We start from the raw sequence: 48,364 nt of genomic DNA on the forward strand, positions 1-48,364 counted from the left end.
CAGAGCCAATGATCCCAAACGCATGTTCAATACCATGCATCTGCAAAACCTTAACAAAGGCCTCTTCCGTCGTCATCTTCATAGGGGTGTTTCCTTATCTTCGGAACGCCAAAGCGTTGGTAAATTACAGTATTTCGTCTCGGAGGTAATAGCCGACATAGGCTATACGCTGACCCAGGCGGCGGAAGGGTGTCAGGATGCCATGGCTGGGCAGCGGGGACGTGAAGATCGGCAGGGCAAAGGCCTTGTCTTTCTTGCCCGCAATCAGCTGTGCCATACGACGCCCGGCCTGAGCCGAGTACATCACGCCGTTGCCACCATATCCCATCGCGTAGAACACGCGCTGTTGCGGATCTGGTTGAAAGATACGCGGCATCATATCGTGGCTGACATCGACCCAGCCCCACCACGAGTAATCGAGGTTAATATCCGTCAACGCCGGGAACTTTCGGGCGAGGCCCTTCTTCAGAAGCTCCAGATGTTTTTCGTTCTCGGCATCCCGCCCCGTTACCGCGCTGCGGCTACCGATCTGCATCCGGTTGTCGGGCAATAAACGATAGTAGTGGCGCAAGGTGCGGGTGTCCGTCAGGGGTGATTTGGTCTGAATGCCACACTCATCCAGTTCGGCCTGGGTCAGCGGCCGTGTCACCATCGAGTTTGACAGGATGGGCATCAGGCGGTGCTTTGTGCGCGTGTTCAGGCCCGGTGGGGTATAGCCCGCGGTTGCCAAGGCCACCGTTTTGGCGCGGACGATGCCGCCCGGTGTGCGCAGGTGATGCACGCCGCTCTTCGTCTGCCATCCCATGACCGGGCTGCCAGTGTGAATTTTCACCCCCAGACGGCGCGCCATGTTGACGTAGCCGAACGCCAGTTTACCCGCATGGATGCAGGTCCCGTCGGGTTCCCACATGGCACCTGCGGCCTCCATATCGCGCACGTGCTTTTCGTGAAGTTCTTCCCGGGAGAGGATGCGCGAACCATAGCCGAACACGTCGTTGAGCAGCTTGCTCTCTTTCTTGAGGGACGGCATGACCTTGTCGCGATGCGCGATGTAGTAGTGGCCACCCGGCTGGGGATCGCATTCGATATCGTCGGACGCAATCAGATCGTTGAACAGCTGAAACGCTTCTGTGACCTCGGCATGCATGCGCTTGGCCACGTCCGTTCCCCACCGTTCGATCCATTGCGACCGCTTGAGCCGCCCGGATGAAATCTGGGCCTGCCCGCCGTTGCGGGTGGAGCAGCCCCAGGAGACGGTATTTGCTTCTAAAACAACGGCTTGAATGCCGTGTTCCTTGGCAAGATGGATGGCGGTGGACAGGCCGGTATACCCCGATCCGATCACCACCACATCTGCATCCATATCGCTGGACACAGGTCCATCATCGGCCGGAGGTGTTCCGGCCGTTCCAATCCAATATGTGGGCGCGTGGTCGCGATTGTGACCCGGACCCGCATCAATGATCGGGTCATATTTGGGGTCATAGCTGGCCTTGGGCCAGTGACGCGGGATGCTGTTATCCACCATTCTTGTTTTTCTCCGAGGCTGCGCGCAGGGCGGCGGATCAGGCTTTGAACATTGGGCGCGTTTTGCGAAGCGCCTGTTTTACAACGATTTTACCGTCACGAACCGTGAACAGATCCGCACCTTCAGCTTCGATCCGCATACCGTTTGCATCGGTTCCCGAGAAGGTCCACTCGGACACCGCACGATCACCGTGGACAAAATGGCTGTGATGATCCCAATGGGCGTCTTTCATGCCTGCCCAGACGCCCGAAAACGCAGCGGCGATGGCTTCGGCACCTTCAACCTTGTTGCCGTATTTTTCGTCACCGGCCACGGTGTAGAACACGCAGTCGTCGGCGAAGTGGGTCATCACCCCGTCGATGTCGTGGCGGTTAAACGCGTCAAACGTATCCGCCAGGTCCTGCGCGGTCAGGGTTTTGTTCATTTTGTACTTCCTTGTCAGTGGTGTTGTTACATTTCGTCCGGGTTCGGAACGATCAGTGTCGGGATCCTCGAGCGCCGCAAAACGCGTTTTGCGACCGTGCCCAGAAAGGTGTGCGAAAAGCCGTGATCATGCGCGCCCAGCACGATCAGATCACAGCCCAGTTCGACCGAGCGGCGCAGGATCACTTCGGCCGGATGGCCATCTGTCACCTCGACCGAGGTAACCTGATCGCGAATTTTCCCGTCGTCGCCGTCGAACTGCGCCCAGAACTTGGCTTGCCGTTCGGCCAGAACCTTGCGCACCATCTCGTGACGACGCTCAATCGCGGTCTTGCGGGTCTCTTCGTTCATGATGAATATTTCCATCGTGATCTTGGCATCCTCCGACAGGGGTTCATTCACATGCAGCACGTGAATCTCCGCCCCGGTGGCCTGCGCGATGCTGGCGGCATGGCGCATGGCGTGACCCGAGTTTTCGGACAGGTCGGTGGCAAACAGGATGTTGGTGACCATCTGTTTCATGTCGTCATCCTTTCAGATCAGTAGCCAAACAGCCGTGGGAGCCACAGCGACAGTTCAGGGAAGAAGGCGATAACGAAGATCGCCACCGTGTTTGCAGCCGCAAAAGGCAGCGCGCGCAGCGAGATCTGTTCGATCGAGATGTTCGAGATACCGGATGCGATGAACAGGTTCTCGCCCAGCGGCGGGGTCTGGAACCCGATGCCCAGCGTACAGACCATCACCACGCCAAAATGGATCGGGTCAATACCCACCGAATAGGCCACCGGCAGCATCACCGGAACAAGGATCAGGATGGTGGCCAGTGTTTCCATGAACATGCCGACGAACAGCAGGAAGAAGATGATCAGCGCCCAGATCACATAGAGGTTGTCGGTAAAGCTGAGCATCCCTTCTGCGATGATTGCCGGGATCTGGTTTTCCACCAGCAGACGACCAAACACCGTTGCTGTGAACAGGATCAGCAGAACGCGGCCGGTCAGCCATGTGGTGGCTTCAAGCGACTGGAACAGCGACTGCCAGGTCAGTTCGCGATAGATGACGACACCCACGAACAGGGTATAGAAGATCGCGACGATTGCAGCCTCGGTCGGGGTGAAAAAGCCGGTATAGATACCGCCCAGGATCACCAGCGGAGCCATCAACGACCAGAACCCGCGATACATCTCGCACCCGACATTGCGGATCGACCAGCCCTCGGCGACGCCTTTGTAGCCGCGCTTTTTCGACATGAAATAGTTCAGGATCAGCAGGCTGGTGGCGATCAGGAAGGCGGGTACAAACCCGGCAATGAACAGTTTCGAAATCGAAACCGACTGGAAGGTGCCGAATTTCTCGACCGCTTCGGGTGGCGGGGCCATACCGAGCGCGGCAATGCCGAAGATCACCATCGGGATGGAGGGAGGAATGATAATCCCGAGGCCGCCAGAGGACGCAGTGATCGCCGAGGCATAGCCGCGCTCATAGCCGCGGTCGATCATTGCCGGGATCATCAGCATCCCAACAGCCGCGGTTGTTGCCGGGCCCGAGCCCGAAATTGCACCAAAGAACAGACAGGCCATGACCGTTGCGGCCGAAATACCACCGGTGAAAGGACCGGCCAGACTTTCGGCAACGTTGATCAGGCGTTTTGAGATACCGGCAGCCTCCATCAAGGCCCCGGCGAGGATAAAGGCTGGCAGCGCCATCAGCGGGAACGAGCCCACGGATGTAAAGGCGATCTGCACGAATTTGATCGGGTTATCGCCCAGATAGAGAAACGAGATCAGCGACGCGACACCCAGCGCCACCGTGATCGGCGCGCCAATGAGCAGCAAGAACAGAAATGATCCAAACAGGACCGTGACGATTTCGGATTCCATGATTTAACCCCCTGCCCTTAGGATTTCTTTGCTGCTTCGGTCGCAGCTTTGATTTCGTCGAGGTCGATCTGATCGGGATCGTGAATGTCCTCGCCTTTGACAAGGCGGAGGTAATTCACCTGAATGATGCGGACGGTCATCAGCGCAAACGCGATGGGCAGCACCATGTAGATATACTTCATCTCGACACCCAGGGTCTGGGATTTCCAGAACTTGTTCATCTTGTTGAAGACAAAATCTGTCGCCAGATAGAGGAAGTAGACATTGAAGAAGAGCCAGAAGAGATCGGCGAAGGCTTCGATGTACTTGATCGCCCCCTCAGGCAGGAACTTGAACTGGAATGTCACGCGGTTATGCGCCCCTTTCAAGGCGGCGTAACTTGCGCCGAAATAGACGAACCATACGAACATGTAGACCGAGAGTTCTTCGATCCAGCTGACCGAAAAGCCGAAGACTTCGCGCGCGATGATCTGCACGAATAAAAGGCAGACAAAGCCGGATAAGAGTATCCGGCAGATGACACTTTCTATGTTGTCCAGAAATTTCCAGAACATGTGGTTTCACTCCTCCCTGAGATGAGAAGAGCGCCGTGGCGCTCTTCCCGGTATCGCTCTGCGGCGATTATTGCTGCACCGGCTCGCGGCCGATGGCTTCCAGAACGGTGTTCAGTTTTTCGACGCCACCGATGGAGTCGTAGAACTGGGGCCAAACGGCACCTGTTGCCAGTTCGATGAACTCGGCTTCGTCGTTTTCGGGATCGATGATCTCCATGCCTTTGGCGGTCAGCTCTTCCTTGATGGCGGCCTCGGAATCCCGCAGGAATTGTGCGGATGCCAGGGTGGCTTCTTGTCCTGCTTCAAGGAGGATTGCCTGATCTTCTGCGGACAGGTCCTGGAAGACCGCTTCTGAAACGATCAGCGGTTCAATCGAGAAGATGTAGCGCAGGTTGGTGACGTGGTCCTGAACCTCGTAGAACTTCATCGCGTTGATGGTCAGGTAAGGGTTGTCCTGCCCGTCGACCACCTTGGTTTGCAGACCGGTGAAGGTTTCCGACCATGCCATCGGCGTCGGGTTGATACCCCATGCCTTGTAGGTTTCGATCATGATCTCGTTCTTGGGAACGCGGATGACCAGATCCTGAAGGTCAGCAACCGATTTGACCGGTTTTTTCGAGTTGGTCAGGCGGCGGAAACCGGTATAGGTCCAGCCGATGATGCGTACTCCGGCATCACGGATGGTGTTTTCGACCAGTTCCTGACCGATTGGGCCCTGGGTCAGCTTTTCGGCATCTTCCAGGCTGAGGATCACGTAAGGCAGCGTGAAAACACCGACCGAAGGCGAGAACGGCGTGATGTTGTTGATCGCCAGCAGAGACATATCCAGCGTGCCGATCGCCGCCTCGTTCACGGTGTCCTGTTCGGACCCCAGCTGACCGTTCAGGAACAGCGTTGCGGTATGTGCACCGCCCGATTTCTCTTCCAGCGCCTTGACGAAGGCGATGCCCAGAGCTTCCTGTGCGCTTCCTGCGCTATCGCCCACCGCGATCTTGAAGTTCTTCGCATCAGCCGTGCCTGCAACCATCAGTGCAGCAACGGAAACGGCGGCGCTGATGGTGCCAAGCTTTTTGATAAATGACATGGATGTCCTCCCATTTGTCGTGTTTCGAGGTGCGCGATGGCCTGGGGAGAAGGTGGCCAGTCCGATTCTGCCTCGGCCACAAGAGGCTATCTTGCCAACATGGTTTCGTCGTTGTTAATATTTGCGTGAAAGGTTTCACAAATGTCGAACTTTTAATATGAGACAAAACCCACTGGCCACCCGCATCGGGGACACGGACATCCGCCTTCTTCGGGTTTTCAAAACCGTTGCGGAAAGCGGAGGGTTTTCAGCGGCGGAAAATGAGCTCAACATCGGGAAATCAACAATCTCGAAACACATATCGGATCTGGAGCTTCGGCTGGATCTGAAGCTGTGCAACCGTGGCCCGGCGGGTTTTTCCCTGACTGAAGACGGCGAGAAAGTGCTGGCCGCGACTGAAGACCTGCTGATTTCGGTTTCTCAGTTCAGAACCGAAGTCAACGAGATCAAGCAGCAACTGGCAGGAAGTATCCGCGTGGCGTTGTTCGATCAGTGTACCACGAACCCAGAAGCGCGCCTTGCCCGCGCCATTCACAGGTTCAACGAAGCCGCCCCTGCCATCCAGATCGAGTTGTCGATCGAACCGCCCAACGTCATTGAGACCATGGTTATCAGCGGGCAGCTGGATGTCGGGATCATCGCCCTGCACCGCCCCTCGGCAAGCCTGCATTATGCGCCACTTTATGGGGAAAACATGTTTCTGTATTGCGGGCAGGACAATCCGTTGTTCAGCCAGTCCGCTGACACGCTGAGTTTGCGGGACATTCAGGCGTACAACTATGCGGGTCTGAACGTGAATTCGCCCAACCTGATCTATGGCCAGCAACTGGGGTTTCGGCGCGCTGCCAAAGTGCAAAACGAGCAGGCTCTTGCAATTCTTATTCTGTCAGGCAGCTATCTGGGCTTTCTTCCGGACCATCTGGCGCAGGAATTTGTCGAACAGGGGCTTATGAGGCAGGTGATGCCGCAGGAAATCAAATACAGAACGCGCTTTGCGGCGGTGACACGGAAACATCCGGATCCGACACGTGCGGCCAAGCTGTTTCTGGAAACCCTGCTGAGCGTCCATTCCGACGTGCCCTGAGCCCGGCCTCGCCGCCTGTTTGCGCGTGGGCACTCCGCAAGAGGATTTGTTCACTGAAGGCATACGCCAACCGGGTGTGCGCGGCCGCGCTTGTCTTGTCCACTCGGGCGTAAGGCATGAGGAAAATGGGTCCAAAACGTCTGATTGAAAACAAGTTTGACTTGGCAATTCCAGTTTGATTTCAATCAGCAAAGACCCTCACCTTTTGCCCCCAGACAACCGGAGAGCCGCATGTCATCCGACCCTGTTGCCGCCTTGCGCACTCAAACCGATCACGAGGCGCTATCATGAGCCGCGATGCCTTGCTGCAACCTTATCAGCTAAAGCACCTGACGCTGAAGAACCGGATCATGACGACCAGTCACGAACCCGCCTATCCCGAAGATGGGATGCCGACGGAACGTTATCGTGCCTATCACGAGGTGCGGGCCAAAGCGGGGGTTGCGATGACCATGACGGCGGGGTCGGCCGTTGTCAGCCGCGACAGCCCGCCTGCGTTCAACAATATCCTAGCTTACAAGGACGAGGTAGTCCGCTGGATGGCGGAGCTGACGGATGCCTGCCATGCCCATGGCTGTGCGGTGATGATCCAGCTGACCCATCTGGGGCGGCGCACGGGCTGGAACAAGGGTGACTGGCTGCCATCCCTGTCGCCGTCGCACGACCGGGAACCGGCGCACCGGGCCTTTGCCAAGAAGATGGAAGATTTCGACATCGCGCGGATTGTGACCGATTACGCCGATGCTGCCGAACGGATGCAGGCCGCCGGGCTGGATGGAATTGAATTGCAGGCCTATGGCCATCTTATCGATCAGTTCTGGTCGCCGATGACCAATCGGATGGACGCGCCTTTTGGGGGCAATCTGGACAACCGGTTGCGCTTTGGCTTCATGGTTCTGGATGCAATCCGCGACCGCGTCGGGCGCGATTTCATCATAGGGGTCCGTTACACCGCCGACGAGGTGGAAAAGGGCGGCATCACCGAAGCGGAAGGGCTGGAGATTGCCCGAAGGCTGCGTGACAGTGGTCAGGTCGATTTCCTGAACATTATTCGCGGGCGTATTCATACCGACCCGGCCATGACGGACGTGATCCCGGTTCAGGGCATGAAAAGCGCACCCCATCTGGATTTCGCCGGGCGCGTGAGGGCCGAGGTTGGGATGCCGACCTTTCACGCCGCGCGCATTCCCGATGTGGCAACGGCACGGCATGCGGTGGCCTCGGGCCTGCTGGACATGGTCGGCATGACCCGCGCACATATGGCCGATCCGATGATCGTTGCCAAAATCCGGGCCGGACGGGAAGAGGACATCCGGCCTTGCGTTGGCGCCACCTATTGTCTTGACCGCATTTATCAGGCGGGTGAGGCGCTGTGCATCCACAACCCGGCCACCGGGCGCGAATTGTCGATGCCGCATGTGATCCCTGCTGCTGAAACGCGCCGCCGCGCGGTGATTGTGGGCGCAGGCCCCGGCGGGCTTGAGGCCGCGCGGGTCGCGGCCGAGCGCGGGCATGACGTCACCGTTCTTGAGGCCGCGCCCGAACCCGGCGGTCAGGTGCGGCTGACCGCGCAATCCCGACGCCGGTCCGAGATGATCGGAATCATCGACTGGCGCATGGCCCAATGCGCGGCGCGCGACGTGACATTTCGGTTCAACACCTTTGCGGACGCCGATGCTGTAACCGCGCTTGCGCCGGACATGGTGGTGATCGCAACCGGCGGGTTGCCCGAGGTGACGGTTCTGGAGGCGGGCAACGATCTGGCGGTTACTGCCTGGGATATCCTGACCGGTGATGTGCGCCCCGGCGACAATGTCCTTATCTATGACGATGCGGGGGATCACCCGGCCCTGATGGCGGCTGAGGCTATCGCGCAAGCAGGGGGGCGGGTAGAAATCATGACCCGCGACCGCAGTTTTGCCCCCGAAATCATGGGGATGAACCTGGTGCCCTACATGCGCGCCCTGCAAAAGACTGGGGCTGTGTTTACAGTCGCCCGGACGCTGAAATCATTGGTGCGATCAGGCAATCAGCTGGAGGCAGCTATTGGAACGGATTACTCGGACCTGACAGAAAAGCGCCTGTATGATCAGGTGGTTGTCAATCAGGGTGTATTGCCGCTGGATGATCTGTACTTCGACCTGAAACCGCTGTCGCGCAACCTGGGCGCCGTGGATTATGAAGCGCTGGTTGGCGGGTCCGGCCCCGTGTTTCCGCAATCTGTCCCAGAGGCGGGGTTTGATCTGTACCGGATCGGCGATGCCGTTTCATCGCGCAACACGCATGCCGCCATTTATGATGCGCTGCGCTTGGGGCTTCGGTGGTGAGATCAATGAAGCACACCACAAGCAGCCTTTCACCTGACAGTCAGTCAAAGGAACGGACATGAGCAACACAGAGGTCATCGAAACCGTTTGGATTCCCATGCCGGACGGCGCAAAACTTGCGGCCCGGCTTTGGCTGCCCGGATCGGCGCGAACAACGCCTGTTCCCTGTGTTATGGAATACATCCCCTATCGCCGCCGGGATCGCACCCGGATGCGAGATGAAAGCATGCATCCGCATTTCGCCGCGGCGGGCTATGCGTCGATCCGGGTAGATATCCGCGGTTATGGCGACAGCGACGGGATTCCCGAAGACGAGTATTCGCATCAGGAGATTCAGGATGGGCACGACATCATCCAGTGGATTGCCGATCAGGACTGGTGCGACGGAAATGTCGGAATGTTCGGCAAAAGCTGGGGGGCGTATAACGCCTTTCAGGTGGCCGCGACCCGCCCGCCTGCGCTGAAGGCGATTGCGCCGGTGATGGGAACGGATGACCGCTGGCGCGAGGATATTCACTTTTACGGCGGCTGTCTGGCCAATGACAATTTCTGGTGGGGCTCGATCATGCAGCTGTACAATGCCATGCCGCCCGACCCCGAGATTGTGGGCGCGGATCGCTGGATCGACATGTGGCGCGCACGGTTGGAGGGGGTCGAATTCTGGCCCGCCATGTGGCTGGAACATCAGACCCATGATGACATGTGGCGGCGCGGCTCGATCTGCGAAAACTATGCGGATGTCGATGTGCCGGTGTATTTCTTTGGCGGATGGATGGACCTGTATCGCGACACGCCGTTCCGCATCGCGGAACACCTGAGCGGGCCGGTCAAGATCCTGATGGGCCCCTGGGCGCATCTGTATCCGCAAGAAGGGGTGCCGGGGCCCCGGGTCGATTTCGTCGGCGAGGTGATCCGGTTCTGGGACCATTGGCTGAAGGGGATCGACACCGGCCTGATGGACGAGCCGCCGCTGCGGTTTTTCCTGCAAGACAGTGCCGCCCCGTCCGGAACTCATGTACACCGCGAGGGGCGGTGGATCGAGGAGCCGAGCTGGCCATCGCCAAATGTCCAAGACCAGCCCTTGTGGCTGAATGACGGAACGCTGGACGCCTCCGCCGGGTCGGGCGGGGTGATGGCGGTTTGTTCGCCACAGAATTTCGGGGCCGCAGCGGGCGACATGTGTTCCTTTGCAATACCCGGAGATATGGCAGCGGATTGCCGGATCGAGGCCGCAGGGGCGCTGCAATTCAAAGCAGAGCCCTTGGAAAAGCCCATAGATATTCTGGGCCAGCCCTCGGTTGACCTGACTGTTTCTGCCGATCGGACGCAGGGTTTCGTTGCGGCCCTGCTGGTGGATGAGGCCCCGGATGGCGCGCAGACATTGATTGCTCGCGGGTTCTGCAACCTGACGCACCGGATCAGCGACACTGAACCGGTGCCGATTATACCCGGCGAAGACATGCGCGTGACTGTCCCGCTTTATGGAACCGGTTATCGGGTGTTGGCGGGTCATCGCATCGTTCTGCAAATCGCGTCTGCCTATTGGCCGGTTCTGTGGCCAGCGCCCGAGCCGGTTACACTGACGATCCGACCCGGCACATCGCGGCTGATCCTGCCCGTGCGCAGCCTGCGAGATGACGCGCCAGCCCCACGCCCTCTGCCCGAACCTCAGCGTCCTGACGTCGCCCCGCGGAAGACAAACGTCCGCTCCGGGTCGATGGAGCGTTCGGTCCACACCGATCTGACCAATGGTGAGGTGACACACAGGTATTTCCTTGACGGGGGTGTCTTTGGGCCGGTGGGCGATATTCGCCTTGACGATATCGGCACGGTGCTGAGCGATATGTCGGATCGACGCTATACCATCCAGCCGGGTGATCCATTGTCGGCAGTGGCCACAATGGAGCAAACCGCCGGTTTCGACCGCGAAGGGTGGTCAGCCAAGATCTGGACCTGTTCCGAACAAAGGGCGACAGCGACCGAATTTCACCTGACCGCTCGCCTAAAGGCGTGGTCGGGTGCCGATCTGATCTTTGAGGACGAACAGTCTTATGTCATCCCCCGCAACGGGATGTAGGCGCAGAATGGTTTACAGACCTGCCGTCTTGAGGTGTGTGGGTTCACCGGATCGAAACTGTTCAGGGCGCTTATCCAGGGACAACGTGCATCAATCGGGACCGATCTTTGAGCGGGATTGCAAAACCCTGTAGCAATGGCACAAGGAAGAAGGACGAAGGAGTGTAGCCATGACGAGTTTTTCCGAAAACCTGCGCGCCCTGCGGCATGAGTTTCACCGCAACCCCGAGCTTGGCTTTCAGGAGGACTGGACCAAGGCCCGGATCGCCGATCACCTGAGAAACCTTGGCATCGAGGTGCATGAGGGTGTCGGCGTTGTTGGTGTTCTGCGAGCGGGTCATGGCAACCGGTCCATCGGTTTGCGCGCGGATTTCGACGCGCTGCCCATTACCGAGGCCAACAGCTTTGCCTACAAATCTCAGAACCCGGGCGTGATGCATGCCTGCGGCCATGACGGCCATACGACGATGCTGCTGGGCGCAGCCGAGCTTTTGGCCAGGGATCAGGATTTTGACGGCACCGTTGTCTTCCTGTTCCAGCCCAATGAGGAGCACGGGCTGGGCGCACGAGCGATGATTGAGGAAGGCGTCCTGCGGGATTTTCCGATTGACGAAGTCTATGGCGCGCACAATCTGCCGGGCGAACCCGTTGGACGGGTTTCAACCCGCGCCGGTGTCATTTGTTGCAGCGAAAGCCTATTCGAGATCACCATCACCGGTCAGGGCGGCCATGCCTCGATGCCCCATGTCGGGCGCGAGACAATCACGCCCGCAGCAGAGCTTGTTCTGGCCTTGCAAACCATCGTTTCGCGAAAGCTTGCCCCATTGTCTGGCGCGGTCGTTTCCGTGACCGAGTTCATCACCGATGGGCAGCGCAACGTCCTGCCGGGTCGAACAGTGTTGAAAGGGGACGCACGGGCGATGTCCCCCGATGACCGCGCGCGGATTGAACACCACATGCGGCAGATCGCGGCGGGCGTGGCGGAAAGCCACGGTGTCGCGGTGACGGTGGATTTCCGGGCCGAATTCATCGAGGCAATCAACGATGCCGACGCCGCAACCCATGTGGTTTCAGCAGCAAAAACGCTGGGCTTTGAGGTTGACGGCGACCGGACCGCCATGTCGTTTTCCGAGGATTTCGCGGAAATTGCGGCTGCGGTTCCGGGGTGTTTTCTGCTGATCGGCAATGGAACCGAGGGGTCGAATGGCCGCCCCCTGCACGCGGACGATTATGATTTCAACGACGCGCTGCTGCCATTGGGGGCAAATCTGTGGGCCGAACTGGTGCGGCAACGTCTGCCAGTTCCCACCTGAATGCGCGGGTCGATCCTTGGATTTTCCGGGTCGCCCGCTCAGGTCGCCTCAAACATTCGCCCACGGATGCCGGACTTTTCCAGAATGATCAGCGTGCAGCTTCGGTGGACACGCGTGCCGAACCCGACCATTCAGCACCGGATGCGCCGGTCAGGAACCCATCGCTTAGCCTTATACCGGGATCGGCGGCGCGCAGCGCATGTTCCAGATCGCCCCTGCCAAGCTGACCATCCAGCCGCTGTCGGTAGAGGGCGCAGAGCCTTGGGAACCCCTGAGATTGCGGCGACAGTCGCAGGGCCGAGACGCCCGCGCTTTGCAGCAACTCGACCTGATGGTCCGTGCAGGCATAGCTGTCTGACAAGGTCTGCACGCCGTTCATGGCCATGAATGGTTGTCCATCGCCGGTCAGCACATCCAGCCCGTCGGGGTCGTTTTCGCAGGCAAACTGGCAGTTGTCTTTGCTGCGCCCATGCAGGCGCGCGTGGTAACACCGGCCGGAGATGGCCAATGGCAGGCGACCGTGGCCCCAAACCTCGACCGCGACACCCAGACTGGCGGCGGCTTGTGCCAGAACCCTGACCGAGGCGATTGGCAGTTCCGGTGGCAGGCAAATGCGGCGCGCGCCACGTGACGCCAGCCATACCAATGTGCCTTCGTTATAGACATTGATCAGGGGTCCGACATCGAAAGCCGTGTTCTGGGGCAGATGCGCCAGCGCGGTCAGGTCGTTGATCTCGACCGTGACCCCCAGATCCGCCAGATCGGCGGTCAGCTTGCGTTCACGCTTGAGCGTCACCAGAGCAAGACTGGTCAGCGCAACCTGTTTGCCAGCCTCAACCAGTCGGGTAATCGCGTCGGGGATCCGGTCCTGATAAAACGGCAGGCGCTTGGAACAAACCAGCTCGCCCAGCACGATGCGATCGACGGAGGCATGGGCCAGATCCCCATAAAAAGACATCCAGTTCTCGGCGGGCCAGAAAAACTGGTTGGGGCCAACGGTCAGTTCCATCACGCTATCTCCAGGTCTTTTTGTATGCGCCGGTTGTCATGGCCTGCCCTTCGGACAAACGGGCCAACATCCCCTCGGGCAGAGGGCGCCCGGCCTCAAGCGCGTCGACAGCGGCACGGAAGTTCCGAACCACCTGCGCAACGTAGGATTTCGAGCGCTGGCGCCCTTCGATCTTCAGCGCAGTGACACCGGCCTTCTGCAATTGCGGGATCAGTCGTTCCGCGTTCAGGCTGACCGGGTCTTCGAACAGGTGGCCCGTCTTTTCACCTGCGGAAAAGCACCCTTTGCACAATGTCGGATAGGGTGCAGGCTGGTTTCGTTCGACCCGGTGGATCAGGTAGCCACCCAGACGGGTGTTCAACGCGCCCTTGTCGTTCTGGTATTCGACATGGCTGGCGGGCGAACAGACGCCATTCATGTTCGGAGACAGCCCGGTGGCATAAGAGGACAGCGAACAGCGACCTTCGGCCATCACACAAAGCCCGCCGAACACAAAAACCTCGGTCTCGACTTCTGTTTCGGCGTTGATGGCGGCGATTTCGGGAACCGACAGCACGCGCGGCAGGACCACGCGTTTGACGCCGAAGGTTTCGGCATAGAAGTTGATCACATCGGCATTGGCGGCTGCGGCCTGCACGGACAGGTGCCTGCGCAGCCCCGGATGGTTGCGCGCAGCATAATCCAGCAACCCTATATCGGCGAGGATCACGGCATCCGCGCCGCAGGTTTCCGCATCGGCCACCGCGCGGTGCCAGATTGCTTCGCTGCCGGCGCGGGGAAACGTGTTGATCGCGACCAGTACCCTGGCCCCGTGGTCATGGGCAACGGCAACGCCCGCGCGCATTTCGGCCCGGTCGAAGTTCAGACCGGGAAAGTTGCGCGCATTGGTTTCATCATTGAAGCCGCAATAGACCGTATGCGCCCCGGCCTTGACGGCTGCGCGCAAGGCGGCGGGCGTTCCTGCCGGGCAGACGATTTCCATTACCATAGTACAGCGTCTTCCGGTCGGGCCAGGTACAGGCCGGTTCGACGTTCCACCAACGCGATGAGCTGCTTGAGCGGGCGCGCAAGCGGGCCGGAGAGGGTTGCGGCCTCGTGCGCGAGGTCCAGTTCCGCGTCGTCGATTGCATTGCGTAGCGCCAGCGCCGCAGCCGTATCGCCCTCGACCACCAGATCACGTGAGAAGAACAGCGCATCGCCGTCAAACGCGCCGTGAACCAGCCCAAGAAGGGCCGCCAGAGGGCCGGAAATACGCGCAACCCCTGTCCCGCCGCGCCGGGTCAGTGTCACCTTTGGGGCACCGCCATTCGGATTCAGCAGCAGGACAACAGGCAGATCGGTCGGATCAAGAACGAAAACTGATCTTCCGTATGCGCCAAGCCGTTGAAACATTTCCGGGTTTTTCTTTGCGATCCGGCGCGTGAAGACCGTCAGCGACAGCGACAAGGGGGCAAGCGGCGCTATCCGAAGCATCGCCGCCAAAGCCGCCGGGCAGCGCGGTATCGTGTTCTCAGGAACGGGCAACGAGACCTCCTGCTGTCTCAACATTGTGACCTTGGATGCCTTCCTAGGACGATCGCGATAGGGGTGACTTGACGGTTGTCAATTCGACCCCTCGCTTTCGTTGCTAGAGGGTGGACACCACCGTCGGAGCAACCCCATTCGCACCCTGCCGCAATATCCCAGCCTTCGGCATTTTCTGAAATGGTGCGAGGACACCGGACAGTTCAGGCGCATCCCTGATCCGGTTTCCGTACGCCACCAGATGACCGCTGTTCACCGCGCCGTGCTTGAGGCGGGCGGACCGGTTCTGCAATTTGACCACCCGACAGACGTGTCCACTGATCGGCTCGATACGCCGGTCGTCGTCAACCTGTTCGGAACGGCAGAGCGGGTTGCTGCCGGGCTGGGTGTCACACCCGACGGGCTGGACGATCTGGGCGCCTTTCTGGCCGCGCTGCGAGCCCCGACGCCGCCGGACGGGGTGCGGGATGCGCTGGCCAGATGGCCGATGCTGAAGGCGGCCCTGGCGACCCGGCCGAAACTGGTCAGAACTGCCCCGGTTCAAAGCCACTGCCACAGCGGGGCGGATGTGGACCTGACAGCGCTGCCGGTCCAGACGCACTGGCCCGGTGATGTCGGGCCGCTGATCACATGGCCCGTGGTCCTTACCCGGCCCTACGGCAGCGATTCCAGCGCAGCGCAAGGCTATAACGCGGGGGTTTACCGCATTCAGGTGCTGGACCGGAACCGTGTCATCATGCGCTGGCTGCCTCATCGCGGCGGCGCGGCGCATCACCGAAGCTGGGCGAGGTGCGCCGAAAAGATGCCCGTCGCCATTGTGCTGGGCGCAAACCCCGCGACGCTGTTGTCGGCGGCCTTGCCCTTGCCAGAGGCGGTATCCGAGCTGACATTTGCCGGTGCCCTGAACCAGAAGCGCCCACATCTGATCCCGGCCAGAACCATCCCCCTGCTGGTCCCTGCAGATGCCGAGATTGTTCTGGAAGGTTGGGTTTCACCAAGCGAAACCGCCCCCGAGGGGCCTTTTGGGGATCATACCGGCTATTACAACCCGGCTGAACCCTTTCCGGTGATGCAGGTCAGCGCTGTCACCCATCGGGACACGCCGCTGTATCTTTCGACCTATACCGGGCGGCCACCGGACGAGCCGTCGATCATTGGCGAGGTGTTCAACCGCCTGGCCCTGCCGACCATCCGTGCGCAGATCCCCGAAATCCACGATCTTTGGCTGCCGCCCGCCGCCTGTTCCTATCGTATGGCAATCGTTGCCATCGACAAACGATATCCGGGGCAGGCCCGGCGCGTGATGATGGCTCTGTGGGGAATGCTGCCGCAATTCAGCTATACGAAAATGATCATCGCGGTCGATGCCGATATCGACCCGCGAAACTGGGAGGATATTGCCTGGGCGCTTGCCACACGCATGGACCCGGGCCGGGATGTGATGGTACTGGACAGGACACCTATGGATTATCTGGATTTTGCATCGCCCGAACCCGGTCTGGCCGGAAAAATCGGCATCGACGCCACGACGAAACTGGGCAGTGAAACGCAGCGGGAATGGGGGACGGTGATGCACACTGCGGATGGAGATCACGCCTTTGCGGAAGACCTTGTAAACCGATTGATGCCGGAGCTGAGAGCATGACAAACGCCCGTGTTGTTTTGGGGGTATCCGGTGCGTCGGGCGCGGCGTTGGGCATTGCCGTGGCCCGGTGTCTGGCATCATCGGATATCGAGACCGATCTTGTGGTCAGCGCAGCCGGGATGCGAACCCTTGCGCAGGAATGCGGCCCGGATTCTTTGCAAAACCTGCGGCAACTGGTGACGCGGCATCACCCGAGCGCCGATATCGGTGCCAGCATTGCGTCCGGGTCGGTTCCGGTATCCGGCATGATCGTTGCGCCCTGTTCCATGCGAACGCTTGCCGCGATTGCGCATGGGCTGGACGATAACCTGCTGACGCGCGCCGCCAGTGTTCAGCTCAAGGAACGCAGGCCGTTGGTTTTACTGACACGCGAAGCACCGTTGACGCTGGCCCACTTGCGCAACATGACGGCGGCGGCAGAAATGGGGGCCGTCATCCTGCCCCCGGTTCCTGCGTTTTATCTGAAGCCCGACACCCTGATGGATATCGTGTCCCAGATCGCTGCACGCGCGGTGGACTGCCTGCGCATTTGTGACCCGGTGGCGCAAGAGTGGCGCCCGCAATGCGCTGGTGGGTGAGTTCGGGCGCCTCCGGCGGGAGTATTTGGAAAAAGATGAAGTCGCCTGAAGGGCCGAGACGAGACATCTTTAGGAGCGTCTTATTGGCCTTGCCTGCCTGTAGACGGGTTTTGAGCGTTAACACCGCAGTCTGGCGCCTGTCGGGTCAAACGGTGCCTCGGCCAGTACGCGCGCCTTGTGCGGTTTACCGATGACCTGAATGACCACCTCATCGCCCGGCTGTGCCCTGTTTGGATTGCGGAACCCCAGCGCCAGCGATTTCCCGACCGAATAGCCGAACGCCCCCGACGTGACACGACCCACGGGCGCGCCGTCGGGGGTAAAGATCGGCTCACCCCCGGTTGCGTCGGCATCTTCGGTCACATCCAGTTCGAAGACGGACAGCACCTCGCGCGCGGGGTTGTCCTTGACGGACAGATAGGCGTCTTTGTGCAGGAAATCCTTGTCCAGCTTGATCAGACCTGCCAGCCTGACCTCTTGCGGCCAGTATTCCTGAGAATACTCGCGCCCCCACGAGCCATAGCCCTTTTCGATCCGCAGCGCCCCCAGCGCGCGCCCGCCCACCGGACCGCCACCACAGTCTTTGGCAGCCTCAAGCAGGGCGGTGTAGAGCGCCACCTGATCCCCCTCGGCGCAGTGCAGTTCCCAGCCCAGATCGCCGGTAAAGCTGACCCGGATGGCCACGCATTCGACACCAGCAACCGTGATTTTCTGCGACCGCATGAAGCGGAACGCCTCGTTCGACAGATCGGTATTGGTCAGGCGTGCCAGCGCTTCGCGTGACCTGGGGCCTGCTATGTTGAACCCTGCGATGCGGTCGGTGGCGACTTCAAGAGTTGTGCCCTGAGGCATTTCCACCATCTGAAAGAAGCGCTGATGATAGCGTTCGGCCATGCCCGACCCGATCATCATGTATTCATCCTCGGCCAGCTTGGTGATGGTGAAATCGCCCGCCACGCCACCGCGAACCGAGATCAGTGGCGTCAGACAGCTGCGCCCCACTTCGGTGGGCACCCGATTGGCCACCAGACGGTCCAGCCAGTCATGGGCACCGGGGCCCTTGATCATGTAATTGGCGAAGTTCGAAATGTCGATCACACCCACGCCGTCGCGCAGCATCTGCACCTCTCGGCCCACGGGCTTCCACCAGTTCTGGCGGGTAAAGCCGGTGGTCTCTTCCACCTCGGGCTCATCGGCGAACCAGAGCGGATGTTCCCAGCCGCAATTGAGGCCAAAGACGCAGCCCATCTGCTTCTGCATCTCATAGGCGGGGCGCACACGGGCCGGACGGCCTGCGCTGCGTTCCTCGTTGGGGAAATGGATCTTGAAGCGGTGGGTGTACGCATCCTGAACACGGGCCTTGGTGAATGCCTTGTCGGCCCAATCGCCAAACCGGGCCAGATCCCAGGCGAACATGTCATATTGCGGCTCGCCCTCGATCATCCATTGCGCCGCCAGCAGACCCAACCCCCCGGATTGCGAGAAACCGGGGATCAGGCCGCCGCAGAGGAAATAGTTCTTCAGCTCGGGCACCGGCCCCCACAGCATGTTGGCGTCGGGCGACCAGATCATCGGCCCGTTGATCACGCGTTTCACCCCGGCGGTCGCCGCAACCGGCACGCGTTCGGTGGCGCGGATCACGTTTTCCATGATCCGGTCCAGATCGTCGGGGAACAGATCATGGGCAAAATCCAGCGGCGTGCCGTCTTCGGCCCAGAATTTCATATCTTTCTCATAAGCTCCGATCAGAAGGCCGTTGCCCTCCTGCCGGAAGTAATATTCGCCGTCGCGGTCAGCGATCGAGGGCAGACGGCGCCCCAGGCTGGCCACTTCGTCGATGCTTTCGGTCACGAAATACTGATGCTCGGTCGGTTGCAGCGGCAGGGTCAGACCCGCCAGCGCCGCCACCTCGCGCCCCCAGAGACCGGCGGCGTTGACAACCCACTGGGTGTGAATGTCGCCTTTGGGCGTGCGCACGATCCAGCTGCCGTCGGGCTGTTGTTCGGTGCCTGTCACCGGGCAGAACCGTTCGATGGTGGCCCCCATGGCGCGGGCCCCGGCGGCATAGGCGTGCGGCACGCCCGACGGGTCGACATTGCCGCCTTCGGGTTCATACATGATGCAGCGGATGTCATCAAACTGCGCCAGCGGGTGCAGTTCCTTGGCTTCTTCACGGCTGACTTCGTAGAAGTTCAGACCATAAAACCGGGCTTTCGCCTCTTGCAGGCGCAGCTGGTGCTCACGCTCTTCGGTCTGGGCCAGATAGAGCGAGCCGGGCTGGAATACGCCGCAGCTTTGGCCGGTTTCCTGTTCCAGCTGTTTATACAGATTCATCGTATAGTGCTGGATGCGGGTGATGTTGTTGTTGTCGTGCAGCCCGTGGATATTCGCCGCTGCGTGCCAGGTCGAGCCGGAGGTCAACTCATTCCGTTCCAGCAGGACAACGTCGGTCCAGCCAAGCTTGGCCAGATGGTACAGGATCGAACAGCCGGCAAGGCCCCCTCCGATCACGACAGCTTGTGCATGGGTTTTCATGAGTGCATGTCCCTTGGTCCGCCGCAGCTCAGGCGGCGATTTCTTTCATGACAGCCAGAAATCTGGCGACTTCGCCGATTGAGTTGTAGTGGCACATCGAGACCCGGACGCAGGCGTCATAACCCAGCGGTGTCAATATGTTGCCAGAGTAATGGTCGGCCTTGCGCAAATGGGTGCGAATACCTTCATCGTTCAGCCGTTTGACGACATCTGCCGAGGCCACACCCTGAACGCGAAGCGACACCAGCCCTTCGCGTGCGGGGTTGTCGGCACCGCCCAGAATGGTGACCTTCTCCATCTCGGCCAGACCGCTCAGGTTGCCGGTGCCGTGGATCATCGCGTCGGTCAGCGCCTTTTCCTGCGCGTGGATGGCTTCGCCCGCTGCCAGAAATCTGGCACGCCGGTCGGTGGCGTCGCTGACCTGACTGCCAAGCCATTCGAAATAAGACACAACGTCGGACATGGTCGCATAAGCCCCGGTGTCGCGCGTGCCCATTTCCCAGTTATCTGCCGGGCCGTCCAAAAGGGCATTGTGTTCAAGTCGGGTCAGCCGGTCGGAAATCCACGCCACACCGTAGCCATGACGCGAAAACACCTTGTAGGGCGAGATCACGTAGCCGTCGACGTCATACGCGCTCAGGTCAATCTGGCCATGGGCGGCGTGCTGGATGCCATCGACAATGATGAAACAGTCTGGCGCCACGGCGCGAATAGCCTGCGAAACAGCGGCCACATCGACGCCCATGCCCGTCACGGGTGAGGTGTGCAGGATTGTCGCCACTTTGGTGTCGGGGGTGACGGCCGCAGCATAGGCGTCGGCTGTCACGGTGCCGGTATCGTCATCATGGGGCACCAGCACATGGGCCTGCCCGGCAATACGGGCCCAACGATCACAGGCTGACCGTGTGGCGGGGTGTTCCAGTGTCGACCCCAGCACAATCCCCGGACCGGTTCCCAGACAGGCGTTCATGATTAGCCGGAACAGAAGTTCGGTGCCGCTTTCACCGACAAAGAACTGACCACCGGGTGCATTCATGAAATCCCGCATATCGGCCTTGGCCGCGTTGATCGTGGCAACCAGCGCATGAGACCCCGGATTGTCGCGCCCCTGATTGTCGGGGATTGCGGCATGACGCGCCGAGCTGTCCAGCACGGATTTCAGTGTCAAAGCCCCGCCGGCGTTTTCGAAAAATATCCGCTCGCCCTGTTCGGGGCAGTGATCGATCTGGGCAAAACGGTCGCGGATCTGGTTCAGCAGATTTTCCGAAATTTGGCTCATGAAAAGAGGCACCTTTGTATTTTGTGAACGTATGATGTTTCAGACAAGCCTAAGATGGTTTCCCCGCGGGGCAGGCCAAATTTCCCGTGACTGTGCGGCTGGTTCAACATGTGCTTCAATCCCGAGCGGTCCTTATTCCGACTATGGCGTAGAAGGCGCGGTATCTTGTTCTTTTGCGACGTAAATACAGTCACGTCTGCGACACGGCGCGTTGGGTGGGCTGGAATACCCGCCCCATATGCCGGTGCGCTCCCGCCTTTGATGCGGGCAGCCGACCGGGGCGGGTTCCATGCTTTTGCCTAACCCAAGGCTATAGCAGATCAAACAACCGCCCCGGAACAGTCCCGTGCCTTGGCAGGTCAAGCGCCCGCATCAGGGCAAACATCATGGCCTGATTGGACGTCACAACAGGTTTATCAAGGGCCGCTTCGATCCGGTCTATGGCCTCGACTGCGCGCATGTCGGTGCAGCTGAGTATGATGGCCTCGGCCTTTGGGTGGTCGGCCTGCATGGCAAGGTCGAAAACCTCGTCCGGGGTCAGCTCGCCCTGCCCGTAATTGCCCAGCTCGCGGCCGATATCGGCGCAATTCACCGTTGTGATCCGGTTCTGCGTCAGAAAATCCATGGCCTGCGTGTTGATCTCGCCCAGATAGGGCGAAGAAAAACCGACCCGAGACACGCCGAGCGCATGGATCGCAGCAACAAGCGCCCCTGCGGCGGTAATACACACGGCCCCCGACGCGGCCCTGATGTCCTGCGCCAGCTGGTGGTCAAAGGACGGGCCATGGGTCAGCGTGGCCGAGGTACAGCCATAGAGCACCACATCGGGCCGAACGCCCGAGATCATCTTGAGGTCGTGGCTGATATCCGAGGCCCCCAGACCCGCCATCTGATCCGATCCGGGGATCTCATCCACGTCATAGCCACCCATTCGCTGAAAATGCACCGTCGTGTCCGGGCAGCGCATCAGCATCATGTCAGCTTCGAGATTGGTGTTGGTAAAGGGCACAAGCACCCCGATTTTGGCCCGTGTCCGGGTTTCAAAGGTCATGACGTAACCTCTTTCAGAACAGTCAGGCAGCGCTCCATCACTGCCGTGTCGCAGATCGTGGCGCGCAGGCAATCCGCGAGGCCATAGCCGCCCATTCCGCGAATGAGCAAACCCGCTTTGCGCAACGCGGCATCCGCTTCTTGCGCCGTCGCGGCATCGGCAAAGCGGATCAGGACAAAATTGGTGTGGCTGCGCGGAACAGATAATCCCAGCGCCCGGCACCCATCGGCAAAGCCATCCCGGATGGCGGCGGTTCTGGCAACCGTGTCGCGCATGTGGGGCTGATCCTGCATCGCTGCCGTTGCCATGGCCTGAGAGAGGGTCGATACGTTGTTGGGGTTGAGCAGCTTTCGCAGCTCAATCGCGACCTCTGACGGGAAAAGACCCCATCCCACGCGTGCGCCCGCCAGACCGTAAGCCTTTGAGAAGGTGCGTATGACCACGGTATCCCCACGTGCAACGAGGGCAAAGATTTCAGCCGGGTCGTGATCGCGATCGGTGAATTCGGCATAGGCCTGATCGACCACCAGCAGCACGTTCCCGGGCAGGGTGTCGCGCAGGCGGATGACCTCGGCATTCGGGATCAGGGTGCCGGTCGGGTTGCCGGGGTTGCAGACAAAGACGATCCGGGTATCAGGCGTGACAGCGGCCAGAATGTCATCGACCGAGACGGTCAGATCGACCTCGCGCGCTTTCACATAGTCTGCCCGCACCTGCGCCGTGGCTGAGGCCACATAGGCATAGCCGTAATCCGTGCCCAATACATGGTCGCCCGGCCCTGAATAGGCGCGGATCAGGCAGCCGATCAACTCCATCGACCCGGCACCGCACAGGATGTTGTCGGCTGGTACCCCGTGCCCCTGAGCGATGGCGGCGCGCAGGTCCGACCAGTCGGGATCGGGATAAAGCGGCATCCGGTGCAATGCCGCCTGCCCCGCCGCAATTGCGGCAGGGCTGACCGGGAAGGCGCTTTCATTCTGGGCCAGAGATACAGTGTCCGACGCGCCCAGATCGGCCAGCGCATAGGCCGCCATGGCACGAATGTGATCAACTGCGCGGATCATGAGGCACCCCCATAGGCTTTAGCCCCTTCTTCCGTGACCAGCCCGCGCCTGAGGTCCAGCGCCAGCGCCTCTGGGTCGCGCGCGGCCGGATCGCCAAAGCCGCCGCCGCCGGGTGTGTCGAAGATCAGGTAGTCGCCACTTTCCACACGTAGCTCACCCTTACCCGGAATGTCTGCGCCGCCATCGCGGAACCGGATACGCCCCGGCGCGCCGGGCAGGCCACCCATGCGGCCCAGAGCCGGAAATTTCAGACGTTCGACCGACAGGAAGACGATGAAGGGGGCATCGTTGGCAGACGTCATCTCGATCCGCTGACCCAATCCTCCCCTGTACTGGCCCGCGCCGCCCGAGTCGGGCAACAATTCTCGTCGCCACATGATCACCGGGGCGACACTTTCGGTTATTTCGACCTGCGAGCCGAACACCCCCGAAGGGTAGGCCGTCGCAGACAGGCCATCCGCGTGGGGCCGCGCCCCGGTGCCGCCATTGTGAACGGGTTCGATGGCAAATTCGCGCCCGCCATTCGCCGCCACTTCGGGAGCGTGGCGCATTGGCAGGTCGAACATGCACGAGGCCCCTTCGGCAGGCACCTGTTCGGGCAACGCCTGATGCAGGCAGCCCAGAACCAGATCCGGTGTGACCTGCCCCAGCGTATGCCGCATGGCCACCGGCACCGGATGCTGGGCGTTCAGGATGCAACCCTTGGGGCCGTCCACCGTGAAAGGTTCCAGCGAGCCTGCGTTGTTCGGGATATCCGGCCCGACGATGCAACGCAGGGCAAAGACCGTATAGGCGGTCGCATAGTTCAAAGGCACGTTGATGCCCTTCTTAGAACACCCGGACGTGCCCGTGAAATCGACATGCATCCCGTCTTTGGTCACGGTGAGCGTCGCGTGCAGCTCCAGCTCGGCCTCATAGCCGTCCATGTGCAGCACGTTTTTGTAAACGCCTTTGGGCACCTCGGCGATGGCCTGTAACGCGCCTTTGCGCGAGGTGTCGATGATATAGGTGCCAAGCCTGTCCAGATCTTCGATCCCGAACTCCTCCATCATCGCAACAAGGCGGTTCACCCCGGCCTCGCAACAGGCGATCAGGGCGTAGATGTCGCCCTCATTGGCCACAGGCTCGCGCGAGTTGGCGCGGATGATATCCATCAGCAGCGCATTGGGCGTTCCGGCCTCGACCAGTTTGCAAGGCGGGATCAGCAGGCCTTCGTCATAGATGTCCGAGCCTTCAGGTCCCATACCCAGACCGCCCAGATCCACCAGATGCGAGGTGCAGGAGGTAAAGCCCACCACCTTGCCGTCCTTGAACGCGGGCATCATCAGCAGGAAGTCGTTCAGATGCCCCGAGGCCAGCCACGGGTCGTTTGTCATGTAGATGTCGCCGGGGCGCATGTCCTGCACCGCGAAACGGGCGCGCAGGTGCAGCACGGCCTCGGCCATGGTGTTGATATGGCCCGGTGTTCCGGTCACGGCCTGCGCCAGCATCCGGCCATTCACGTCGAATATCCCGGCGGAAATGTCACCGCATTCACGCACGATGGGCGAAAAAGCTGCGCGGATCAGGGTCTGGCCCTGTTCTTCGACCACAGCCAGCAGACGGTTCCACATCACTTGCAGGCGGGCGGGGGACAGATCAGCGGTCATCATGCGCCTCCTTTCTGGTCCTGTATCAGGACAAGGTTGCCGATTGCGTCCATCTCGGCCGAGAAATCGGCGGAAACGAGTGTGGTTGTTTGTGGTTCATGGATCAGCGCGGGGCCTGCCACATGGTCACCGGGGCGCATATCGGCGCGGGCGAGAAAGGCGGCCTGTTTTACCGTGCCATCCAGATCACAGGTGATGGGGCGCGTCTGCGTGACCTGAAATGCGGTTTTGCCCGGCGTTTCCAACACCGTAGGCACCGCTTTGTCCGGGGTGGCAACGCGAACGGCCCAGTTGAGAACCTCGATCTTCATCCCCGGCACAGGACGTGAGAATTGTTTGCGGTATTCTTCTTCGAATGCGGCTGTCAGCGGGGCGATATCCGGGCGTGTCAGGGCGCGGTCCGGCAACGTAATCTCGATCTCATGCCCTTGCCCGCTATAGCGCATGAAGGCGGTGCGCAGGGTTTCGGTGGGTGCATCCCCTGCCCCTTGGGCGACGACCTCTTTTGCTTCGGCAATCATCGTATCGAACAGGGCGTTCACCCCGTCCATGTCCATGCTGTCGAGCAGAGAATAGCGCGAGCGGACGATTTCGAAAGATACCGGGGCAAACAGGAACCCAACCGCCGAACCGACACCGGGATTGGGCGGGATCACGATACGCGACACCCCGGCGGACCGGGCGACGCGGGTGGCATGCAGCGGCCCGTTGCCACCAAAGGCAATCATGGTGCGCGGGCCAAGGTCCTTGCCGCTTTCGACCGCATGCATCCGCCCGGCGCTGGCCATGCTTTCGACAACGATGCGGCTGACCCCATCTGCCGCACCTGTTGCATCCAGCCCCAGTTTGTCCCCGATCACACGTCTCAGGGCGGCCTTTGCCTCATCGGGGTCAAGCTGGATATGCCCCTCGGCAAAGGTGTCGGGCACGATATAGCCCAGAGTGATGTCGCTGTCGGTCACGGTCGGATCGACGCCACCGCGCATGAAAGCGACCGGACCGGGCTCCGAGCCTGCCGATTTTGGCCCGACCGTCAGACGCCCGAGACGGTCAACACCCGCGATCGAACCGCCGCCAGCACCGATTTCAATCATCTCGATCACCGGAATGCGCACCGGCATTCCCGACCCCTTGATGAACCGCGCTGCGCGGGCGATTTCGAATGAGCGCGATGTCTGGGGGCGCGCCTTGTCGATCAGGCAGAGCTTGGCAGTTGTGCCACCGACGTCAAAGGACAGGACTTGGTCCAACCCGGCACGCGCGGCGATACGGGCGGCCAGAATGGCCCCACCGGCGGGGCCGGATTCCACCAGACGAATGGGGAAGCGCGTGGCGGTGCCGATCGTGCACATACCGCCGCCTGCCGTCATCATCAGGATCGGACAGGTTACGCCCTCGGCCGTGAACTGATCCACGAACCGGGTCAGATAGTTTTCCATCAGCGGCTGAATATAGGCGTTGGCCACAGTGGTGCAGAGCCGGTCAAACTCACGCGCTTCGGGGCTGACATCGGACGAGATCGAGACGGTCAAACCTGGGCGGTGTCGCGCCAGAAGATCGCGCAAGCGCCGTTCGTGGGTCGGGTTGGCGTAAGAGTGCATCAGGCAGATGGCCACCGCCTCGGCCCCGCTGGCGTCAATCTCGGCCAGCAACCGGTCTACTTTCCCTTCATCCAGTTCAATCAGCACCTTGCCTTCTGCCGACATGCGTTCGCCTATGGTCAACGAGCATTCGCGCGGCACCAGCATGTCCGGCTTTTCAAGGTTGATGTCGTATTGGGAATACCGACGCTCGTACCCGATATCGAGAATATCGCGGAACCCTTCGGTGCAGACCGTGGTCACGACCGCTCCGCGCCGTTCAATCAGCGCGTTGGTTGCCAGAGTTGTTCCGTGAATGAATCCGGTGACATCCTTCAGCGACCGGCCAGTCTGCGCCATGACGCGCCGCGCGCCTTCCAGTGCGCCTTCTGCCGGGTTCTGGTGGGTGGTCAGGGTTTTGGTGGAGGCCAGTATCTTCTCATCACCCGAGACGAGGACCGTGTCGGTAAAAGTGCCGCCAATATCGATGGCGAGGCGCAGAGCGGTTGTCATGAGGTATTCCGTTGTCGTCTGAAAGCAGGCAGGCAGAACGGCCCCGCAGGGCGGTTACCGGCGCGTTGTGACCAGATCACAGCCGGTCGCACGGCGATCAAGGCGGGTGGGAATACACTGACAGGTCATACAGTTTTGTCCCCTACTGCGCCCCGCTTCACTAGCTGGTTTACGACAGATTGGCCCGCAAGCGACACATTTGTCACCGCAGAGGGTTCTGCCCTGAACCTGCCTGGGGTCAGTCTAAGGGTGCTTTAGGTGAACCGTTTCGCCGGTTTGCAGGGCCTGCTGCGCCGCCAATCCCATTCGCACCGCCCACAGACCGTCTTGCACTGTTACATCCGGTTCGGCCTTGTGCCCGCGCACCAGATCCAGAAACCCCCTGTGCTGATAATAGGTCGAGCCGTTGTGGTCACCGGCAGCCAGCAAGCGGGGATCGACAGGGATGTCGTGCGATATTGGCCCCTTGGGGTCCCGCGGGCTGACGATGACCTGCGGCACGGGCGGCGATCCCAGATGGTCGGGCCAGAACCGTCCCGGCCCCGGCACCAGAGCCTCGATCTTGGCGTTGGGCCCGATGGCCGAAATCTCTTCCTGATAGCGGGCGCCTTCGGCGAACATGCACAGCTCGAGCATCGCGCGCGCGCCATTGGCGAAATCGACCAGAACATAGCCATGATCCAGTATATCGGGTGTTTCGCCCCCGTAGGTTTCGTCCAGATGGTTCACCGCCTGCCCGCCGCTTGCGGTGATCCGCACCGGGTCGGATTGCAGGATCAGCCGCATCAGATCGAAGAAGTGGCAGCATTTTTCAACAAAGGTGCCGCCGGTGTTGCGGTTGAACCGGTTCCAGTCGCCGACTTTGCGCAGAAATGGAAAGCGATGTTCCCGGATCGACAGCATCCTGACCCCGCCTGTGTCCCCGATCTTGTCGATCAGGGTCGTGATAGGCGGCATATAACGGTATTCCATCGCGACCCAGATCGGGTGTGGATAGTCGCGCTGAACCTTCTCTAGCCTCGCGGCGTCCTGGGGGTTGGTGAACAGGGGCTTTTCCACCAATAGCGGCAAGGGGCGCGTTTGCGCGATTTCGCAGATTTGATCGACATGCATGTGATTTGGGCTGGCGATGACAAGGCAGTCCAGGTCTTTAAAATCCAACACCTCTTGCACCGAGCGTGCCATAACCGCACCCGGCGCAATCGCCTGCGCGGCTTTTGCCATCCCGGGATCGGGCTCGAATATCGCCGCGACACGCGTGCCGTCCAGCAAGGCGATATTGTGCAGGTGTTCCTGCCCCATCATGCCACATCCGATCAGCCCGTAATTGATGGTCCGGGTCATGCACGTTTCCTTTTACTTCAGACGTTGGACATAGGTGGCCCGGTCCGGGTCGAACCAGGTCTTTGAAAATTCGACAGGTTCGGCCTTGTCCGACCAGCTGAACCGTTCGATATAGCCCACCGTTTCACCGGCGGCTTTGGTGAACACCGCGGGCGTCCAATCGGGCAACTGGCCAATCGATACGCGATCTTCGGCCCGTGATATCCAGAAGCCCAGCTGGTGCTGATAATAGCGATAGAGCGAGTCTGACAGCAGGCTTCGCTTGATCAGGCCGGCTGATTCGTCCAGCCAGATTTCCTCGACCGCGATGATTGTGTCATTCAGATAGCGCATCCGACGTACGCGCGATCCGGTGTCCGAGGTGCCAAAACCCGGCAGATCGGAAGGTTTCTTCAGATGATCGACCGACAGGATATCCGCACACGGCAACCCGCCCCCTTGGGGCAGTTCCAGCCGGAACATCGCGTAGACACTGTTCTGGGTTCCGGTCTCGCGGATGTAATTTCCTGACCCCTGAATACGCTCCAACATGCCTTTTTTCTCAAGCTCGGCGAGCGATTTTCGCAGCGTGCCGACCGACACGTTCAGCTTGGCCGCCATGTCGCGTTCCGGGGGCAGACGCTCACCATCGATCAAACGGCCTGCAGCGATATCGCGGATCAGCAGCTCGGCAATCTGAACATAGATAGGCAGGGCATTGGGGTTTCGGGTGTTGGGGGGCATTTCAGGCGCTTCATTCGGTCGCAGGAAAAATTGTTACACTATTGATCTACATCAATGTGGTTGCTACGCAAGAGGAAAGTAAAAGATGCACGGAGCGTGAATCAAATGACCATCGTCCCCATCACATCCCCTGATCTGGATGCGGCCGAGGTTTCGTGGTTCGCAGCACTTTGTTCCGACGATTATCAGTTTCTGGGTGTGCCCGATGGTGATCTGCGCTCCAGCTGGGAGCATTGCTCGGCCATCGTGAAAGAGGCCGAGGCACAGGGGTTCCGCAACATCCTGTGCCCGTCATCGTATCAGGTTGGGCAGGACACGCTGAGCTTTGTCGCCGGTTGTGCGCCGATCACGCAAAAGATCAACCTGTTGGCTGCCGTGCGCTGCGGCGAGATGCAGCCGATCATGCTGGCCCGCACGATCGCAACGCTGGATCACATGCTGAAGGGGCGGCTGACCGTCAACATCATTTCATCCGATTTTCCCGGCGAAAAGGTCGACAGTGCCTATCGCTATCAACGCTCGCGCGAAGTGGTCGAGATCCTGAAACAGGCCTGGACGCAGGAGGAGATCAATCACGCGGGCGAGGTCTACAACTTTACAGGTCTGACAACCGACCCGGCGCGGCCCTATCAGACTGGCGGGCCGCTGCTGTATTTCGGCGGTTATTCGCCCGCGGCGCTGGAGCTGTGCGGCGAGCATTGCGATGTGTACCTGATGTGGCCGGAAACCAAGGATCAACTGGCCGAGCGGATGAAAGCTGTTCATGCAGTGGCCGAAAACTATGACCGTACGCTCGACTATGGCCTGCGGGTTCACATGATCGTTCGCGATACCGAAGCCGAGGCGCAGGAATACGCGGATTACATCGTCTCGAAACTGGATGACGACTATGGCCGCGCGATCCGCGAGCGGGCGTTAGATGCGACCTCGCTGGGGGTGGCGCATCAGACCAGGAACCGTGATCTGGCGGATGAATATGGCTATGTGGAACCCGGTTTGTGGACCGGCGTCGGCCGCGCCCGCTCGGGCTGTGGTGCGGCACTGGTTGGATCAACCGATCAGGTCATGTCAAAGATCGAAGATTACCGGAAGATGGGCATTCGCGCGTTCATCTTCTCAGGCTATCCGCACATGGATGAGGCCAAGCATTTCGGTGCTCGTGTGATGCCGCATCTGAAAACCTGCTCGCTTCCCGAAGCCTACGGGCGTGTGCCCAAGACACCCCCGGCCACACCGCTGGGCAACGGAGTGCGCCGCTGATGCAACGCGTGAAACTATCCCCGACGCTGGAAATGAGCCGCCTTGTCTATGGCATGTGGCGGCTGGGTGACGATAGCGACACCTCGGCAGGGCATGTCGAGGCCAAAATTCAGGCCTGTCTTGATCAGGGCATCACCACCTTCGATCAGGCCGATATTTATGGTGGTTACGCGGCCGAAGCCGTTCTGGGCAACGCCTTGCGCGCCAACCCCGGCCTGCGCCAGAAGATGGAGATCGTCACCAAATGTGATATCGTCGCGCCCGTGGGGCGGCATTCAGATGCGAAGGTCAAATACTATGACACCTCGCGCGCGCATATCCTGAAGTCCATCGACATGTCGCTGTCGGAAATGGCCATCGACCACATCGATCTGCTGCTGATCCATCGCCCTGATCCGTTCATGGATCACCACGAAACCGGGGCTGTGCTGGATGAGGCAGTCGCCAGCGGCAAGGTGGGCGCGGTTGGTGTTTCGAACTTCCGTCCGTGGGACTGGACCCTGCTGCAATCGGCGATGAAAACCCGGCTGGTCACCAACCAGATCGAGATCTCACTGGGCGAGATCGCCCCTTTTACCAATGGTGATCTGGCGTTTCACCAGCAGCATGGGCACCACCTTATGGCGTGGTCGCCGCTGGGGGGTGGGCTGCTGATGGCCGGAAACCCGCCCGTCGGGGTTGTTGCTGATGAAATCGCGGAGGAGTTCGGTGTAGACCGGGCCGCTGTGGCCGTCGCCTTCCTGCTGGCTCATCCGGCGGGCATTCTGCCGGTTCTGGGCACCAACAACCTGAACCGTATCAAACGCATCTCGGACGCGCTGAAAGTCACAATTGATCGCGAAACCTGGTTCCGCCTGTACGAGGCGGCGCTGGGGCATGAGGTAGCATGATGAACGCAATCTCAAGAAACATGACCCACACCTTTGTGCCACATAAGGACGACACCCGGACCCTGCGGGATGCTTTTGGTCGGTTTGCAACCGGCGTTACCATCGTGACATGCGACAGCGGTGATGGCCCGATCTGCATCACAGCCAACAGCTTTTCGTCGCTGTCGCTGGACCCGCCACTGATCATGTGGGCCGGCGACCGCAACTCGCGCCGGTTCCCCTATTTTCGCGCGGCACCGCATTTCACGGTGCATGTGTTATCGTCTGCGCAGGCTGAGCTGTGTTTTGGCTGCTCGAAAGATGCCCATGCCCTGCGCGACATCCGGCACGAGCGCTGTGCAAACGGCACCCCGCTGCTGTCGGATTGTCTGGCACGGTTTGAATGCGAACAACATGCCTATCACGACGCGGGCGATCACGTGATCGTGGTGGGCAAAGTCCTGAAGGCCAGCATGAGCGACGGCGACGCGCTGACGTTCTATGCCGGGAAAATGGGCCAATTCGCGCAGCACTAAGCGCGATCTGACGACCGCGGGACACACCCGCGGCTGAACAAGGGAGGATCCGCATGGGCGGACTGGCATCGGTGCTTGCGCCGATTGCATTTGTAAACGAAACCGTGCTGCGTCTGGGCCGCGCGGTTGGCGTTGTTGCGATTGCATTCATGGTCATCGCAATCCTGATTCAGGTGTTCTTCCGATACGTTCTGGGCAACGCCCTGCCTTGGCCGGATGAGGCCGCGCGGTTCTGCATGTTGTGGATGACCGGGTTGATGGCACCGACGGCCTTTCGGCGCGGCGGTTTTGTAGCTATCGACATGCTGCAACGGTTTCTGCCGCGTATGCTCGGCCTGTCGCTCAATCTGTTCCTCCTGCTGATCTCGCTGGCCGTGCTTTTGGTTGCGGTCAATATCGGCTGGTCCGAGGTCACGGGCTTTGGCGGCAGGTTCGCCACCGCCGCCCTGTACCTGCCGACATCGCTTGGGTTTGACGAGTGGTATCGCATTCCGCGCAGCTGGATGATGGCTTCGCTGCTGGTGGGCATCATTCTGCTGATCTCGGTCAATATCGAGCTTATCCTGCGTTCCGTGGTCACCTTGCTTGGCGGCGCGCATCTTTTGCCGGACATTCCCGACGCAGCGATGGGGGCCGAATAGATGCTGATCTGGTTCCTGCCTACGTTCCTGATTTTCCTGCTGATTGGCCTGCCGGTCTTTTTCGCGCTTCTGGCGGCGCCCGGCATCCTGCTGTGGCTGAACGGACAGACGAATGACATCACCCTGCTTTATCGCAATGTCTACAACGGCATGGACAGCTTTCCGCTGATGGCCATCCCGTTCTTCATGCTGGCCGGGGAAATGATGAACCGTGGCGGCATAACCATCCGCCTTGTCGAATTCAGCCAGGCCCTGATGGGCCATCTGCGCGGCGGGCTGGCGCATGTAAATGTGCTGAGCTCGATCCTGTTCGCGGGCCTTTCGGGATCTGCGGTGGCTGACACGTCCGCCCTGGGGTCGATGCTGATCCCGGCGATGGAAAAACAGGGCTACACCCGAAAATTCGCCGCCGCCATCACAGCCGCAAGTTCGGTGATCGGGCCGATCATCCCGCCCTCGGGCATTATGATCATCTATGCCTATGTCATGGGTGAAAGCGTGGCCGCCTTGTTCCTTGCGGGGATCGTGCCCGGAATCATGGTGGGTGTCGGCCTGATGGTGATGATCAAGTTCATGGCCGACAAGTACGATTTTCCCGTCGCCAGCCGGAAATACACATGGGATGAGCGGCGCAAAGCCAGCCTCAAGGCGTTCTTCCCGCTGATGACGCCTGTGATCATTCTGGGCGGCATTCTGGGGGGCATCTTTACTCCGACCGAGGCCGCCGCTGTTGCTGTGGGCTACGCCTTTATCATCGGATTTTTCGTTCTGCGTACACTGACCCTGAGGGAAATTCCGGATGTTCTGAGCAATGCAGGTATGACGTCGGCTGTGGTGCTGCTGCTGGTTGGCGCAGCAATGGCGTTCAAGACCGTCGTCAGCCTGAGCCACGCCCCGGAACAATTGGCCTCGTTGATCCTCAGCCTGTCGGAAAATCCACTGATCCTGTTGTTCCTGATTAACCTGTTGTTGTTCATCGTTGGCATGTTTCTGGATGCAGGCCCTGCGATCATCATCCTTGGGCCCATCCTTGGCCCGATTTTCACCAGTCTCGGTGTAGACCCGATCCATTTCGCCATCATCATGAGCGTCAATCTGACCGTCGGCCTTGCCACGCCCCCCATGGGGCTGGTGCTGTTCGTGGCCGCCGCCGTGTCGCGGGAGCGGGTCGAAACAATCGCCAAGGCGATCCTGCCATTCCTGGCTGTCGAAATCATCGTGATCTTTCTGATCACCTACATCCCCGCACTATCCATGACGATCCCGAGGATAACGGGATTTGCAAACTGACTGAGTATCACAGGGAGGAAACGCATGCTCGGAAACTTCATAAAAACAGCGGCGATTGCCACATCGCTTGTGGCCGCGTCTGTGGTCGCGGCGACGGCCGCTGACTATACGCTGCGCGCCACAGCCAATTCGAACGAAAATGACGAGGATTACGACGGTCTGATCGTTTTCAAGAACTATGTCGAGGCGGCGTCGAACGGCGCCATCGAGGTTGAGCTGTTCATCGGCACCCAGCTGTGTTCGAACGGTGCAGAATGCCTGCAAGGCGTGGCGGATGGCACCATCGATATCTATATCTCTACCTCGGGCGGGGCCTCGGGCATCTTCCCCTATGTGCAGGTTCTGGACCTGCCCTATCTGATGGCCGATGACCGGATCGCCGAGCATGTTCTGTCGGGCGATTTCACCCGCACCATGCGCGACATGGCGCTTGAGGATTCCGGTGGCGCGATCCGCCTGATGACCATCGGCAACACCGGCGGCTGGCGCAACTTCGCCAATACAAAACGCCGGGTGGCCGAGCCTGCCGACATGGAAGGTCTGAAAATCCGTACCGTCGTCGCCGACCTGCCACAGGAACTGGTCAAGGCACTAGGCGCGTCACCTACACCGATCCCGTGGCCGGAACTTTTCACCAGCTTCCAGACCGGCGTCGTCGAGGGGTCCAAGAACGGCATCACCGACATCATGGGCATGAAGTTCCCGGATGCCGGCCTGCAATATGTCACGCTGGACGGGCACGCCTATATGGGTGCGCTGTGGTGGATGAACAACGCCAAGTTCCAGGCGATGCCGGAAGATATGCGCCGGGTCGTTGTCGATGGGTTCTACGCCCTGCAACAGGCCACCTTTGCCTCGCCCAAGCGCAAGTCGATCCAGGCATATGAGGACTTCGTCGCAGGTGGCGGCGACCTTTATGTCCCGACGCCCGAGCAGAAGGCAGCGTTCAAAGCTGCGGCTTCACCTGTCTATGACTGGTTCCAGACCAATGTTGCCCGTGGTGATGAAATCTTTGCCGCGCTGACCGAAGCGGTCGCGGCGGCTGAGGCGGACGTGAACGCCTCGCGCAATGCGGACCTGAACTAAACGGATGGGTCGGGCCTTGTGGCCCGGCCCTTATCGAAACGGGTACATCCACCCTTTGTAGTCGTTGACCAGAACATGCGCCTTCTCGATCTGCTCCGGCGACATTTTCTTGATCACTTCCTCAAGGCTGATCGCCGCATCGGGATCGCCGCCAATGGCGCTGAGCGTGTACCACATGTATGCCCGCACCAAATCGGGCGCGGGCATTCCCAGACCCAGTTCATAGTACCAGCCGACCCCCGACTGCGCCCCCGGATGCCCCTTCATCGAGGCACGCAGATACCATTCAAACGCCCTTTCATGGTCCTGCTCGACCCCAAGACCCAGCCCGTACATCACACCAATCAGTTCCTCGGCCTCGGCATTGCCCGACCGGGCGGCGGGCAGCAGTTCCGCGCGCGCGGCTTCAAACTCTCCGGCCTCCATCATGTCACGGGCCTGTTCCAGCTCAGCCAGAGCCGGGGTCGCAAGAAAACAAAGGGTAAAGAGAAACTGGCGCATTGGGCGATTGTCCTCGTTTGGGCGGGGGCCGCGGTGGCGCAGGACCTGCCGCGCCCGCTGACAGATGATGACTTTATCCCATTTGATATGGAACAGGCCGCTATCGGTCATCAACTGTTTTACGATCCGATCCTGTCAGGCAATCTGAACATTTCATGCGCCCATTGCCATCACCCCGATTTCGGCACCTCTGACGGGTTGTCCCTGGGGATCGGCGAAGGCGGACAGGGTCTTGGCCCGGAGCGCACGCCGGGCACCGGGGCGGACAGGATCCGCAAACGCATTCCCCGAAATGCGCCGGGGTTGTGGAACCTCGGGGCCAAGGACATCCATACCGTTTTCCACGATGGCCGCCTGAGCATCTCGGACCTCTATGGCAACGGGTTCAATTCGCCAGCACAGGAATGGCTGCCCGGCGGATTGAACTCGCTTCTGGCGGCGCAGGCTTTATTCCCGCTGACCGCGCAATTCGAGATGGCCGGTAATGTCGCTGAAAATCAGGTGACCGGCGCGGTTCACGACAGGATTGACAAGGGCTGGCCGATCCTTGCCAAACGCGTGCGGACCGATCCGCGCTATGGCCCTGCCATAGTCGCGGCTTTTGACGATATCGAGACCACCGAAGAAATCACAATCACCCAGATCGCCAACGCGCTGGCGGCCTTCATGGCCATTGAATGGCGCAGCACCGACAGCCCGTTCGACCAGTACTTGGCCGGGGACATGGATGCGCTGTCAGACGTCCAGAAAGACGGGGTGAACCTGTTTTATGGCAAAGCGCGATGTGCGACATGCCATGCGGGTCCGTTGATGTCGGACCAAAAGTTTCACGCGCTGGGTTTGCCGCCATTCGGGCCGGGTCGGACCCGGCAATGGGATCCATATGCGCGGGACGTTGGGCGGATGGCGGAAAGCAACCGTGTGGAAGACGCCTATCGCTTTCGCACGCCGATGCTGCGCAATGTCGCCCTGACTGCGCCTTATGGACATAACGGCGCTTTTGCGGATCTCGAAAGCATGATCCGTCACCATCTTGACCCACAGACCAGCCTTGCCAAATGGAAACCCGACATGGCTGCGTTGCCCAAGGTCCCCTGGTTGCAAGAGGTGGATTTCGTGGTGTGGGACGACCGGTTCGAGATGGAACGCCAGCGCAGCAGGATCGACATTGTGCCAGTGACGCTGTCGGATGTGGAAATCGCCGCCCTGGTCGCATTTCTGCATTCCTTGACGGGCACCGGCGTTGGCTCTCCTCCTTTCGGGGTGCCGGCCGATTTCAACCCCTGATGGCGGTCACGCCATAATGACAATTATTCCGGCATAATGTCGGATAAGTCGATCACTTCGTCAAATTGCGGCCTATGAAATGTCTGGCCAGCCTTGCACCATAATATCAGGAACAGAAATTTACGGAGACGTTGATGTCCTGGAATATTTGCGTAATCGGGGCTGGCAAGATCGGTCAGATGATCGCGACGCTGCTGAGGGCCTCGCCAAACTATACAGTGACTGTGGCCGACCATGACCTGAAAGCATTGGGTGAAATCACAAGGCTTGGTATTGGCACGAAGCAGATTGATGCCCGGGATGCGGACAGTCTGGCAAAGGAACTGACCGGGTTTAACGCCGTGGTTTCAGCGGCACCGTTCTTTCTTACCCCAAACATTGCCAAGGCCGCCAAAGAGGCGGGCGCGCATTATTTTGACCTAACCGAAGACGTCGCGGCCACCGAGGCCGTACGCCAGCTGGCCGAAGGCAGTGAGACGGCTTTCATGCCGCAATGTGGTCTGGCACCTGGTTTTGTGGGTATCTCCGGAGCCGCGCTTGCCGCAGAGTTTGATGAACTGGACAGCCTGCATATGCGGGTGGGCGCGCTGCCGCTTTATCCGACCAATGCACTGAAGTACAATCTGACCTGGTCGACCGATGGGTTAATCAACGAGTACTGCAATCCCTGCGACGCCATTGTGAACGGCAAACTGGTCAAGACCGCGCCGCTGGAAGATTACGAGATTCTGGGTCACGATGGCGTGGAATACGAATGCTTCAACACCTCGGGCGGGTTGGGCACGCTGCCGGAAACACTGGAAGGCAAGGCGCGGGCCGTGTCTTATCGCACGATCCGGTATCCCGGCCATTGTGAAATCCTGAAACTGTTGCTGCACGATCTGGGACTGGAACGCCGCCGCGATCTGCTGAAAGAGATCTTCGAGACCGCCCTGCCCCGCACCGATCAGGACGTTGTGCTGGTCTATTGCACGGCCAAGGGCATGATCAACGGCGTTCTGCGCGAGAAATCTCTGATCAACAAGAGCTTTTCCCGCACCATCAACGGACAGGTCTGGAGTGCCATTCAGGTCACCACAGCTGCGGGTATTCTGGGCGTCGTTGACCTGATGCGCACCGGCACGCTGCCTTCGAAAGGGTTCGTCCGGCAGGAACAGGTCAAACTGAACGACTTCCTGAATACAGAATTTGGCCAGCTGTATCGTGCTGGTGACGTGACCCGGCAAAACAAGGCGGCCTGAGATATGAAAGACATCGTAATGACAGCCCAAACCACGCTTGCAAATCTGGATCTGACAGACGCCGCATTGAAGGGCGGCACTCTGAAGGTGACGTCGCCGATTGACGGCTGCCTGCTGGCCGATGTGCATGAAACGCCGGCCACCGAAATGGACGCGATCATTGCCCGCGCCAAAAACGCGTTCAAGGCGTGGCGCGTTGTGCCGGCCCCGCGTCGGGGCGAGCTGATCCGCCTGCTGGGCGAAGAGCTGCGTGCGGCCAAGGACGATCTGGGCGCGCTTGTCAGCTGGGAGGCCGGCAAGATCACATCCGAAGGTCTGGGCGAAGTGCAGGAGATGATCGACATCTGCGACTTTGCCGTTGGTCTGTCGCGTCAGCTTTATGGTCTGACCATCGCGTCGGAACGCCCAGGTCATCGGATGATGGAAACCTGGCATCCGGCGGGCCCGGTCGGAGTGATCTCGGCCTTCAATTTCCCAGTTGCGGTCTGGTCGTGGAATGCCGCTTTGGCACTGGTCTGTGGCGATCCGGTGATCTGGAAACCGTCCGAGAAGACCCCGCTGACAGCGATGGCCTGCCAGAAGATCTTTGAACGCGCGCTGGTGCGGTTTGGCGATGCCCCCGAAGGGTTGCTTCAGGTCCTGATCGGTGGCGCGGAGTTGGGCGAGGCGCTGGTGGCCAGCGAAGATGTTCCGATCATCTCGGCCACAGGGTCCACACGAATGGGCCGTGCGGTTGCGCCCATTGTTGCGGCACGCTTTGGCAAGTGCATTCTGGAGCTGGGTGGCAACAACGCGATGATCGTCGGCCCTTCGGCGGATCTGGAAATGGCCGTGCGCGCCATTGTCTTCTCGGCCGTTGGGACCGCCGGTCAGCGTTGCACCACGCTGCGCCGTCTGATCGTGCACAACTCGATCCGTGAGGAACTGGTGGGCCGCCTGAAAAAGGCTTATGCCGGTCTGGCCATCGGCAATCCGCTGTCTGAGGGCACGTTGATCGGGCCACTGGTGGATGAGGCATCGGGTGCCGCCATGACATCCGCACTGGAGGCGGCAAGGGCCGAAGGCGGCACCGTGTTTGGCGGCGAACGTGTAACCGAAGGGCTTCCTGCGGGTGTCTATATGCAGCCCGCAATTGTCGAAATGCCCGGCCAAAGCGCGGTCGTGAAAACCGAAACTTTCGCGCCAATCCTTTATGTTATGGGCTACGACGACTTTGACGATGCGATCCAGCTTCAAAACGATGTGCCGCAAGGGCTGTCATCCTGTGTGTTCACGCTGAACATGCGCGAGGCCGAGCAGTTTCTGACTGCGGCGGGGTCGGATTGCGGTATTGCCAACGTCAACATAGGCCCCTCGGGCGCCGAGATCGGTGGCGCATTCGGTGGCGAAAAGGAAACCGGTGGCGGACGCGAAAGCGGCTCGGACGCGTGGAAAGCCTATATGCGCCGCCAGACCAACACCGTGAACTACTCGGCAGAGCTCCCGCTGGCGCAGGGTGTCAAATTCGACATCTGAACCAGCGCGCAAACTGACGGGCAATCTGATCCCCCCGGAGCTTTGATGTTTCGGGGAGATCGCTTTTGTCGTGCAGGGTTTGGCACTGGCAGGCTGAAGCAGGCACAAAACCGGTGGTTCTTGACGAAATCCCTGCCGTGCGGCATGTGATGTCGCTGGGGGGGGGAACGGCATGTCCGATAGGGTCAGATGGCCCGACACGGCATGTATGAACAGGTTAAGCGTCCGAGTGGCCCCGATGGCTGGCTGCTTTTATACCGGAAGGTAAGTAAGATATGTGCCCTGCACCCGTTGATGCAGAGACCCCGCGCGGGTTCATCATCCCGATCGGCGGCGGCGAAGACCGCGTCAAGGAAATGCAGATTCACCGCAAGTTCGTTGAGCTGTCTGGTGGTCCTGATGCCGATATTGTCGTGATCCCGACGGCCTCGATGTTGGAAGAGACCGGACCGGATTACAATCGCATCTTTTCCGAGCTGGGCGCGGGCAAGGTCGAATTTCTGCCCATCTCGCGGCGTGCTGATTGCGACAATCCCGATTATGCCGAGATGCTGGACCGCGCTACAGGGATATTCATGACCGGTGGCAACCAGCTGCGGCTGTCGGCGATTCTGGGTGGCACGCTTGTGGCGCAGAAAATACGCCGCCGGAATGCGGCCGGTGTGCCGGTTGCCGGCACTTCAGCCGGGGCGTCGATCATGTCCGAACATATGGTGGCCGGGGGCAGCAGCAACTCGGCCCCGGCTGAGGGCAATATCACGCTGGCTCCGGGCATGGGTTTGACCAACGCCGTCATCATCGACCAGCACTTCACACAGCGCAATCGGCTGGGACGTTTGCTAACCGCTTCATCTTTCAACCCTTTTTTGATCGGACTGGGTATCGACGAAGACACGGCAGCCTTCATCGGACCCGATAATGTCCTTGAAGTCGTGGGCAGCGGATCGGTTACCGTCGTGGACGCCAGTCATCTGACCCATTCATCGATGTGGGACGCGCGCCGCGGTGAAGCACTGAGCCTGCTTGGACTTCGGCTTGACGTTCTGGGCGAAGGGTGCCGTTATGATCTGACGGCTCGCCAGGCTTTTCCGCCGGATGAGCATTTGGCGTTCTGCACATTGCCGGACATGTCCGGTCAAGAGGCCGCCAGCGGGGGGATAACAAAAAGCTAACCAACGGGGAGCCTCATGAAAATAATCTCGACCAATGTCTTTGTCGGCCCGAATGTCTGGGCAAGTTTTCCGGTCATTCGCCACGTCATCGATCTGGGTGTTCTGGAAGAGTGGCCCTCGGCAAAAATTGGTTCCGAGTTTATTGACGCCTTGATCAAGGCGCTTCCCGGTCTGGCGGAACACGGCTGTTCCTATCGCGAACCCGGCGGCTTTATCCGCCGCCTGCGCGAGGATGAAGGCACCTGGCTGGGACATGTGCTGGAACATTGCGCCATCGAAGTTCAGAACGTGGCCGGGTCCGACGTGACCTTTGGACGTACGCGCGGCACAGGTGAGCCGGGCCAGTACAATATGGTCTATGAATACCGCCAGCGCGACGTCGGTCTGGATGCGGGCAATCTGGCGATGCGGTTGCTGATGCATCTGCTGCCGCAATCCCTGAAGGATCAGGTGGATTACGAATTCGACCCGGACTTCAACTGGGATGAAGAACTGCGCAGCTTTGTTCTGCGAGCGCAACGCAAGGAATTTGGCCCATCGACCGGATCGCTGGTCAAGGCGGCGCAGGAACGCGACATTCCTTGGATCAGGCTGAATTCCGGCTCGCTTGTGCAATTTGGACACGGCAAGTTTCAGAAACGCATTCAGGCGACAATTACGTCCGAGACCAAGCATATCTCGGTCGAGATCTCCTGTGACAAGGAAGACACCCATAATCTGCTGAACGATCTTGGCCTGCCGGTTCCGCAGCAGCGCATGGTCTATTCGGCCCGCGAGGCCGTACGCGCAGCCACGCGGATCGGGTTTCCCGTGGTGGTCAAACCGTTGGACGCCAACCATGGGCGCGGCGTTTCGATCAATCTGAATTCCGATGCCGAGGTCGAGGCGGGCTTTGCCGAGGCCAAGGAGCATTCGCGCAGCCGCGCCATTCTGGTCGAGAGCTTCATCACCGGCTTTGATCACCGGATGCTGGTCGTGAACGACAAGCTGGTTGCGGTGGCCAAACGCGTCCCCGGCCATGTAATAGGCGACGGAACCCATACGATTGCCGAACTGGTCGACATCGTGAACCAGGACCCACGCCGGGGCATCGGGCACGAAAAAGTGCTGACCAGGCTCGAGTTGGACAATCAGGCTAACCGCCTGATGGAGAATGCGGGCGTGACGGAAGACACTGTCCTGCCCGAGGGTGAGGTTTTCTATCTGCGCTCGACCGCGAACCTGTCAACCGGTGGCACCGCCATCGATCTGACCGACGTGGTGCATCCCGACAACCGCGACATGGCCGAACGCGCCATCATGGCGGTCGGGCTGGATGTGGGCGGTGTCGATTTCCTGATCGACGATATCACCAAATCCTACAAGGATATCGGTGGCGCGATTGTCGAAGTAAATGCGGCCCCCGGTTTCCGGATGCATGTGGCCCCGTCCGAAGGTCAGCCGCGCGATGTGGCGGGCAAGGTCATCGACATGCTGTTCCCTGCCAATGAACAGACCCGCATCCCGATTGCGGCCATCACCGGCACCAACGGCAAGACGACAACGTCGCGGATGCTGGGTCATATCATGAAAACCAGTGGCAAGATCGTTGGCATGACCTCGACCGACGGCGTCTATGTGGATGGCAAGCTGAGCGTCAAGGGGGACATGACCGGCCCGAAATCGGCACAGATCGTCCTGCGTGATCCGATGGTCGATTTTGCAGTGATGGAAACCGCGCGGGGCGGGCTGGTTCGCTCGGGTCTGGGCTATCAACGCTCGAACGTGGCGGCCTGTCTGAATGTCTCGGCAGATCATCTGGGTCTGGGCGGGATCAATACGGTCGAGGAGCTGGCCGTCGTCAAACGGGTGGTGGTGGAAAGCGCAACCGACACGGCCGTGCTGAATGCTGACGACATCAATTGTCTGAAGATGGCCGATTACGCCGGGGCGGATCAGATCTTCTATGTCACGACCAACCCCGGTCACAGTCTGGTCAAGGAACATATCAAGACAGGGGGCAAGGCCATCGTGCTGGAAAAAGGCATGAATGGCGACATGCTGACCATCTATGACAAAGGGCTTCACATCCCGGTTCTGTGGTCGCATCTGATCCCCGCCACGCTTGAAGGCAAGGCGATCTTCAACGTGCAAAACGCCATGGTCGCAGCTGCAATGGCCTATAGCTTTGGGGTCGATTTGGACAATATCCGGCATGGTCTGCGCACTTTCGACACCAGTTATTTCCAGGCACCGGGGCGGATGAATGTCTATGATGAACATCCCTTCAAGGTGATCCTTGATTACGGCCACAACCCGGCCGCGCTGAAGGCGATGGCCGCTTTGGCCGATCAGTTGGAGGTCAAGGGCCGCAGGCTGTGCGTTGTTGCGATGCCCGGTGATCGGCGCGATGAAGACATTGTTGATGGGGCCGCAGCGCTGGCCGGGCATTTTGACCACTTCATCTGCAAGGCCGATGACCGCCGCCGGGGTCGCGGGCATGACGAGGTGCCGCAAATGATGCGGCAGGCCCTGATCGATTGCGGGACACCGGATGAGGCAATCTCGATCATCCCGGATGAGGTTGAGGCCGTGACCACAGCGCTGGAGATGGCGGCACCGGGCGATCTGCTGGTGATCTTCGGAGATGACACCACACGCTGCTGGAAACAGATCATCTACTTCAATTCCGATGGCGAAACCTCTGAAACCGAGGCAGCACCCAGGACCAGCCCCGCCGACACCACGTTCGAGGACATGTTCGACAGCGACCAGAACCTGATCCGGGACGAACGCGGTGTAAGACTGGCGCGTGAAATCAGCGAAGACGCGGATTGAGCGGAGGTACCGGAATGGACCGGATCGAAGAGCTTGAAACCGCGCTGACCATCGAAAGCGCGACCGCTGATCATATTCAGGTGGATGACGCGCGGCGACTGACCGGCCCCGGCCTGTTATGGGATCACCCCGGCGCGGTGATGGATGTGTTTTTCACTGTTATCGACCCCGCGCAGGTCATTGCAGTGTGGGAAAAACACGCCCGGCGCGTTCTGGATGCGCTTGGCTGGCAGGATCAGGCGCTGACCCACCGAACCTTCACCGGTGGTGTCAATCTGGCGATCTCGGCACCGATGGATCAGCTTTATTCCGCGATCTTTGCGGCTCAGACCGCCTGGCATTTCTGCGCGGCAGAGTTGCTGGAGACCACGCCGGGCGATTTTGATCAGATGATCCGGGACGTCAAAGGCGTCATGGCGAAGGAGGCCAATCCTGCGCTGATCGCCCTGATCGCGGCAGCCGACGCGCATGGTGTGGATATCCTTTGCGACGATGATGAGATTTCCATCGGGCATGGAACCGGCAGCCAAACCTGGCCTGTCGACGCACTGCCCGCCCCGGATGACGTGGACTGGCCCGCCTTTCACAACATCCCCGTCGCCTTCATCACCGGAACCAATGGCAAGACCACCACGACCCGGTTGCTGGAGGCCATCGCCCGCGCATCGGGCAAGGTCGCGGGGCTGACCTCGACCGAGTTTGTGCGGGTGGGTGATGATATTCTGGATCGCGGCGACTATTCCGGCCCCGGCGGAGGGCGGATGTTGCTGCGCGACAAGCGGCTTGAAATCGGCTGCCTTGAAGTGGCCCGTGGGGGTATCCTGCGTCGCGGCCTGCCGACGCGTGCGGCCATGGCCGCCACTGTCACCAACGTGGCGAACGATCATCTGGGGCAATACGGCGTCAACACGGTGCCCGAGCTGGCTCAGGCGAAATTCGCCGTGCACCGGACACTGACCAAGGGCGGCGTTCTGGCCCTGAATGCCGATGATCCTTTTGTCCGTGCCGAGGCCGAAAACACGGCGGCAAATATCTGGTGGTTTTCACTGGATGCCGGGAATGATCTGATCCGTCGGGCGCGCGACGCGGGAACATGCTGCGCCTATGTCTCGCAGGGCAATATCGTCTTTTTCGACGGCCGGTCCGAGCATACGGTCATTGCCGTGTCCGTCGTGCCCCTGACCATGGGCGGGGTCGCGAAATACAACATCCTGAACGCTCTGGCGGCTATGTGCCTTGCGCTGGCATTGAAACTGCCGCTTGAGGCGGTGCGGCAAGGGTTGGCCGGGTTCAAGCCGGATGCCAAGGACAATCCGGGTCGCTGTAACGAATTCCGGTACAACGGCGCTCAGGTTTTCGTGGATTTCGCACATAATCCGCATTCGATTTCTGCCGTGTGCGATGCGCTGTCGGCCCTGCCGGCAAAACGGCGGTTCATCATGCTCAGCCATGCCGGAGACCGGTCGGATCAGGACATTCGGGATGTCACCGCAACCGCATTGAACTTCCAACCCGACGTGGTCGTTGCTGCTGAACTGGAAGGGTATCTACGGGGCCGCTCAATGGGAGAGATACCGGACCTGATCGAAAAGTCTGCCTTGGAACAGGGATATAACAAGACCCAGATCCAAAGGGCCGCATCCCCGTCCGAGGCCGCCGCGATGATCCTGAAACAGGTGGAACCGGGCGATCTTGCCCTGCTGCTGGTTCTGTCGGAACGCGACGCCGTGCTTGAGATGCTAGACCAGCAGGCGATCTAACGGGTTGAAGGACCAGTAAGGCAACGCGCCGCCACCTCCGGCTGCGGTCAACTGAGCAGCAAATTGCGTATCACCCTTGCATTGACATCCAGCCTGGCAATACTCGCCAAAATACAGGCAACAGGTGGTTAAGGTTAGGTGTTATGGAGATTGAGCAGACGGGGTTGTCGGGTGTGTTGGTTATTCGCCCGCAGCGGCATGGGGATTTGCGCGGGTTTTTTTCCGAAAGCTGGAACAAGGCGCGGCTGGAGGAGGCTGGGGTTGTGTTGCCGGAGTTTGTGCAGGACAACCATTCGTTGTCGTCCGCGGTGGGGACATTGCGCGGCCTGCATTTTCAGGCGCCTCCGCATGCGCAGGGCAAATTGGTTCGGGCGGGCCGGGGGGCGCTTTATGATGTCGCTGTCGATATCCGCAAGGGATCGCCGACCTATGGGCAATCTTTCGGCATCGAGCTCAGCTTTGAGAACGGGCGACAGCTTTGGGTGCCGGCGGGTTTTGCCCATGGTTTTGTGACGTTAGAGCCCGACACCGAAATCTGCTACAAATGTACCAGCTTTTACAATGCGGATGCCGATGGGGGTGTGCGCTGGGACAGCTGTGGTATTGATTGGCCCTTGCAGGGGAACCCGGTGCTGAGCGACAAGGACAGGATTGCGCCTGCGCTGGCTGATTTTGACAGCCCGTTTGTTTACGAAGGATAGAATATGAAACTGTTGGTGACAGGTGGTGCGGGTTTCATCGGGTCCGCGGTCGTGCGGCGTGCCATTGCGGACGGACATCAGGTCGTGAACCTTGATGCGCTGACCTATGCGGCCTGCCTCGACAATGTTGCCGAGGTTGCAGAGAACCCGAACTATGCCTTTGTTCACGCAGATATCCGCGACCCTGCAGCCCTGAAGGCGGTGTTTGCCGAACATGCGCCTGATGCGGTGATGCACCTGGCGGCGGAATCCCATGTTGACCGGTCCATCGACGGGCCGGGGGCTTTCATCGAAACCAATGTCCTGGGCACATACAACATGCTGGAGGCGGCGCGCAGCTATTGGGCCGGACAGGGAAAACCGGACACTTTCAGGTTCCACCATATCTCGACCGATGAAGTCTTTGGCAGCCTGGGCCCCACCGGCCAGTTCACCGAGGATACCCCCTATGATCCGCGGTCTCCCTATTCCGCGTCGAAAGCCTCCAGCGATCATCTGGTCCGGGCCTGGCACGAGACCTATGGCCTGCCGGTGGTGCTGACCAACTGTTCGAACAATTACGGGCCCTATCATTTCCCTGAAAAGCTGATCCCTGTTGTGATCCTGAACGCAATCGCGGGCAAGGCGCTGCCGATCTATGGCGACGGCTCGAATGTCCGCGACTGGCTGTATGTCGAGGATCACGCCGACGCGCTTTTGCTGGTGGTGCAAAAGGGGGCTGTCGGCCGGTCCTATAACATCGGTGGCGAGAACGAGCGCAGCAATCTGGAACTGGTGCAGACGCTGTGTGCGATCCTGGACGACCTGCGCCCGAAACCGCAGGGGGTCTATGCGGACCAGATCACCTTTGTAACAGACCGCCCCGGGCATGATGCGCGTTACGCCATCGATCCCTCGCGGATGCGCAACGAAATGAACTGGCGCCCGTCCTTGACGGTAGAGGAAGGTCTGCGCAGAACGGTTGAATGGTACCTGAACAATGAAGACTGGTGGCGGTCTTTACAGAACCGGTCCGGCGTTGGCGAACGGCTGGGGGTCAGCGCGTGAAACTTCTGGTCTTCGGGGCGACCGGTCAGCTGGGCCGGGAACTGACCCGGTGTGGCGGGGATATCTCGGTTGAAGCGCTTGGGCGCGACAAGGCGGATTTTGCCGATCCTGAAGGGTGCGCGGCCCTGGTTCGCAACACCGACGCGGATGCGGTGATCAACGCCGCCGCATATACCGCCGTCGACAAGGCCGAAGCGGAGGAAGACCTTGCCCTGCTGATCAACGGAACCACGCCCACGGCGCTGGCCAAAGCTGCGGCCGGGCGCGGATTGCCGTTTGTTCAGGTCTCGACAGATTATGTGTTTGACGGGGCGGGCACGGCCCCGTTCTTACCCAACCACGCGACCGGCCCGCTGGGCGCCTATGGACGCACCAAGCTGGCGGGTGAGGCCGGTGTGATTGCGGCGGGCGGACCCCATGCCATCATACGAACCTCTTGGGTGGTGTCGTCACATGGACATAACTTCGTCAAAACCATGCTGCGCCTCGGCAAAGAGCGTGACCACCTGACGATCGTCGCAGACCAGATTGGCGGTCCAACCCCGGCATCGGCACTGGCCGGGGCCTGTATCGGCGCGGCCCGTGCCCTTTTGACAAACCCGGATGAAAAGACCGGAATTTACCATTGCAGCGGTGGCCCTGATGTCAGCTGGGCCGATTTTGCGCGCGAGATCTTCGATCAGGCCGGTATTGACTGCAATGTCGAAGACATCCCGTCCAGCGCATACCCGACCCCCGCGAAACGCCCCCTGAACAGCCGCCTGGACTGCACGACACTGACAACGGACCTGGGCGTGCCCCGTCCGGATTGGAAGGCGGGCCTGCATAGCATACTTGAAGACCTTGGAGAGCTCGGCACATGACGACCCGGAACGGCAAGAAACGCAAAGGTATCATTCTGGCAGGCGGGTCAGGCACCCGTCTTTATCCGATCACGATGGGCGTCTCGAAACAGCTTTTGCCCATCTATGACAAGCCGATGATCTATTACCCCCTTTCGGTGCTGATGCTGGCCGGGATCCGCGACATCGCGATGATCACGACGCCGCAGGATCAGGAGCAGTTTCAGCGCCTGTTGGGTGATGGAAGCCAATGGGGCCTGTCCCTGACCTGGATTGTTCAACCTTCTCCTGACGGGTTGGCGCAAGCCTATATTCTGGCGGAAGATTTTCTGGATGGTGCCCCCTCGGCCATGGTGCTGGGCGACAACATCTTCTTTGGGCACGGCCTGCCCGAGATCCTGCAATCGGCAGACGCCAAAGAGACGGGTGGCACCGTTTTCGGCTATCGGGTCGCTGATCCCGAACGCTACGGGGTCGTGGCCTATGACGAGGCTGGCGCCGTCACCCAGATTGTCGAGAAACCCCAAGTGCCGCCATCGAACTACGCCGTGACCGGGCTGTATTTTCTGGACGGCTCTGCCCCTGAACGGGCCCGCGCCGTAAAACCGTCTGCACGCGGCGAGCTTGAGATTGTCACCTTGCTTGAAATGTACCTTGAGGCCGGGTTGCTCAGCGTCAACCGCATGGGGCGCGGTTATGCCTGGCTGGATACCGGAACCCACGCAAGCCTGCTGGACGCCGGAAACTTTGTGCGTACGCTTCAGGACAGGCAAGGCCTGCAAACCGGATCACCTGACGAAATCGCCCATACGCTGGGCTGGATCAGCGACCAGGACCTCGAAGCCCGCGCCCAAAGATTCGGCAAAAACGACTACGGCGAATACCTCAAGAACCTGCTGAACCATTAGCCGTTCAATAGCGGTATTGGCTTGGTTGAGTTTTTTGGTTTTGGTTGCGGGTTTGGTGGTGAGGTCTTATTTAGCGTGTTTGGATGTTGGGATGGGTTGGTGTGCCGCAGGGTTGCATCTGTCCTTTA

General features: G+C 60.1%; 40 protein-coding genes. 22 read left to right on the forward strand and 18 right to left on the reverse strand.

From position 1 onward, the window contains the following. Nucleotides 1-124 precede the first annotated feature (124 nt). The 6 genes from ACR0M3_RS18140 to ACR0M3_RS18165 all read right to left on the reverse strand — a co-directional run bounded on the left by ACR0M3_RS18140 (nucleotide 125) and on the right by ACR0M3_RS18165 (nucleotide 5,469). Complete coding sequence (locus ACR0M3_RS18140; protein ID WP_480911988.1) at nucleotides 125-1,528, reverse strand: NAD(P)/FAD-dependent oxidoreductase; 1,404 nt, start codon at nucleotides 1,526-1,528, stop codon at nucleotides 125-127. A 37-nt stretch (nucleotides 1,529-1,565) separates the two neighbouring features. Beyond that, a complete protein-coding gene (locus ACR0M3_RS18145) occupies nucleotides 1,566-1,952 on the reverse strand; it encodes a nuclear transport factor 2 family protein (protein ID WP_209507924.1) in 387 nt (128 codons plus the stop codon). 26 nt (nucleotides 1,953-1,978) lie between these two features. Then, nucleotides 1,979-2,473 (reverse strand): universal stress protein, encoded by a 495-nt coding sequence (locus tag ACR0M3_RS18150; protein ID WP_209507926.1) that lies wholly within the window; start codon nucleotides 2,471-2,473, stop codon nucleotides 1,979-1,981. A 17-nt stretch (nucleotides 2,474-2,490) separates the two neighbouring features. Further along, complete coding sequence (locus tag ACR0M3_RS18155) at nucleotides 2,491-3,831, reverse strand: TRAP transporter large permease (protein ID WP_267366013.1); 1,341 nt, start codon at nucleotides 3,829-3,831, stop codon at nucleotides 2,491-2,493. A gap of 17 nt (nucleotides 3,832-3,848) precedes the next feature. Beyond that, nucleotides 3,849-4,385: a TRAP transporter small permease gene (locus ACR0M3_RS18160; protein WP_480496055.1), complete on the reverse strand. Its 537-nt coding sequence runs from the start codon at nucleotides 4,383-4,385 to the stop codon at nucleotides 3,849-3,851. A 67-nt stretch (nucleotides 4,386-4,452) separates the two neighbouring features. Continuing rightward, nucleotides 4,453-5,469, reverse strand: a complete 1,017-nt coding sequence (locus tag ACR0M3_RS18165; protein WP_267366014.1) for a TRAP transporter substrate-binding protein — start codon at nucleotides 5,467-5,469, stop codon at nucleotides 4,453-4,455. A gap of 157 nt (nucleotides 5,470-5,626) precedes the next feature. Between ACR0M3_RS18165 and ACR0M3_RS18170 the strand changes: the two genes are divergently transcribed. From ACR0M3_RS18170 to ACR0M3_RS18185, 4 genes are all read left to right on the forward strand, one after another. Then, a complete protein-coding gene (locus tag ACR0M3_RS18170; protein WP_480508719.1) occupies nucleotides 5,627-6,553 on the forward strand; it encodes a LysR family transcriptional regulator in 927 nt (308 codons plus the stop codon). A 287-nt stretch (nucleotides 6,554-6,840) separates the two neighbouring features. Beyond that, nucleotides 6,841-8,880 (forward strand): oxidoreductase, encoded by a 2,040-nt coding sequence (locus ACR0M3_RS18175; RefSeq protein ID WP_480911991.1) that lies wholly within the window; start codon nucleotides 6,841-6,843, stop codon nucleotides 8,878-8,880. Nucleotides 8,881-8,938: 58 nt separating this feature from the next. Continuing rightward, nucleotides 8,939-10,957, forward strand: a complete 2,019-nt coding sequence (locus ACR0M3_RS18180) for a CocE/NonD family hydrolase (RefSeq protein WP_480911994.1) — start codon at nucleotides 8,939-8,941, stop codon at nucleotides 10,955-10,957. 169 nt (nucleotides 10,958-11,126) lie between these two features. After that, nucleotides 11,127-12,269 carry an amidohydrolase gene (locus ACR0M3_RS18185; protein WP_480911996.1) on the forward strand — a complete coding sequence of 381 codons (1,143 nt, stop codon included), beginning with the start codon at nucleotides 11,127-11,129 and terminating at the stop codon, nucleotides 12,267-12,269. 88 nt (nucleotides 12,270-12,357) lie between these two features. Here ACR0M3_RS18185 and ubiV read toward each other — a convergent pair whose 3' ends face one another. Genes ubiV through ubiT form a run of 3 tightly spaced genes read right to left on the reverse strand, consistent with a single transcriptional unit; the run spans nucleotide 12,358 to nucleotide 14,802 of the window. Beyond that, a complete protein-coding gene (ubiV, locus tag ACR0M3_RS18190) occupies nucleotides 12,358-13,278 on the reverse strand; it encodes a ubiquinone anaerobic biosynthesis protein UbiV (protein WP_480508713.1) in 921 nt (306 codons plus the stop codon). Between the two features lie 4 nt (nucleotides 13,279-13,282). Next, a complete protein-coding gene (ubiU, locus tag ACR0M3_RS18195) occupies nucleotides 13,283-14,260 on the reverse strand; it encodes a ubiquinone anaerobic biosynthesis protein UbiU (protein WP_480508729.1) in 978 nt (325 codons plus the stop codon). Next, nucleotides 14,260-14,802 (reverse strand): ubiquinone anaerobic biosynthesis accessory factor UbiT, encoded by a 543-nt coding sequence (gene ubiT / locus ACR0M3_RS18200; protein ID WP_480912000.1) that lies wholly within the window; start codon nucleotides 14,800-14,802, stop codon nucleotides 14,260-14,262. The genes ubiU and ubiT overlap by 1 nt, the downstream gene beginning before the upstream one ends. Before the next feature lie 136 nt (nucleotides 14,803-14,938). Between ubiT and ACR0M3_RS18205 the strand changes: the two genes are divergently transcribed. Both ACR0M3_RS18205 and ACR0M3_RS18210 read left to right on the forward strand, forming a co-directional pair. After that, nucleotides 14,939-16,447: a UbiD family decarboxylase gene (locus ACR0M3_RS18205; RefSeq protein WP_480912045.1), complete on the forward strand. Its 1,509-nt coding sequence runs from the start codon at nucleotides 14,939-14,941 to the stop codon at nucleotides 16,445-16,447. Beyond that, nucleotides 16,444-17,025, forward strand: a complete 582-nt coding sequence (locus tag ACR0M3_RS18210; protein WP_480912002.1) for a UbiX family flavin prenyltransferase — start codon at nucleotides 16,444-16,446, stop codon at nucleotides 17,023-17,025. Before ACR0M3_RS18205 ends, ACR0M3_RS18210 begins: the two co-directional genes overlap by 4 nt. Before the next feature lie 117 nt (nucleotides 17,026-17,142). On the opposite strand, the gene ACR0M3_RS18215 is transcribed toward ACR0M3_RS18210, so the two are convergent. The 8 genes from ACR0M3_RS18215 to ACR0M3_RS18250 all read right to left on the reverse strand — a co-directional run bounded on the left by ACR0M3_RS18215 (nucleotide 17,143) and on the right by ACR0M3_RS18250 (nucleotide 28,763). Then, complete coding sequence (locus tag ACR0M3_RS18215) at nucleotides 17,143-19,560, reverse strand: GcvT family protein (protein WP_480912005.1); 2,418 nt, start codon at nucleotides 19,558-19,560, stop codon at nucleotides 17,143-17,145. Nucleotides 19,561-19,588: 28 nt separating this feature from the next. Next, nucleotides 19,589-20,839, reverse strand: a complete 1,251-nt coding sequence (locus ACR0M3_RS18220; protein WP_480912008.1) for an aminotransferase class V-fold PLP-dependent enzyme — start codon at nucleotides 20,837-20,839, stop codon at nucleotides 19,589-19,591. A gap of 310 nt (nucleotides 20,840-21,149) precedes the next feature. Beyond that, nucleotides 21,150-21,890, reverse strand: a complete 741-nt coding sequence (locus ACR0M3_RS18225; protein ID WP_480912011.1) for a maleate cis-trans isomerase family protein — start codon at nucleotides 21,888-21,890, stop codon at nucleotides 21,150-21,152. After that, complete coding sequence (locus tag ACR0M3_RS18230; protein ID WP_480539934.1) at nucleotides 21,887-22,954, reverse strand: pyridoxal phosphate-dependent aminotransferase; 1,068 nt, start codon at nucleotides 22,952-22,954, stop codon at nucleotides 21,887-21,889. The genes ACR0M3_RS18225 and ACR0M3_RS18230 overlap by 4 nt, the downstream gene beginning before the upstream one ends. After that, complete coding sequence (locus ACR0M3_RS18235; protein WP_480484801.1) at nucleotides 22,951-24,603, reverse strand: hydantoinase B/oxoprolinase family protein; 1,653 nt, start codon at nucleotides 24,601-24,603, stop codon at nucleotides 22,951-22,953. The genes ACR0M3_RS18230 and ACR0M3_RS18235 overlap by 4 nt, the downstream gene beginning before the upstream one ends. Then, nucleotides 24,603-26,696, reverse strand: a complete 2,094-nt coding sequence (locus tag ACR0M3_RS18240) for a hydantoinase/oxoprolinase family protein (RefSeq protein WP_480912014.1) — start codon at nucleotides 26,694-26,696, stop codon at nucleotides 24,603-24,605. The genes ACR0M3_RS18235 and ACR0M3_RS18240 overlap by 1 nt, the downstream gene beginning before the upstream one ends. A 243-nt stretch (nucleotides 26,697-26,939) precedes the next feature. Continuing rightward, nucleotides 26,940-28,040, reverse strand: a complete 1,101-nt coding sequence (locus ACR0M3_RS18245) for a Gfo/Idh/MocA family protein (RefSeq protein ID WP_480912016.1) — start codon at nucleotides 28,038-28,040, stop codon at nucleotides 26,940-26,942. 12 nt (nucleotides 28,041-28,052) lie between these two features. Continuing rightward, entirely contained in the window at nucleotides 28,053-28,763 is a 711-nt protein-coding gene (locus tag ACR0M3_RS18250) for a GntR family transcriptional regulator (protein WP_480912019.1), read from the reverse strand. A 105-nt stretch (nucleotides 28,764-28,868) separates the two neighbouring features. Here ACR0M3_RS18250 and ACR0M3_RS18255 point away from each other — a divergent pair, with 105 nt between their 5' ends. From ACR0M3_RS18255 to ACR0M3_RS18280, 6 genes are read left to right on the forward strand one after another with little or no spacing between them, the layout of a single operon-like run. Beyond that, complete coding sequence (locus ACR0M3_RS18255; protein WP_480912022.1) at nucleotides 28,869-30,023, forward strand: LLM class flavin-dependent oxidoreductase; 1,155 nt, start codon at nucleotides 28,869-28,871, stop codon at nucleotides 30,021-30,023. Then, nucleotides 30,023-30,913 (forward strand): aldo/keto reductase, encoded by an 891-nt coding sequence (locus ACR0M3_RS18260; protein WP_480912025.1) that lies wholly within the window; start codon nucleotides 30,023-30,025, stop codon nucleotides 30,911-30,913. Before ACR0M3_RS18255 ends, ACR0M3_RS18260 begins: the two co-directional genes overlap by 1 nt. Beyond that, complete coding sequence (locus tag ACR0M3_RS18265) at nucleotides 30,913-31,428, forward strand: flavin reductase family protein (protein WP_480484813.1); 516 nt, start codon at nucleotides 30,913-30,915, stop codon at nucleotides 31,426-31,428. The genes ACR0M3_RS18260 and ACR0M3_RS18265 overlap by 1 nt, the downstream gene beginning before the upstream one ends. A 53-nt stretch (nucleotides 31,429-31,481) precedes the next feature. Further along, complete coding sequence (locus ACR0M3_RS18270; protein ID WP_480484795.1) at nucleotides 31,482-32,069, forward strand: TRAP transporter small permease; 588 nt, start codon at nucleotides 31,482-31,484, stop codon at nucleotides 32,067-32,069. Continuing rightward, nucleotides 32,070-33,359, forward strand: a complete 1,290-nt coding sequence (locus ACR0M3_RS18275; RefSeq protein ID WP_209599366.1) for a TRAP transporter large permease — start codon at nucleotides 32,070-32,072, stop codon at nucleotides 33,357-33,359. It begins immediately after the preceding gene. A gap of 24 nt (nucleotides 33,360-33,383) precedes the next feature. Beyond that, nucleotides 33,384-34,445, forward strand: coding sequence for a TRAP transporter substrate-binding protein (locus tag ACR0M3_RS18280; protein WP_480912028.1), 1,062 nt, complete (start codon nucleotides 33,384-33,386; stop codon nucleotides 34,443-34,445). 30 nt (nucleotides 34,446-34,475) lie between these two features. On the opposite strand, the gene ACR0M3_RS18285 is transcribed toward ACR0M3_RS18280, so the two are convergent. Further along, entirely contained in the window at nucleotides 34,476-34,946 is a 471-nt protein-coding gene (locus ACR0M3_RS18285; protein ID WP_267365609.1) for a tetratricopeptide repeat protein, read from the reverse strand. Between the two features lie 33 nt (nucleotides 34,947-34,979). Here ACR0M3_RS18285 and ACR0M3_RS18290 point away from each other — a divergent pair, with 33 nt between their 5' ends. The 10 genes from ACR0M3_RS18290 to rfbA all read left to right on the forward strand — a co-directional run bounded on the left by ACR0M3_RS18290 (nucleotide 34,980) and on the right by rfbA (nucleotide 48,236). Then, complete coding sequence (locus ACR0M3_RS18290) at nucleotides 34,980-36,233, forward strand: cytochrome-c peroxidase (protein WP_480912030.1); 1,254 nt, start codon at nucleotides 34,980-34,982, stop codon at nucleotides 36,231-36,233. A 134-nt stretch (nucleotides 36,234-36,367) separates the two neighbouring features. Next, nucleotides 36,368-37,474 (forward strand): saccharopine dehydrogenase family protein, encoded by a 1,107-nt coding sequence (locus tag ACR0M3_RS18295; protein WP_480547540.1) that lies wholly within the window; start codon nucleotides 36,368-36,370, stop codon nucleotides 37,472-37,474. A gap of 3 nt (nucleotides 37,475-37,477) precedes the next feature. Continuing rightward, nucleotides 37,478-38,989 carry an L-piperidine-6-carboxylate dehydrogenase gene (gene amaB, locus ACR0M3_RS18300; protein ID WP_480871486.1) on the forward strand — a complete coding sequence of 504 codons (1,512 nt, stop codon included), beginning with the start codon at nucleotides 37,478-37,480 and terminating at the stop codon, nucleotides 38,987-38,989. Nucleotides 38,990-39,264: 275 nt separating this feature from the next. After that, on the forward strand, nucleotides 39,265-40,161 hold the full coding sequence (locus ACR0M3_RS18305) for a cyanophycinase (RefSeq protein WP_480833416.1): 897 nt from the start codon (nucleotides 39,265-39,267) through the stop codon (nucleotides 40,159-40,161). Nucleotides 40,162-40,176: 15 nt separating this feature from the next. Then, nucleotides 40,177-42,978 carry a cyanophycin synthetase gene (cphA, locus tag ACR0M3_RS18310; RefSeq protein ID WP_480912033.1) on the forward strand — a complete coding sequence of 934 codons (2,802 nt, stop codon included), beginning with the start codon at nucleotides 40,177-40,179 and terminating at the stop codon, nucleotides 42,976-42,978. A 14-nt stretch (nucleotides 42,979-42,992) separates the two neighbouring features. Then, nucleotides 42,993-44,738, forward strand: coding sequence for a Mur ligase family protein (locus tag ACR0M3_RS18315; RefSeq protein WP_480912036.1), 1,746 nt, complete (start codon nucleotides 42,993-42,995; stop codon nucleotides 44,736-44,738). A 143-nt stretch (nucleotides 44,739-44,881) separates the two neighbouring features. After that, nucleotides 44,882-45,439 (forward strand): dTDP-4-dehydrorhamnose 3,5-epimerase, encoded by a 558-nt coding sequence (rfbC, locus tag ACR0M3_RS18320; protein ID WP_209508312.1) that lies wholly within the window; start codon nucleotides 44,882-44,884, stop codon nucleotides 45,437-45,439. Between the two features lie 3 nt (nucleotides 45,440-45,442). Then, on the forward strand, nucleotides 45,443-46,486 hold the full coding sequence (rfbB, locus tag ACR0M3_RS18325; protein ID WP_480912039.1) for a dTDP-glucose 4,6-dehydratase: 1,044 nt from the start codon (nucleotides 45,443-45,445) through the stop codon (nucleotides 46,484-46,486). Then, entirely contained in the window at nucleotides 46,483-47,349 is an 867-nt protein-coding gene (gene rfbD, locus ACR0M3_RS18330; protein WP_480912042.1) for a dTDP-4-dehydrorhamnose reductase, read from the forward strand. Before rfbB ends, rfbD begins: the two co-directional genes overlap by 4 nt. Further along, complete coding sequence (gene rfbA, locus ACR0M3_RS18335) at nucleotides 47,346-48,236, forward strand: glucose-1-phosphate thymidylyltransferase RfbA (protein ID WP_480484785.1); 891 nt, start codon at nucleotides 47,346-47,348, stop codon at nucleotides 48,234-48,236. The genes rfbD and rfbA overlap by 4 nt, the downstream gene beginning before the upstream one ends. Nucleotides 48,237-48,364 lie beyond the last annotated feature (128 nt).

The organism is Ruegeria sp. O5 (genome assembly GCF_056535105.1).

Bases quoted from the DNA above. Each gene is read 5' to 3' on its own strand.
- ACR0M3_RS18140 (WP_480911988.1), bottom strand. From the start codon at position 1,528: ATGGTGGATAACAGCATCCCGCGTCACTGGCCCAAGGCCAGCTATGAC.
- ACR0M3_RS18145 (WP_209507924.1), bottom strand. From the start codon at position 1,952: ATGAACAAAACCCTGACCGCGCAGGACCTGGCGGATACGTTTGACGCG.
- ACR0M3_RS18150 (WP_209507926.1), bottom strand. From the start codon at position 2,473: ATGAAACAGATGGTCACCAACATCCTGTTTGCCACCGACCTGTCCGAA.
- ACR0M3_RS18155 (WP_267366013.1), bottom strand. From the start codon at position 3,831: ATGGAATCCGAAATCGTCACGGTCCTGTTTGGATCATTTCTGTTCTTG.
- ACR0M3_RS18160 (WP_480496055.1), bottom strand. From the start codon at position 4,385: ATGTTCTGGAAATTTCTGGACAACATAGAAAGTGTCATCTGCCGGATA.
- ACR0M3_RS18165 (WP_267366014.1), bottom strand. From the start codon at position 5,469: ATGTCATTTATCAAAAAGCTTGGCACCATCAGCGCCGCCGTTTCCGTT.
- ACR0M3_RS18170 (WP_480508719.1), top strand. From the start codon at position 5,627: ATGAGACAAAACCCACTGGCCACCCGCATCGGGGACACGGACATCCGC.
- ACR0M3_RS18175 (WP_480911991.1), top strand. From the start codon at position 6,841: ATGAGCCGCGATGCCTTGCTGCAACCTTATCAGCTAAAGCACCTGACG.
- ACR0M3_RS18180 (WP_480911994.1), top strand. From the start codon at position 8,939: ATGAGCAACACAGAGGTCATCGAAACCGTTTGGATTCCCATGCCGGAC.
- ACR0M3_RS18185 (WP_480911996.1), top strand. From the start codon at position 11,127: ATGACGAGTTTTTCCGAAAACCTGCGCGCCCTGCGGCATGAGTTTCAC.
- ubiV (WP_480508713.1), bottom strand. From the start codon at position 13,278: ATGGAACTGACCGTTGGCCCCAACCAGTTTTTCTGGCCCGCCGAGAAC.
- ubiU (WP_480508729.1), bottom strand. From the start codon at position 14,260: ATGGAAATCGTCTGCCCGGCAGGAACGCCCGCCGCCTTGCGCGCAGCC.
- ACR0M3_RS18210 (WP_480912002.1), top strand. From the start codon at position 16,444: ATGACAAACGCCCGTGTTGTTTTGGGGGTATCCGGTGCGTCGGGCGCG.
- ACR0M3_RS18215 (WP_480912005.1), bottom strand. From the start codon at position 19,560: ATGAAAACCCATGCACAAGCTGTCGTGATCGGAGGGGGCCTTGCCGGC.
- ACR0M3_RS18220 (WP_480912008.1), bottom strand. From the start codon at position 20,839: ATGAGCCAAATTTCGGAAAATCTGCTGAACCAGATCCGCGACCGTTTT.
- ACR0M3_RS18225 (WP_480912011.1), bottom strand. From the start codon at position 21,890: ATGACCTTTGAAACCCGGACACGGGCCAAAATCGGGGTGCTTGTGCCC.
- ACR0M3_RS18230 (WP_480539934.1), bottom strand. From the start codon at position 22,954: ATGATCCGCGCAGTTGATCACATTCGTGCCATGGCGGCCTATGCGCTG.
- ACR0M3_RS18235 (WP_480484801.1), bottom strand. From the start codon at position 24,603: ATGACCGCTGATCTGTCCCCCGCCCGCCTGCAAGTGATGTGGAACCGT.
- ACR0M3_RS18240 (WP_480912014.1), bottom strand. From the start codon at position 26,696: ATGACAACCGCTCTGCGCCTCGCCATCGATATTGGCGGCACTTTTACC.
- ACR0M3_RS18245 (WP_480912016.1), bottom strand. From the start codon at position 28,040: ATGACCCGGACCATCAATTACGGGCTGATCGGATGTGGCATGATGGGG.
- ACR0M3_RS18250 (WP_480912019.1), bottom strand. From the start codon at position 28,763: ATGCCCCCCAACACCCGAAACCCCAATGCCCTGCCTATCTATGTTCAG.
- ACR0M3_RS18255 (WP_480912022.1), top strand. From the start codon at position 28,869: ATGACCATCGTCCCCATCACATCCCCTGATCTGGATGCGGCCGAGGTT.
- ACR0M3_RS18260 (WP_480912025.1), top strand. From the start codon at position 30,023: ATGCAACGCGTGAAACTATCCCCGACGCTGGAAATGAGCCGCCTTGTC.
- ACR0M3_RS18265 (WP_480484813.1), top strand. From the start codon at position 30,913: ATGAACGCAATCTCAAGAAACATGACCCACACCTTTGTGCCACATAAG.
- ACR0M3_RS18270 (WP_480484795.1), top strand. From the start codon at position 31,482: ATGGGCGGACTGGCATCGGTGCTTGCGCCGATTGCATTTGTAAACGAA.
- ACR0M3_RS18275 (WP_209599366.1), top strand. From the start codon at position 32,070: ATGCTGATCTGGTTCCTGCCTACGTTCCTGATTTTCCTGCTGATTGGC.
- ACR0M3_RS18280 (WP_480912028.1), top strand. From the start codon at position 33,384: ATGCTCGGAAACTTCATAAAAACAGCGGCGATTGCCACATCGCTTGTG.
- ACR0M3_RS18285 (WP_267365609.1), bottom strand. From the start codon at position 34,946: ATGCGCCAGTTTCTCTTTACCCTTTGTTTTCTTGCGACCCCGGCTCTG.
- ACR0M3_RS18295 (WP_480547540.1), top strand. From the start codon at position 36,368: ATGTCCTGGAATATTTGCGTAATCGGGGCTGGCAAGATCGGTCAGATG.
- amaB (WP_480871486.1), top strand. From the start codon at position 37,478: ATGAAAGACATCGTAATGACAGCCCAAACCACGCTTGCAAATCTGGAT.
- ACR0M3_RS18305 (WP_480833416.1), top strand. From the start codon at position 39,265: ATGTGCCCTGCACCCGTTGATGCAGAGACCCCGCGCGGGTTCATCATC.
- cphA (WP_480912033.1), top strand. From the start codon at position 40,177: ATGAAAATAATCTCGACCAATGTCTTTGTCGGCCCGAATGTCTGGGCA.
- ACR0M3_RS18315 (WP_480912036.1), top strand. From the start codon at position 42,993: ATGGACCGGATCGAAGAGCTTGAAACCGCGCTGACCATCGAAAGCGCG.
- rfbC (WP_209508312.1), top strand. From the start codon at position 44,882: ATGGAGATTGAGCAGACGGGGTTGTCGGGTGTGTTGGTTATTCGCCCG.
- rfbB (WP_480912039.1), top strand. From the start codon at position 45,443: ATGAAACTGTTGGTGACAGGTGGTGCGGGTTTCATCGGGTCCGCGGTC.
- rfbA (WP_480484785.1), top strand. From the start codon at position 47,346: ATGACGACCCGGAACGGCAAGAAACGCAAAGGTATCATTCTGGCAGGC.